48 protein-coding genes, 1 tRNA gene and 1 pseudogene (1 of these 50 running past the window's edge) are annotated in these 57,320 nt (G+C 62.8%); 20 read left to right on the forward strand and 30 right to left on the reverse strand.

Going from position 1 to position 57,320, the window contains the following annotated elements:
* The first annotated feature begins 62 nt into the window (after positions 1 to 62).
* The 3 genes and pseudogenes from PG899_RS04490 to PG899_RS04500 all read left to right on the forward strand — a co-directional run bounded on the left by PG899_RS04490 (position 63) and on the right by PG899_RS04500 (position 2,611).
* Positions 63 to 1,490 carry a protein adenylyltransferase SelO gene (locus PG899_RS04490; RefSeq protein WP_077095744.1) on the forward strand — a complete coding sequence of 476 codons (1,428 nt, stop codon included), beginning with the start codon at positions 63 to 65 and terminating at the stop codon, positions 1,488 to 1,490.
* A gap of 10 nt (positions 1,491 to 1,500) precedes the next feature.
* Positions 1,501 to 1,804, forward strand: a pseudogene (locus PG899_RS04495) (DUF3630 family protein).
* Positions 1,805 to 1,936: 132 nt separating this feature from the next.
* Complete coding sequence (locus tag PG899_RS04500; protein ID WP_011707785.1) at positions 1,937 to 2,611, forward strand: 7-cyano-7-deazaguanine/7-aminomethyl-7-deazaguanine transporter; 675 nt, start codon at positions 1,937 to 1,939, stop codon at positions 2,609 to 2,611.
* 270 nt (positions 2,612 to 2,881) lie between these two features.
* On the opposite strand, the gene rraA is transcribed toward PG899_RS04500, so the two are convergent.
* Positions 2,882 to 3,367 (reverse strand): ribonuclease E activity regulator RraA, encoded by a 486-nt coding sequence (rraA, locus tag PG899_RS04505; RefSeq protein ID WP_005306574.1) that lies wholly within the window; start codon positions 3,365 to 3,367, stop codon positions 2,882 to 2,884.
* Between the two features lie 146 nt (positions 3,368 to 3,513).
* Between rraA and PG899_RS04510 the strand changes: the two genes are divergently transcribed.
* The gene (locus PG899_RS04510) at positions 3,514 to 5,367 is read left to right on the forward strand and encodes a methyl-accepting chemotaxis protein (protein ID WP_077095721.1); all 1,854 of its coding nucleotides are present in this window, start codon (positions 3,514 to 3,516) and stop codon (positions 5,365 to 5,367) included.
* A 57-nt stretch (positions 5,368 to 5,424) separates the two neighbouring features.
* On the opposite strand, the gene mgtE is transcribed toward PG899_RS04510, so the two are convergent.
* The 11 genes from mgtE to PG899_RS04570 form a co-directional block, all read right to left on the reverse strand.
* A complete protein-coding gene (gene mgtE / locus PG899_RS04515; RefSeq protein ID WP_024945584.1) occupies positions 5,425 to 6,849 on the reverse strand; it encodes a magnesium transporter in 1,425 nt (474 codons plus the stop codon).
* Positions 6,850 to 6,981: 132 nt separating this feature from the next.
* Complete coding sequence (cysG, locus tag PG899_RS04520; RefSeq protein ID WP_077095719.1) at positions 6,982 to 8,388, reverse strand: siroheme synthase CysG; 1,407 nt, start codon at positions 8,386 to 8,388, stop codon at positions 6,982 to 6,984.
* A 12-nt stretch (positions 8,389 to 8,400) separates the two neighbouring features.
* Positions 8,401 to 9,213, reverse strand: a complete 813-nt coding sequence (nirC, locus tag PG899_RS04525) for a nitrite transporter NirC (RefSeq protein WP_077095718.1) — start codon at positions 9,211 to 9,213, stop codon at positions 8,401 to 8,403.
* 134 nt (positions 9,214 to 9,347) lie between these two features.
* Positions 9,348 to 9,665: a nitrite reductase small subunit NirD gene (gene nirD, locus PG899_RS04530; protein ID WP_041204400.1), complete on the reverse strand. Its 318-nt coding sequence runs from the start codon at positions 9,663 to 9,665 to the stop codon at positions 9,348 to 9,350.
* A 106-nt stretch (positions 9,666 to 9,771) separates the two neighbouring features.
* On the reverse strand, positions 9,772 to 12,318 hold the full coding sequence (gene nirB / locus PG899_RS04540) for a nitrite reductase large subunit NirB (RefSeq protein WP_270697090.1): 2,547 nt from the start codon (positions 12,316 to 12,318) through the stop codon (positions 9,772 to 9,774).
* A gap of 296 nt (positions 12,319 to 12,614) precedes the next feature.
* Complete coding sequence (locus PG899_RS04545; RefSeq protein ID WP_113994457.1) at positions 12,615 to 13,703, reverse strand: ABC transporter permease; 1,089 nt, start codon at positions 13,701 to 13,703, stop codon at positions 12,615 to 12,617.
* A 3-nt stretch (positions 13,704 to 13,706) separates the two neighbouring features.
* Positions 13,707 to 14,816 (reverse strand): ABC transporter permease, encoded by a 1,110-nt coding sequence (locus PG899_RS04550; RefSeq protein WP_052815798.1) that lies wholly within the window; start codon positions 14,814 to 14,816, stop codon positions 13,707 to 13,709.
* A complete protein-coding gene (locus PG899_RS04555) occupies positions 14,813 to 16,582 on the reverse strand; it encodes an ATP-binding cassette domain-containing protein (protein WP_113994458.1) in 1,770 nt (589 codons plus the stop codon). The genes PG899_RS04550 and PG899_RS04555 overlap by 4 nt, the downstream gene beginning before the upstream one ends.
* Positions 16,579 to 17,547 (reverse strand): secretion protein HlyD, encoded by a 969-nt coding sequence (hlyD, locus tag PG899_RS04560; protein ID WP_052815800.1) that lies wholly within the window; start codon positions 17,545 to 17,547, stop codon positions 16,579 to 16,581. Before hlyD ends, PG899_RS04555 begins: the two co-directional genes overlap by 4 nt.
* Before the next feature lie 85 nt (positions 17,548 to 17,632).
* A complete protein-coding gene (locus PG899_RS04565) occupies positions 17,633 to 18,274 on the reverse strand; it encodes a TetR/AcrR family transcriptional regulator (RefSeq protein ID WP_270697097.1) in 642 nt (213 codons plus the stop codon).
* A gap of 260 nt (positions 18,275 to 18,534) precedes the next feature.
* A complete protein-coding gene (locus tag PG899_RS04570; protein ID WP_042016461.1) occupies positions 18,535 to 19,455 on the reverse strand; it encodes a LysR family transcriptional regulator in 921 nt (306 codons plus the stop codon).
* 168 nt (positions 19,456 to 19,623) lie between these two features.
* On the opposite strand from PG899_RS04570, the gene PG899_RS04575 reads away from it, so the two are divergent.
* Entirely contained in the window at positions 19,624 to 21,048 is a 1,425-nt protein-coding gene (locus PG899_RS04575) for an MFS transporter (RefSeq protein WP_113994460.1), read from the forward strand.
* An 88-nt stretch (positions 21,049 to 21,136) separates the two neighbouring features.
* On the opposite strand, the gene hslU is transcribed toward PG899_RS04575, so the two are convergent.
* The 4 genes from hslU to argS all read right to left on the reverse strand — a co-directional run bounded on the left by hslU (position 21,137) and on the right by argS (position 25,879).
* Entirely contained in the window at positions 21,137 to 22,465 is a 1,329-nt protein-coding gene (gene hslU, locus PG899_RS04580) for an HslU--HslV peptidase ATPase subunit (protein ID WP_010676031.1), read from the reverse strand.
* A gap of 95 nt (positions 22,466 to 22,560) precedes the next feature.
* On the reverse strand, positions 22,561 to 23,094 hold the full coding sequence (hslV, locus tag PG899_RS04585) for an ATP-dependent protease subunit HslV (RefSeq protein ID WP_005340772.1): 534 nt from the start codon (positions 23,092 to 23,094) through the stop codon (positions 22,561 to 22,563).
* A 187-nt stretch (positions 23,095 to 23,281) separates the two neighbouring features.
* Complete coding sequence (locus PG899_RS04590) at positions 23,282 to 24,130, reverse strand: SPOR domain-containing protein (protein WP_113994461.1); 849 nt, start codon at positions 24,128 to 24,130, stop codon at positions 23,282 to 23,284.
* A 3-nt stretch (positions 24,131 to 24,133) separates the two neighbouring features.
* Positions 24,134 to 25,879, reverse strand: coding sequence for an arginine--tRNA ligase (gene argS / locus PG899_RS04595; RefSeq protein WP_113994462.1), 1,746 nt, complete (start codon positions 25,877 to 25,879; stop codon positions 24,134 to 24,136).
* Positions 25,880 to 26,192: 313 nt separating this feature from the next.
* On the opposite strand from argS, the gene PG899_RS04600 reads away from it, so the two are divergent.
* The 3 genes from PG899_RS04600 to PG899_RS04610 all read left to right on the forward strand — a co-directional run bounded on the left by PG899_RS04600 (position 26,193) and on the right by PG899_RS04610 (position 28,119).
* Positions 26,193 to 26,759 carry an LON peptidase substrate-binding domain-containing protein gene (locus tag PG899_RS04600; protein WP_060390805.1) on the forward strand — a complete coding sequence of 189 codons (567 nt, stop codon included), beginning with the start codon at positions 26,193 to 26,195 and terminating at the stop codon, positions 26,757 to 26,759.
* A gap of 132 nt (positions 26,760 to 26,891) precedes the next feature.
* On the forward strand, positions 26,892 to 27,461 hold the full coding sequence (locus tag PG899_RS04605) for a sigma-70 family RNA polymerase sigma factor (RefSeq protein ID WP_016352315.1): 570 nt from the start codon (positions 26,892 to 26,894) through the stop codon (positions 27,459 to 27,461).
* Positions 27,454 to 28,119, forward strand: a complete 666-nt coding sequence (locus PG899_RS04610; RefSeq protein ID WP_113994464.1) for a ChrR family anti-sigma-E factor — start codon at positions 27,454 to 27,456, stop codon at positions 28,117 to 28,119. The genes PG899_RS04605 and PG899_RS04610 overlap by 8 nt, the downstream gene beginning before the upstream one ends.
* Before the next feature lie 61 nt (positions 28,120 to 28,180).
* Here PG899_RS04610 and bacA read toward each other — a convergent pair whose 3' ends face one another.
* The 6 genes from bacA to galE form a co-directional block, all read right to left on the reverse strand.
* A complete protein-coding gene (gene bacA / locus PG899_RS04615) occupies positions 28,181 to 28,996 on the reverse strand; it encodes an undecaprenyl-diphosphate phosphatase (protein WP_016352313.1) in 816 nt (271 codons plus the stop codon).
* Positions 28,997 to 29,188: 192 nt separating this feature from the next.
* Entirely contained in the window at positions 29,189 to 30,199 is a 1,011-nt protein-coding gene (locus tag PG899_RS04620; protein WP_113994465.1) for an aldo/keto reductase, read from the reverse strand.
* A 174-nt stretch (positions 30,200 to 30,373) separates the two neighbouring features.
* A complete protein-coding gene (gene galM, locus PG899_RS04625; RefSeq protein WP_162498610.1) occupies positions 30,374 to 31,366 on the reverse strand; it encodes a galactose-1-epimerase in 993 nt (330 codons plus the stop codon).
* Positions 31,367 to 31,430: 64 nt separating this feature from the next.
* Complete coding sequence (galK, locus tag PG899_RS04630) at positions 31,431 to 32,579, reverse strand: galactokinase (RefSeq protein WP_113994467.1); 1,149 nt, start codon at positions 32,577 to 32,579, stop codon at positions 31,431 to 31,433.
* A gap of 103 nt (positions 32,580 to 32,682) precedes the next feature.
* On the reverse strand, positions 32,683 to 33,732 hold the full coding sequence (locus PG899_RS04635) for a UDP-glucose--hexose-1-phosphate uridylyltransferase (RefSeq protein ID WP_113994468.1): 1,050 nt from the start codon (positions 33,730 to 33,732) through the stop codon (positions 32,683 to 32,685).
* A 107-nt stretch (positions 33,733 to 33,839) separates the two neighbouring features.
* Positions 33,840 to 34,853, reverse strand: coding sequence for a UDP-glucose 4-epimerase GalE (gene galE, locus PG899_RS04640; protein ID WP_113994469.1), 1,014 nt, complete (start codon positions 34,851 to 34,853; stop codon positions 33,840 to 33,842).
* A gap of 204 nt (positions 34,854 to 35,057) precedes the next feature.
* Here galE and PG899_RS04645 point away from each other — a divergent pair, with 204 nt between their 5' ends.
* The 6 genes from PG899_RS04645 (at position 35,058) to PG899_RS04670 (ending at position 44,963) form a co-directional block, all read left to right on the forward strand.
* Positions 35,058 to 36,062 (forward strand): substrate-binding domain-containing protein, encoded by a 1,005-nt coding sequence (locus tag PG899_RS04645; RefSeq protein WP_011707764.1) that lies wholly within the window; start codon positions 35,058 to 35,060, stop codon positions 36,060 to 36,062.
* A 218-nt stretch (positions 36,063 to 36,280) separates the two neighbouring features.
* A complete protein-coding gene (locus PG899_RS04650) occupies positions 36,281 to 39,355 on the forward strand; it encodes a beta-galactosidase (RefSeq protein ID WP_113994470.1) in 3,075 nt (1,024 codons plus the stop codon).
* A 234-nt stretch (positions 39,356 to 39,589) separates the two neighbouring features.
* Positions 39,590 to 40,576, forward strand: a complete 987-nt coding sequence (gene mglB / locus PG899_RS04655; protein WP_011707762.1) for a galactose/glucose ABC transporter substrate-binding protein MglB — start codon at positions 39,590 to 39,592, stop codon at positions 40,574 to 40,576.
* A gap of 54 nt (positions 40,577 to 40,630) precedes the next feature.
* Positions 40,631 to 42,151: a galactose/methyl galactoside ABC transporter ATP-binding protein MglA gene (mglA, locus tag PG899_RS04660; protein WP_113994471.1), complete on the forward strand. Its 1,521-nt coding sequence runs from the start codon at positions 40,631 to 40,633 to the stop codon at positions 42,149 to 42,151.
* Positions 42,152 to 42,167: 16 nt separating this feature from the next.
* A complete protein-coding gene (gene mglC, locus PG899_RS04665) occupies positions 42,168 to 43,178 on the forward strand; it encodes a galactose/methyl galactoside ABC transporter permease MglC (protein ID WP_011707760.1) in 1,011 nt (336 codons plus the stop codon).
* Between the two features lie 51 nt (positions 43,179 to 43,229).
* On the forward strand, positions 43,230 to 44,963 hold the full coding sequence (locus PG899_RS04670; RefSeq protein ID WP_113994472.1) for a methyl-accepting chemotaxis protein: 1,734 nt from the start codon (positions 43,230 to 43,232) through the stop codon (positions 44,961 to 44,963).
* 601 nt (positions 44,964 to 45,564) lie between these two features.
* Here the strand turns inward: PG899_RS04670 and PG899_RS04675 are convergent.
* From PG899_RS04675 to PG899_RS04685, 3 genes are all read right to left on the reverse strand, one after another.
* Positions 45,565 to 45,933: a hypothetical protein gene (locus PG899_RS04675; RefSeq protein WP_017409768.1), complete on the reverse strand. Its 369-nt coding sequence runs from the start codon at positions 45,931 to 45,933 to the stop codon at positions 45,565 to 45,567.
* A gap of 1 nt (position 45,934) precedes the next feature.
* Positions 45,935 to 46,582, reverse strand: a complete 648-nt coding sequence (locus PG899_RS04680) for an AAA family ATPase (RefSeq protein ID WP_011707757.1) — start codon at positions 46,580 to 46,582, stop codon at positions 45,935 to 45,937.
* A gap of 100 nt (positions 46,583 to 46,682) precedes the next feature.
* Positions 46,683 to 46,859: a hypothetical protein gene (locus PG899_RS04685; RefSeq protein WP_017409769.1), complete on the reverse strand. Its 177-nt coding sequence runs from the start codon at positions 46,857 to 46,859 to the stop codon at positions 46,683 to 46,685.
* Between the two features lie 745 nt (positions 46,860 to 47,604).
* Here PG899_RS04685 and arcA point away from each other — a divergent pair.
* The 4 genes from arcA to PG899_RS04705 all read left to right on the forward strand — a co-directional run bounded on the left by arcA (position 47,605) and on the right by PG899_RS04705 (position 52,424).
* Positions 47,605 to 48,825 (forward strand): arginine deiminase, encoded by a 1,221-nt coding sequence (gene arcA / locus PG899_RS04690; RefSeq protein WP_011707755.1) that lies wholly within the window; start codon positions 47,605 to 47,607, stop codon positions 48,823 to 48,825.
* A 63-nt stretch (positions 48,826 to 48,888) separates the two neighbouring features.
* Positions 48,889 to 49,815, forward strand: coding sequence for a carbamate kinase (arcC, locus tag PG899_RS04695; protein WP_011707754.1), 927 nt, complete (start codon positions 48,889 to 48,891; stop codon positions 49,813 to 49,815).
* 77 nt (positions 49,816 to 49,892) lie between these two features.
* On the forward strand, positions 49,893 to 50,897 hold the full coding sequence (argF, locus tag PG899_RS04700; RefSeq protein WP_017409770.1) for an ornithine carbamoyltransferase: 1,005 nt from the start codon (positions 49,893 to 49,895) through the stop codon (positions 50,895 to 50,897).
* 123 nt (positions 50,898 to 51,020) lie between these two features.
* Positions 51,021 to 52,424 carry a YfcC family protein gene (locus PG899_RS04705; protein ID WP_011707752.1) on the forward strand — a complete coding sequence of 468 codons (1,404 nt, stop codon included), beginning with the start codon at positions 51,021 to 51,023 and terminating at the stop codon, positions 52,422 to 52,424.
* A 174-nt stretch (positions 52,425 to 52,598) separates the two neighbouring features.
* Here the strand turns inward: PG899_RS04705 and PG899_RS04710 are convergent, their stop codons facing one another.
* The 5 genes from PG899_RS04710 to PG899_RS04730 form a co-directional block, all read right to left on the reverse strand.
* Positions 52,599 to 53,090: an arginine repressor gene (locus PG899_RS04710; protein WP_016352302.1), complete on the reverse strand. Its 492-nt coding sequence runs from the start codon at positions 53,088 to 53,090 to the stop codon at positions 52,599 to 52,601.
* 217 nt (positions 53,091 to 53,307) lie between these two features.
* The gene (gene pyrI, locus PG899_RS04715) at positions 53,308 to 53,772 is read right to left on the reverse strand and encodes an aspartate carbamoyltransferase regulatory subunit (protein ID WP_011707750.1); all 465 of its coding nucleotides are present in this window, start codon (positions 53,770 to 53,772) and stop codon (positions 53,308 to 53,310) included.
* A gap of 16 nt (positions 53,773 to 53,788) precedes the next feature.
* On the reverse strand, positions 53,789 to 54,709 hold the full coding sequence (gene pyrB / locus PG899_RS04720) for an aspartate carbamoyltransferase (RefSeq protein ID WP_016352301.1): 921 nt from the start codon (positions 54,707 to 54,709) through the stop codon (positions 53,789 to 53,791).
* Positions 54,690 to 54,884: a hypothetical protein gene (locus PG899_RS04725; RefSeq protein ID WP_123785055.1), complete on the reverse strand. Its 195-nt coding sequence runs from the start codon at positions 54,882 to 54,884 to the stop codon at positions 54,690 to 54,692. Before PG899_RS04725 ends, pyrB begins: the two co-directional genes overlap by 20 nt.
* A 99-nt stretch (positions 54,885 to 54,983) precedes the next feature.
* Complete coding sequence (locus PG899_RS04730) at positions 54,984 to 55,526, reverse strand: hypothetical protein (RefSeq protein ID WP_011707748.1); 543 nt, start codon at positions 55,524 to 55,526, stop codon at positions 54,984 to 54,986.
* A gap of 208 nt (positions 55,527 to 55,734) precedes the next feature.
* Here PG899_RS04730 and PG899_RS04735 point away from each other — a divergent pair.
* Together PG899_RS04735 and PG899_RS04740 are read left to right on the forward strand one after the other, a co-directional pair.
* Positions 55,735 to 55,811 (forward strand) — tRNA-Trp (locus tag PG899_RS04735).
* Between the two features lie 292 nt (positions 55,812 to 56,103).
* Positions 56,104 to 57,320, forward strand: partial view of a phosphatidylserine decarboxylase family protein gene (locus PG899_RS04740; RefSeq protein ID WP_113994473.1) — the 5' portion only. Its footprint extends 154 nt past the window's final position; only the first 1,217 of its 1,371 coding nucleotides appear in the window; its start codon is at positions 56,104 to 56,106; its stop codon lies off the right edge, out of view.

The following is a 57,320-nucleotide window of genomic DNA, read 5'->3' on the forward strand; positions in this document are numbered from 1 at the left end:
AGTGCTGGCCGACGGCGGTATAAAGAGTGACACGAGCATACGCAGGGATGAACCGCACCACCATGAAGCTGATCAACACTTTTGCCACCGAACTGCCCTGGGCCTGCGAGCCCGTCGCACCCCAGTCACTGCATGCCCCCGCCCTGCTGCACCTCAACCGTGCGCTGCTCGGCGAGCTGGGGCTGGGGGCGGTGAGCGAGGCCGACTGGCTGGCCTGCTGTGGCCATGGGCAGCCCTTGCCCGGCATGCAGCCGGTGGCCCAGGTCTATGCGGGCCACCAGTTCGGCGGCTACAGCCCGCGTCTCGGCGATGGCCGCGCCCTGCTGCTGGGGGAGCAGCAGGCACCGGATGACAGCCGCTGGGACCTGCACCTGAAAGGGGCGGGCAAGACCCCTTTCTCCCGTTTCGGTGATGGCCGCGCCGTGCTCCGCTCCAGCATTCGCGAGTACCTGGCCTCCGAGGCGCTGCATGCCCTCGGCATCCCCACCACCCGGGCACTGGTGCTGGTGGGTAGCCAGGAGCCGGTCTACCGCGAGCAGGTGGAGACGGGCGCGACCGTGCTGCGTACCGCCCCGAGCCATCTGCGCTTCGGTCACGTTGAGTATTTCGCCTGGAGCGGGCAGGGGGAGCGGATCCCGGCCCTTATCGACTATCTGCTGCGCCACCATTTCCCCGAGCTGGCCGATGGTGCCGAGCTATTTGCCGAAGTGGTGCGCCGCACCGCGCGGCTCATCGCCAAGTGGCAGGCGGCAGGTTTCTGCCACGGGGTGATGAACACCGACAACATGTCACTGCTCGGGCTGACGCTGGATTACGGTCCCTACGGCTTCATCGATGCCTATGTGCCGGACTTTGTCTGCAACCACTCGGATCCGGGCGGTCGCTATGCGCTGGATCAGCAGCCAGCGGTGGGTTACTGGAATTTGCAAAAGCTGGCGCAGGCGCTGGCCGGCCACGTCGATGGGGACGTGCTGGCTGCGGCCCTGGCCCAGTACGAACACCAGTTGATGCTGCACTACTCCGAACTGATGCGCGCCAAACTGGGGTTGGCGGTGTGGGAAGAGGACGATCCGGCGCTGTTCCGCGAGCTGTTCCGGCTGCTGGCGGCGCACGGGGTGGATTACCACCTGTTCCTGCGTCGTCTCGGTGAGGTGACGCGCGAGGGAGCGTGGCCCGCCAGTCTGCTGGCCCTGCTGCCGGAGCCTGCCGCCTGGCAAGGGTGGCTTGAGGCCTATCGGGCGCGCCTGGCCCGGGAAGGGAGCGAGGATGGCGTACGCAAGGGGCTGATGGATGCGATCAATCCCAAGTATGTGCTGCGTAACGCGCTGGCTCAGCGGGTGATCGAGGCTGCCGAGCAGGGCGACATGGCACCGTTCGAGCGGCTGTTTGCGGCCCTGCAGCACCCCTATGATGAGCAACCCGAATACGAGGAACTCGCTACTCCGCAACCGGCATGGTATTGCGGTGGCGAGCTCTCTTGCAGCAGTTGAGGAACAGCAGATGAACTGGCGTATCGCGCAGACAGACAGGGAAGCCGGGGTGGTGACGCTGGTCAACTCCGCGCTCGACTGGGACAGCTTTCCGACTCTGGCCGAGGCTCTGTTACAGGAGTGGGAGCTGGTGGCGCTCGAGCGGGAGTGCGGCGCCGATCGTCACAGCTGGCTGCTGGAGTTCGAAGGGAGCCGCTTTCGGCTCGAATACGAGCACTACAGCGGCTGCTGGCTGGCGGCGGAGCTGCCTGCCGGCGGAGCTGCCTGCCGATGCCGAGGTGCTGCTCTGGCTGGCCCGCCAGCATCAGGGCTGAGCAGGGACAGCAGCCTCAAGCAACCGCATAAAGATTGAACTATCAGTGTGGGGGCGTATAATCTCGCCCCTCAATTATCGCCAATGGTGGCGGTATGGGTTCCCTAACCCCATTAACCAAAAAGGTCACAATATGAATCTGACCCCTGCTCAGCACCAGACGGCGCTGGTGCGCCTCTCGTTGTTCCACATCCTGATCATTGCCAGCAGCAACTACCTGGTGCAGCTGCCGATCACCATCTTCGGCTTCCACACCACCTGGGGTGCCTTCAGTTTCCCGTTCATCTTTCTGGCCACCGACCTGACGGTGCGGATCTTTGGTGCCGGTCTGGCGCGCAAGATCATCCAGACCGTGATGCTGCCGGCGCTGGCCATCTCCTATGCCCTGTCGGTGCTGTTCTTCGAGGGCAGCTTCCAGGGCGTCGGCAACCTGGCCGAGTTCAACCTGTTCGTGGCGCGCATCGCTCTGGCCAGCTTTATGGCCTATCTGGTGGGCCAGTTCATGGACGTGGTGGTGTTCAACCGGCTGCGGCTGCTCAAGGCATGGTGGGTGGCACCGGCGGCCTCCACCCTGTTCGGCAATCTGGTGGACACCATCGCTTTCTTCACCATCGCCTTCTGGCGCAGCACGGATCCCTTCATGGCCGAGCACTGGGTCGAGATTGCTACCGTGGACTACGTATTCAAGCTGCTGATAAGCCTGGGATTGTTTGTGCCGCTCTACGGCGTGCTGCTGCGTTATCTCAGCCGCAAGCTGGTGGGCGAGGCCGGATTGGCCGGCCTGCAAACGGCCACACGGCAAGCCTGACGAGATTGACCACCCCCATGGGTGGTCAATTTTTTTGCATTTTTGGCAAATAAGAGTTGCCAAGTTAAATGAGAATGATTATTGTTACCTTGTTTTCCGGGAAAGACTTCATTCGTTCCAACGTGATGGACTTCTTGTGAAGGCACGACATTGCTCACATTGCTTCCAGTTAAGGGGCCAGTTTTTACTGGCCCTCTTTTTTTGCGTGTTTTCGGCCGGCGACGGGCATAAAAAATGGGAGCCTTGGCTCCCATTTTCACTCTGCTCTGCTTACTCGATGTCGAGTGCATCGGGGGAGAGGATCACCCCTGTGGTATCGGCGTAGAGGTGGTCGTCCGGCAGGAAGGTGACACCGCCGAAGTTGACCGGCAGATCGGTCTCGCCCACGTCCTTGCTGTCGGCACCTACCGGAATGGCTGCCAGCGCCTGAATGCCGATATCCAAGTCTTCCAGAATGTCGACCTCGCGTACGCAGCCGTAGCAGACGATCCCTTCCCACTCGTTCTCGGCCGCCGTGGTGGCGATCTCGCTGTCGATCAGGGCGCGGCGCATGGAGCCACCGCCATCGATCAGCAACACCCGACCGACGCCGTTCTCTTTGACGAGTTCACGGATCAGGCCGTTTGATTCGAAGCATTTGACTGTGGTGATGACGCCGCCGAATGAGGCGCGGCCGCCGAAGGAGCAGAGCATGGGTTCGAGCACATCCACCATGTCCTGATAGATGTCGCACAGTTCTGAAGTGTTGTATTCCATTGTGTCAAATCCACCGCTGGAAACAGGTGGGATCCAGTATAAGGAGTGGGACCGGCATTTCAATGAATATTCCTTGAACAACAACGGGGATAACGTTTTCCGCATAAGCTCAATGCAGTCCATCCCGTGCTTGTGAGAGGTTCATCGTGCTGATCCGTCATAAATTGATCCTGAATACCGCGCTGGTCGCCGTTGCCATGCTGGTATTGAGCGGCCTGTTTCTCTACTCCAACCAGGTGAGTCGCCATCTGACCGAGGCCCAGCGCAACGTTGACGGGCTCGAGATCGCCATGCTCAACCTGCGACGGGCCGAGAAGGATTTCCTGATCCGCAAGGATCCGGCCTTCGTGACCCGCTTCAACGAGGTGCTGGCCAATTTTCACCAGCTCAACCAGACCCTGGGTCAGGATGACAACCTCAGTGCCGTGCAGGGCGAGCTGACCCGGCTGGATCAGCAGATGGGGGCCTATGGCAAGGCCTTCAACGATCTGGTGGCCCAGCAGCAGATCATCGGGCTGGGGCCGGAAGACGGCCTCTACGGGCGTTTGAGAACGGCGGTGCATCAGGTGGAAGAGGGGCTCAAGCAGCTGGATGAACAGGGTCTGCTCATCACCATGTTGCAACTGCGGCGGGCGGAGAAAGACTTCATGCTGCGCTCCGACATCCAGTATCTGGAACGCTTTCAGACCCTGCACAAGGATTTCCAGCAGCGGCTGGCAACCCTGCCGGAGGCTGATCGCGGCAAGCTGGAGCAGGCCAGCGAACAGTACCGGCAGGACTTCGTCGCGCTGGTGCAGGGCATGCAAGTGCTGGGGCTGAGTGAAGATGAGGGGCTGCGCAATGAGATGCGGGGCCTGGTGCATCAGACCGAGCAGGGCTTTACCGCCGTCGGCAAGCACATCGCCGACGAGCTGGTACGGCAGACCTCGCGCCTCAATACCCTGATGCTGGTCTGTGGCGGCATCATCATAGTGCTGATCGGCATCATGAGCATGCTGCTGGGCCGCAGCATCGACCGCCCCATCTCGCGGGTGAACGACACCGTCAACCGCATCCGGCAGGACAACGACCTGCGCCTCAAGATAGAGCTGCAGGGGGCGGACGAGATGGCCCAGCTGGCAGGCAATCTGGACGTGATGCTGGGGGGCTTTCGCCACCTCATCGGCGACGTGAAACAGAGCGTACACACCCTGACCGAGGCGGCGGATCACCTCTCCGGCAACGTGCGCCGCACCAGTGAGGGGGCCGCTCGCCAGCTGCAGGAGACCGACATGGTGGCGACCGCCTCCACCGAGATGGGCTCCACCATAGAGGAGATTGCCCGCAACACCGAGCAGGCCGCCAACAATGCCCAGACCACCAACAACAAGGCGATGGAGGGGCGCAGTGCGGTGGAGAACACCGTCAGCCAGATCCGCTCCCTGGCCGACAACCTGGAGAACTCTTCCCGCGAAGTGGCCCAGCTGCAGCAGGAGAGCGAAACCATCGGCTCTGTGCTGGACGTGATCCGCGGCATCGCCGAGCAGACCAACCTGCTGGCGCTCAACGCGGCCATCGAGGCGGCGCGGGCGGGGGATCAGGGGCGCGGTTTTGCGGTGGTGGCGGACGAGGTGCGCAGCCTCGCCATCCGCACCCAGAAGTCGACCCAGGAGATCGCCGGCATCATCAGCTCGCTGCAGAAGCAGACCGGCAACATAGTGGGCATGATGGCAACCTGCCGCGAGCAGGGCAACAGCAGCTCGGAGCAGGCCTGCATGGCGGGCGAACTGCTGGAGCAGATCACCCATGACGTCACCCACATCATGGACATGAGCACCCAGATTGCCGCCGCCATCGAGCAGCAGAGCCTGGTGGCCAACGAGGTGAACCGCAACGTCAACAACATCCGCGACATCGCCCAGGAGTCGAGCCTGATGGCGGAGGAGAACGCCAAGTCGAGTCACGGCCTGACCGAGCAGGCCAAGCTGCTCAACCAGGCGGTGGCCAAATATCGGGTGTAGCGGCCGCGCCGAATGAACAAGGGAGCCATAAAGGCTCCCTTTTTATTGCCGAGCGGATCAAAGCAGGAACAGGGTGGCCAGCCCCAGGAAGATGAAGAAACCGCCGGTGTCTGTGATGGCGGTGATCATCACGCTGGCCCCCACCGCCGGGTCGCGGCCCAGCCGGCTCATGGTCATGGGGATGATGACCCCCATCAGCGCCGCTACCAGCAGGTTGAGCATCATGGCGAGCGTCATCACGGCACCCAGCGCCGCATCCTGATAGAGGATGTAGGTGGCCACCCCCATGGTGCCGCCCCACACCAGACCGTTGATCAGGGCTACCCCCAGCTCGCGCCACAGCAGGAAGGAGACGTTGCCGGTCTGGATATGCTGCAGCGCCAGCGCCCGCACTATCATGGTGATGGTCTGGTTGCCGGTGTTGCCACCGATGCCGGCGACGATGGGCATCAGCGCCGCCAGCGCCACCAGCTGGGAGATGGTGTGCTCGAACAGACCGATCACCCGCGACGCCACGAAGGCGGTGCAGAGGTTGATGGCGAGCCAGGCCCAGCGGGTCTTGACCGCCTTGGAGACGGGCGCGAACACGTCCTCTTCTTCACTGATCCCCCCCATCCGGCGCAGGTCGGTGTCACTCTCCTCATAGACCAGATCCACCACCTCGGCGACGGTGAGCCGGCCCATCAGCTTGCCGCGGCCATCGATGACGGCGGCGGAGACCAGGTCGTCCCGCTCGAAGGTACGGGCGGCGGCCTCATCGTTGTCTTCCGGATCGAAGGTGACCGGATCCTTCTCCATCACGTCGCGCACCAGGGTCTCGGGTTTGTGCAGCAGCACAGTGGTGAGCGGCAGCTCCCCCTGCAGCCGGTTGCGCCGGTCGGTGACGAACAGCTTGTCGGTGTTGGCGGGGATCTTGCCGCGCAGGCGCAGGTAGCGCTGCACCGTGGCCAGGCTCACCTCGGCCCGTACCGTGATGAGCTCGAAGTCCATCATGGCGCCGACCGTGTGCTTGCCGTAGCGGATCACCTCCCGCACCCGGTCGCGCTGGGCCGGGGCCATGGAGGTGAGCAGCCGCCCCATCAGGTTGCGGGGCAGGTACTGGCCCAGATAGATCTGATCGTCGATGTCGAGGGTGCGCAGGGCGTGCAGCAGCTCCTTGTCGCTCATGCCGCTGATCAGGCTGTCCCACACCGTCTCCGACGCCTCCACCAGGATCTGGCCGTGCTTCTCCTCGTCCACCTGCTGCCACAGCACGTGACGCTCGTCCGGCGGCAGGGATTCCAGTGCATCGGCGATATCGGCGGCGGGCAGGCTGTTGACCAGCCGGGTGAGCTCACTGGTCTGATCCCGCAGGGTGGCATCCTGCACCCCTTGCGGGTCGAGCAGGCTGTCGGTGAGGGCATCATCGGCCAGCAGCAGGGTGAGAATGCGCGATCTGTCTTGTTCACGCTGTTTGGCGCTGTTCTTGGCGGGGAGGGACATGAAGCAGAATTCCTGAATTCGGTGGTCCGGCTGACACACCCCATAGGATACCAGACTCAAAACAAGAGGTTATGACAGTAAATGCAGAAAAAGAAACGCCACCCGAGGGTGGCGTTGACATAGATGTAGCGATCAGGCCGAAGCGAGGGCCGCGTCGGCGGTGCATCCTTGCCCGAACCAGGCAAGCTGGTCCGCCAGGGTCACCACAGATCCCACCATGATGAGGGCCGGGCTCTCGACCCCCACCGCCAGCTCGGGCAGTTGATCGAGGGTGCCGCGAATGACCCGCTGGCTTGGCTGGGTGCCGCGCTCGATCAGCGCCACCGGGGTGTCGCCCGCCTTGCCGTGGATCAGCAGCAGCTCGCGGATGGTGGCACAGGAGGAGAGCCCCATGTAGAACACCAGGGTCTGCTTGTCTTTGGCCAGCAGCGGCCAGTCGAGATCCTGGGCGCCCCCTTTGCCGTGGGCGGTGACGAAGCGCACGCTCTGGGCGTGATCGCGGTGGGTCAGCGGAATGCCGGCGTAGGCGGCGCAGCCGCTGGCCGCGGTGATCCCCGGCACCACCTGAAAACCGATGCCGCTGCCCACCAGCGTCTCCAGCTCCTCGCCGCCACGGCCGAAGATGAAGGGGTCGCCCCCCTTCAGCCGCACCACCCGCTGGCCCTTCTTCGCCTCCTCCAGCAACAGCTGGTTGATCCCCTCCTGCGGCACGCAGTGGTTGCCCGCCTGTTTGCCGACGAAGATGCGCCTGGCATCGCGGCGCACCAGCGCCATCACCTCGTCGGAGACCAGCCGGTCATAGACCACCACGTCCGCCTGCTGCATCTGGCGCAGGGCGTGCAGGGTGAGCAGGCCCGGATCGCCGGGGCCTGCCCCCACCAGTACCACCTCGCCACCGGTCTGGCTCTCGTCGGCAAACAGGCTGTCGGCCAGCTGATTGGCAGAGGCGCTATCGCCCCGTGCCAGCGCCTGCCCGAGCCGGTCCGCCCCGAGCAGCCGTTCCCAGAAGCGGCGTCGCTCGCCCATGCTGGCGAAGCGGGCCTTGACCCGCTCCCGCAGGCTGCCGGCGAAGGCCGCAATGGCGCCCAGATGCTGGGGCAGCAGGGCTTCGAGTTTTTCCCGCAGCAAGCGGGCCAGCACCGGCGCCTTGCCACCGGAGGAGATGGCCACCATCAGCGGCGAGCGGTCGATGATCGACGGCATGATGAAGCTGGAGCGTTTCGGGTCATCCACCACGTTGGCAAAGATCCGCGCCAGATTGGCGCTCTGGTAGACCAGGGCGTTCACCTCGCGCCGATCGGTGGCGGCCACCACCAGCCACTTGCCCGTCAGTTGCTGTGGCGCGAATTCACCGGCCAGCCACTCGATGCTGCCGTTGGCAGCCAGTTCCGCCAGCTCGGGGTCGAGCTCGGGCGCGACCACGGTGAGCTGGGCACCGACATCCAGCAGCAGGCGCGCCTTGCGCTCCGCTACCTCGCCGCCGCCGACCAGCAGCACGGGTTTGTTGTCGAGTCGGCAAAAGATGGGCAAGTAGTCCATGGGGCCTCCTGATCAGGCGTTTTGGGTCTGGCTGGCAGTGGTGGTGGTCTCGCTCACCGCGACCGGGCGCTCAGCCTTGGGGGTGGCATACCAGTAGCCGAGGCCCATGAAGAGGGCGCCGGAGACGGTGTTGCCGAGGGTCACCCACAGCAGGTTGTGGCCGATGCCGCCCAGGGTGTAGGCCTCGGAATGGGCACCGAACCAGGAGAGGGCGAACAGGGTCATGTTGGCGACCGAGTGCTCGTAGCCGGAGGCGATGAAGGCCAGCAGGCACCACCAGATGGCGATGAACTTGGCGGCACCCTCGGTGCGCAGCGCCATCCAGATGGCGAGGCAGACCAGCCAGTTGCACAGCACGCCCTTCATGAACAGGGTTAGCGCCGGTGCCTGGGTCTTGGCCAGCGCCACCTTGTGGGCCAAACTGCCTGCGTCCGGCAGCAGGCTGCCGCCGTAGGAGTAGATCAGCGCCACCGCGATGGAGCCGAGCAGGTTGCCGGCCCAGGTCTGCGGCAGGATGCGCAGCAGATCGGCCATGGCGATCTTGCCGGTTTTCACCCCGAAGGTGAGGAACATGGTGTGGCCGGTGAACAGCTCGGAGCCGGCGATGATGACGAGCGTCAGGGCGATGCCAAAGGTGGCCCCCATCACCAGCGGACGGATGCTCGGATCCACCAGGTTGCCCAGGGTGAAGATGAGGATGATGCCAAGGCCCACATAGGCCCCCGCCATGGCGGAGCTGAGCCAGAAGCCGAGCTTGTCGCTGCGCTCGAAGCGGTTGATGCGGGCCGCGTTGGCGGCGCACTTGTTGATGGTTTCGGTATACATCTTTGATTCCTTCAAGAGGGCCGCCCGCGGGCAGCCCTGATATGCATGGTGTTAGCCGATGACCCAGATCTGCGGATCACGTACTTTGACGGGGACGTAGCCCTGTACCGACATGGATCTGGGGTTTGTCGACATCAGACGGCGACCCAGACCTGCTGGTCGCGTACTTCAACGGGATAGCTTTGCACCGACATGGCGGCGTTCTCGAGGCAGTGGCCGTCGCGCAGACGGAAGTGCTGCTTCTTGAGCGGGCTGGCGACCCAGAGCTCACCCTCGTGTTCACCTACGATGCCGCGCGACAGCACGTTGGCGGCGAAGAAGGGATCCCGGTTGTCGATGGCGAACACCTCGGCCGCCGCGCTCGGGCGGAACAGGGCGATCTGGCGCCCTTCGAGCAGAGCACAGACGCCGGTGCCAGGCAGGATGTCGTTGAGTTGGCAGGCGAATTTCATGATTGAACCTCCACATCGAGCGAAACAGGCATATTCTGGTGCCCCTCGAGCAGAGCGCACACACCGGTTCCCGGCATGATGTCGTTGAGTTGGCAGGCTAATTTCATCATTTGGTTTCCACCTCGATCTGGTAGACGGGGATGCGCTCGGCCGGGGTGGCCGGTCGGTGCTGGTCGCGTTCGCTGACGAACTGAACGTCCGGGTCGCGCTTGTCGCTGTTGATGAAGTGGCTGAAGCGCTGCAACGCTTGCTCTTCGTTGAGGGTGCGCGACCATTCGCACTCGTAGCTGTCGATAAGGCGTTGGATATCGCGCTCCAGGGTGTCGGCCAGCCCCAGCTTGTCGTCGACGATCACTTCGCGCAGGTAGTCGACGCCCCCTTCCAGGTTGCCAAGCCAGACCGAGGTACGCTGCAGTTTGTCGGCGCTGGTGACGTAGAACATCATGAAACGGTCGATCAGCTTGATCAGGGTCTCGCGGTCGAGATCGGAGGCCAGCAGGTCGGCGTGGCGCGGTTTCATGCCGCCGTTGCCGCCCACATAGAGGTTCCAGCCCGCGTCGGTGGCGATGATTCCGACGTCCTTGCCCTGGGCTTCCGCACATTCGCGGGTACAGCCGGAGACACCGAACTTCATCTTGTGGGGGGTGCGAATGCCCTTGTAGCGGTTCTCGAGGAAGACCCCGAGGCCGACGCTGTCCTGCACGCCGAAGCGGCACCAGGTGCTGCCGACGCAGGTCTTGGCCATGCGCAGCGCCTTGGCGTAGGCCTGACCGGTCTCGAAGCCCGCCGCCAGCAGTTTGCGCCAGATGGCGGGCAGATCATCCTTCTGGGCTCCGAACAGGCCGATGCGCTGGGCGCCGGTGATCTTGGTGTAGAGCTTGTAGTCGCGGGCCACTTCGGCCACCGCCAGCAGCCCTTCCGGGGTCACTTCACCGCCGGCCATGCGCGGGATGACGGAGTAGCTGCCGTCCTTTTGCATGTTGCCGAGGAAGATGTCGTTGGTGTCCTGCAGCTGGGTATTGAGCGGGCTCAGCACATAGTCGTTCCAGCAGGAGGCGAGGATGGAGCCGACGGTCGGTTTGCACACCTCGCAGCCATGGCCGTGACCGTGCTTGGCCAGCAGCTCGTCGAAGCTCTTGATCCCCTCCACCTTGACCAGGTGGAACAGCTCCTGACGGGAGTAGGGGAAGTGGCCGCAGAGGTGGTTGTTGACCTCGATGCCCTGCTTCACCAGCTCGGCGTTGAGCACCTGGCTGATGAGCGGCACGCAGCCGCCACAGCCGGTACCGGCCTTGGTGTGCTGCTTGATGGCGGCCAAGGTGGTGTGACCCTCGGCCACCGCCTTGGCTATGTCGCCCTTGGAGACGTCGAAGCAGGAGCAGATCTGGGCGCTTTCCGGCAGGGCATCCACCCCCAGGGTCGGCTTGGCACCGGCGTAGGCGGGCAGGATCAGGGTGTCCGGGTGGCTCGGCAGGGGCAGGGCGTTGAGCATCATCTGCAGCAGGTTGCCGTAGTCATCCACGTCACCCACCAGCACGGCGCCGAGCAATCGGCTGTTGTCTTCGCTCACCACGATCTTCTTGTAGACGCCGGCCTGGTCGTCCTGGAACACATAGCTGTGGCTGCCCGGGGTGCGGCCGTGGGCATCGCCGATGGAGCCGACGGAGACGCCGAGCAGCTTGAGCTTGGCGCTCATGTCCGCCCCTTCGAAGCGGCTGTCGCCGCCCTGCAGGTGGTCGACGGTGATCTGGGCCATCTTGTAGCCCGGCGCCACCAGCCCGAAGAAGCGGCCCTGCCAGGCGGCGCACTCGCCGATGGCATAGATGTCGGGATCGGAGGTGAGGCAGTGATCGTCGATGACGATGCCGCCGCGCTCGGCGATAGCGAGATCACCGTAACGGCCCAGGGTATCTTGCGGTCGAATGCCGGTGGAGAAGACCACCACGTCCACTTCCAGCTGGCTGCCGTCAGCGAAGGCGAGGCGGTGTTTCGCCTGCTCGCCGCCATGCATCAGGATCTCGCTGGTGCTCTTGCTGGTGTGTACCTGCACGCCCATGGATTCAATCTTGCGGCGCAGCAGCTGGCCGCCCTGACCGTCGAGCTGCTCGGCCATCAGCACAGGAGCAAACTCCACCACGTGGGTTTCGAGACCCAGCGCCTTGAGGGCACCGGCGGCTTCGAGGCCAAGCAGACCGCCCCCGATCACCACCCCGCTCTTGCCGCTCCTGGCGGCGCTGCGAATGGCTTTCAGATCCTCGATGGTGCGATAGACGAAGCACTCGTGGTGCTGGCTGCCCTGGATGGGCGGCACCCAGGGGTAGGAGCCGGTGGCCAGCACCAGCTTGTCGTACCCGACCACAGTGCCCTTGTTGGAGTGCACTTCGCGGTTGGCCCTGTCGATTTTTTTCACCGCTTCGCCGAGCAGCAACCGGATGCCGTGCTTGTCGTAGAAGCCGGGTTTGACGAGGGAGAGATCTTCGCTGGTGTGATGGGAGAAATAGGAGGAGAGATGGACGCGATCGTAGGCGGGACGGGGTTCTGCACCGAAGACGGTGATCTCGTAGCGGCCCGGATCGGCCCGCTCGATCAGCTCTTCAATGAAGCGGTGCCCCACCATGCCGTTGCCCACAACGACCAGTCTGACTTTGCTCATAGTTGCCTCAAGTTTGGAGTAATAAAACATCATTCTGGGGCTAGGCTACCCAGTCGGCAGGGGTGGGCGATTGATGCAAATCAAGTGTCTATTTATATATCTCCTCAGGGGTAATTCGAGAAAATTCAACACTATACAAAAATAGGTATACCAGTTAATGATTTCTGGGCTGGCTCGGGGTGAGGGATGGTGGAGGGAAAGCCCGGTTTACCAACTGCCGGGGAGTGAAAACTTATGTCGGAAAAAGGCCGGTCTCGCACTGGGCGAGACCGGCATCAGCTGAACAAGGTGGCGCGTCAGGCGATATGGCGGCGGAACATGGCGAGCGCCAGCGACAGGGTGACGCCGGCGATGGCGAGCAGGGGCCAGAGCAGGGGCCAGGCGGCCGACCAGTCGAACCCCTTGAGGAAGACCCCCTTGAGCAGCACGATGAAGTGGGTGAGGGGGTCGATGGCCGCCAGCCACTGGAACACCTGCGGCATGTTCTCCACCGGTGAGATGTAGCCCGAGAGGATTACCGCCGGGACGGTGAAGGAGAAGACTCCGAGAAAGGCCTGCTGCTGGGTCGAGCAGAACGACGAGATGAAGAGCCCGATCCCGGCCAGTGCCAGCCCGTAGCAGACCATGCCCGCCATCAGCAGGCTGAGGCTGCCGGCAAAGGGAAGGTGAAAGACAAAACGGGCGGCCAGCGCGACTATGCACCCTTGTCCCACCGCCACCAGGATGCCGGGCACCGCCTTGCCCGCCATGATCCAGCCCGCGGTGAGGGGGGAGACCAGCAGCTGATCGAAGGTGCCCTCCTCCCGCTCCCGCGCCACCGAGAGGGCGGTGACGATCAGACAGCCGGTGGTGGTGATGATGGCTACCAGTGCCGGCAGGATATGCCAGTGGAACTCGACGTTGGGATTGTAGAGGTTGCGTACCGCCAGCTCGGGTTGCCCCTTGCCCTCACCTTGCCAGCGGGCGATCACCTGACTGATGTAGCCCGCCGCCACCTGACCGCCATTGGAGCGGCGTCCGTCGATGATCAGCTGCACCCTGGCCGGTTCGCCCCGCGCCAGCCGGCGCGAAAAATCCCCCGGAATAATCAGCCCGAGCAGCGCCTGTTGCCCGGTGATGGCCTCGGTCATGCCTGCCTCACCTTGCACCGGGATGATGGTGGTAAAGGCGGGCATATGGGTGAGGCGCTCCAGCAGCTCGCGGCTCTGGGCACCGCCATCCTGGTTGTAGATGGCCAGCGTGTTGCCGGTCACCTCCAGAGTGGTGGCGAACGGGAAGAGGGCGGTTTGCAGCAGCACCGGCATGATGAGCAGAAAGCGCCCCTGAGTGTTGCCCATCAGGGCCTGCAGCTCTTTTCGGATCAGCCACCAGAGTCGGATCAGCATGGGTTACTCCAGAGTGCGCCGCGTCTTGCGGGCGGTCAGGGCTAGCCAGAAACCCGCCAGCAGCAGCAGACAGAAACCATTGACCAGCAGGATCGAGAAGACGCTGCCCGCCTGATAGAGGGTCTGCAAGGAGCTCGCGAAGTAGCGGGCCGGAATGAGGTGGGTGATGGCCCGAAGCCAAGGCGGCATGCTGGCGATCTCGAACACGAAGCCCGACAGCATCACGGCGGGCAGAAAGGCTGCGATCAGCGCTGCCTGTGCGGCGTTGAACTGGCTGCGCATCACGGTGGAGAGGAACAGCCCGAGCCCGAGGGCGCTGCCGAGAAAGACGCTGGTGACCAGAAAGAGCAGCAGCAGGGAGCCGCGCCATGGCACGCCCATCACCGCCACCGAGAAGAGCAGGCAGAGCAGCATGGCAATGATGCCAAGGCCATAGTAGGGCAGCAGTTTGGAGAGCAGCAGCTCCCCCTTGGTGACCGGGGTGGCGAGCAGCGCCTCCATGGTGCCGCGCTCCCACTCCCGCGCCACCACCAGCGAGGTGAGCAGGGCCCCGATGATGGTCATCACCACCGCAATGGAGCCCGGCACCAGAAAGTTGCGGCTCACCAGCGCCGGGTTGAACCAGGCGCGGCTCTCTATCGACACCGGCATGGCAACCCCTTCGCCCGCGAGCCACCCCTGCCAGATCCCCTGCACATAGTTGGTGACGAAGTTGGCGGTGTTGGGCTCGGAGCCATCGGTCAGCAGCAGCGCCTGCGGCGTACCATTGCCCTGACCGGCCATGGCGCGGGAGAAGCCGTCATCGATCACCAACAGGCCGCGGATCTCGCCACGGGCCAGACTGGCGAGCAGGGACTCCTTGCTCGGCCCGCTGTGGATCTCCAGTGCGGTAGAGCCGCGCAGGGCCTGTTCCAGCCGCACCGCCGGGGCACCGCTGTCGGCCCGCCAGATGCCGAGGCGCAGGTGGTCCACATCCAGATTGATGGCGTAACCCATCACCACCAGCAGTACCACCGGCATGATGAAGGCGATGAGGATGCTGCTCGGGTCACGGACGATTTGCAGCGACTCCTTGCGGCAGAGGGCCAGCAGTCGCCGACGGTTGATGCTCATGCGTCCTCCTCGCTGGCCCGCTCGACCAGGGTGATAAAGGCCTCTTCCATTGTTGGCAAAGAACAGGTCGGCAAGGAGCCGGTTGGCAAAGAGGTCGCCGCCTCTTTGGCGGCCAGCCCCTTGAGATCGTCCGGGGTGCCGAGCGCCAGCAGCTTGCCGCGATAGATGAGGGCAATGCGGTCGCAATACTCCGCCTCATCCATAAAGTGGGTGGTGACCAGCACGGTGACGCCGTGGTCGGCCAGCGCGTTGATGTGCGACCAGAACTCGCGCCGGGTCACCGGATCGACCCCGGAGGTGGGCTCGTCGAGGAACAGCAGCGGCGGCTCGTGCAGCAGGGCGCAGGCCAGCGACAAGCGCTGGCGCAGGCCGAGGGGCAGGGATTCCGCCTTCTGATCGAGCCAGGGGGCGAGGGCAAAAGCGGTCACCATGGCGTCGATCCGCGTCTGCTGGTGGCGGCCGAACAGGCCGTAGATACCGGCGAAGAAGGAGAGGTTCTGGGCCACGGTGAGCTGCTTGTAGAGGGAGAACTTCTGCGCCATGTAGCCGAGGCGCTGGCGCGCCGCCGAGGGGCTGTGGGCCAGATCGATGCCGGTTACCAGCGCCTGTCCCTCGCTCGGGCGCAGCAGGCCGCACTCCATCTTGAAGGTGGTGGACTTGCCCGCCCCGTTGGGGCCGAGCAGGCCGAAGATCTCGCCGCGGCGCACCGTAAAGCTGACATCATCGGTGGCGGCGAAATCGCCGAACCGCTTGGTGAGGTGGCGCGCCTCGATCACCGCCTCGGGGGAGACCCCCTGCGGCAGTTCCGCTTCGCGCATCCCGGCTGCCAGACTCGACTCACCGCCGGGGCCGCCGCCGAGCAGGTCGATAAAGGCATCCTCCAGCCGGGGCTGGGCCGGTTGAAAGGTGCCGTTGGCGAGATGCAGCTCTGCCAGCGGTGGGGGCGTCCTGCCCGGGTGCAGCAGCAGGCGCACCCGCTCCCTCGCCACCGCGCCATCCATCACCGCCGGGTGAGCCAGTGCCCGGCGCAGCAGGGCGCGCCGCTCGCGGCCATCCAGTTGCCCCGCCTCCAGTAGCCAGCAGCGGCTGGCTATGGCCCCCATCAGATCGGCCGGCGTGCCGCTGGTGCGCACCTCGCCATCCGCCATCAGCAGCACGTGGTCGCACAGCTCCGCCTCATCGAGATAGGCGGTACTCCAGAGCACCGTCATCCCTCCCTTGGCCAGTTCGCGCACCATCTGCCAGAGGGCGCGGCGGGAGATGGGATCGACCCCGACCCCGGGTTCGTCCAGCAGCAGCACATCCGGGGTGCCGAGCAGGGCGCAGGCCAGCCCGAGTTTCTGCTTCATCCCGCCAGAGAGCTTGCCTGCCGGCCTTGCGGTGAAGCGGGCAAGATCGGTGAAGGCGAGCAGCCGCGCGAAGGTGGGTGTGCGTTCGGGCTCCAGTACGCCGCGCAGGTCAGCGTAGAGGGTGAGGTTCTCCAGCACGCTGAGATCCTCGTAGAGGCCGAACTGCTGGGGCATGTAGCCGAGGCGCTGACGCAGCAGATCCCCCTCGCTCACTGGATCCAGCCCCAGCACCCGGATGGTGCCCGCTTCGGGGATCAGCAGACCGGCCAGCAGGCGCAGCAGGGTGCTCTTGCCCGCGCCGTCGGGGCCGACCAGCCCGGTGATGCCACCGGTCGGAATGGTGGCGGAGATGGCGTTGAGGGCGACCCGCTCACCAAAGCGTTTGGTGAGCCCCTCAAGGGAGATGGCGCTGTTCATGGAGCCAGCCTGACGGTGACCGGCATCCCCTGACGCAGGGCCGGGTCGGGGTCCTGCACCACGATGCGCAGCCGGTAGACGAGGTGAGTGCGCAGGTCCGGCGTCTCCACCGATTTCGGGGTGAACTCGGCGGTCGGCGAGACAAATCCCACCACCCCGTGATAGGGCTTGTCCGGCCGCGAGTCGGTGGTGAGGGTCACCCTGGCGCCGCTCGGGAAGTGGCCGAGCCAGGGCTCCTCCACATAGGCACGCACCCAGACTGGCGCAGTCAGGGAGAGGTTGAAGGCGGTCGCTCCGCTCTGCACCATGCTGCCGTTCTCGACGGCGCGGCTGATGATGATGCCGTCGCTGGGGGCGGTCAGGCTGGCATCGGCCAGCGCCAGCTCGGCACTGGCGAGCGCCGCTTTGGCCCCTTCCAGCTGGGCATCGGACTGGGCGATTTCCTCCGGGCGGTAGCCGGTTTCGAGCTGGGCGAGCTGTTCGCGTGCCGAGCGTACCTGCGCCTGGGTCTGATCCCGCTGGGAGCGGGCGGTATCGAGCTGACCGCGGGAGATGGCGCCGGTGGCTGCCAATGCGCTCTGGCGGCGCCACTGCTGGTCGGCCTCCAGCGCGGCGGCTTCGGCGGCGGCCAGTGCGGCCCGGGCCCGGTCGGTCTCTTCGCTGCGATAGCCTTTGTGGATCAAGGCGTTGGCGGCAGTGAGCGCAGCCAGATTGGCCAAGGCGCTGTCGCGGCTGTGGGTGAGGGGAGCCGGATCGAGGCGGGCCAGCAGTTGACCGGCTTTTACCCTATCCCCCTCATCGACCAGTACCTGATCGACGCGGCCGCCGACCCGAAAGGCCAGATTGACGTCGCGAATGTCGACATTGCCGTAAAGGATGGAGCCGTCGGCCGGGCGCCCCTGCCACCAGAGGTAGCCACCGATAACGGTTAGCAGCAGGGCCAGGATTGCAATGCGTTGTTTCATGCTGCTTCTCCTTGAGGATGGCTCTGCAACCAGAGGTAACCACCGAGAACGGCCAGCAACAGAGCTACCATCGCGATGCGTTGTTTCATGCTGCTTCTCCTTCTTTCATGTCGGTGGGGCGCAGGCCGCGCAGGGCCCATACCAGCCGCTGTCTGGCGGCCTCGGGGTTGTCTATCTGGCTGAGAAAGGGGGCGGCCTGTTCGGGCAGCCAGCCGAGCTGACGACCGCTGCCTGCGATCACCAGCGGCAGGCCGACCGACCCCATGATGAAGATCATCAGCTGGAGCGGGTGACCCGCGACCAGCGACCCTTCCGCCTGTGCCATCCGTACCTGTTCGATCAGCAGCAGGGGGTGACGGCGCGGCAGGCTGAGCAGAAAGCGCTGGGCCGCCCCTTCCCCCGCCAGCGCATCGCCAAACAGGTGGTTGATGAAGCCGCGCTGGCGCGCCACCAGACCGATCAGCGCCTCCATGGTGGCCTCGAACATGGCGATGGCAGAGGGGTAGGAGCCTTTGGCTGCCACCGCCTTGAGCTCGTCATAGAGGGGGGCATACCAGAGCTCCACCAGCTCGTCGATAAAGGCGTCGCGGTTGCCGAAGTGATAGACGAAGGAGCCGAGGTTCACCTCGGCCGCCGCCGCCAGCTCGCGCACCGTCAGGCCGCGTAGCCCCTTCTCGGTGGCGATGGCGAGGCCGGTATCGAGCAGTTTCTGACGGGGGGGGGGCATCTGGCTGGCGCTCCTGGTGTATGCATTTTGTACGCAATTATACGACCGTATAAAAAATGCGGAAGCGGGCGACAGGATCTTTTTGCCCGCAATGTGATCCGCCCCGCTCTGAGGGGCCGTGATCCCCGTCCGGCAGGGGGAAGGATCCACCGATTGTGCCCAAGCCACGGGTATGTCGGTGTGACGGGGTGGTGAAAGGTGCTTCTGGGCGCTCGGGCCACAAGGGGCCAGTGATGGAGCCGGGCGCTGCCTGACCCGGATCAGGGGGTGTCGGTGGCCCCGGTGTGATAGGGGGGCCGGGCACAGGTGTCCCGTATCAGGGCGCGCAGCCAGCGGTGGCCCGGATCGGCATCCTGACTGGGGTGCCAGAGCAGGGCGACCCGGATCCCTGGCAGAGCGAAGGGCAGGGGCAGGGTGACCAGATCGCCGAGCAGGCTGGCGCAGTGCAGGTGCGGCACCGTCGCCACCAGATTGCTCTCCCTGACCAGGGCCAGTGCCGTTGCAAACCCGGGAACCAGGGTGGTGATGGTGCGCCGCCTCCCCTGGCCTGCGAGAATTTCGTCGATGGGGCTGTGAGGCTGGCCCCGGCGGGAGACCAGCACGTGGCGCGCGGCGGCATAGCGCGCCACGGTCAGGGTGCCGTCGCAGAGGGGGTGGTCCGGGTGCACCACGGCGACGAAGTGGTCCTGGAACAGGGCCTGGGTGCGCAGCTCAGGGGCCGTGGTGGTGCCGATGACCCCGGTCTCGAAGTCCAGCTCGCCACGGCGCAGGGGGCCGCTCTCCTTGTCGGGTTTGGCCAGAAAGTGCAGCCGCACCCCGGGGGCCTCGACGGCGAGGCGCGCCAGCAGGGCGGGGCCTACCGCCTCCACGAAGCCGTCGCTGGATCGCAGGCGGAAGGTGCGCTCCAGGCTCGCCGGGTCTACTTCCTGCTGGGGGCGCAGCACGGCCCGGGTCTCCTGAACCAGGCGGGCGACCTCATCCCGCAGGATCTGCGCCCGAGGTGTGGGGATCAGGCCGCGTCCCGCCCGCACGAGCAGCGGATCCCCCGTGGTCTCCCGCAGCCTTGCCAGGGCCCGGCTCATGGCGGAAGCACTCAGGCCTAGCCGTCTGGCGGCGCCCGCCACACTGCCCTCTTCCAGCAGGGCATCCAGGGTGATCAGCAGGTTGAAATCCGGGGTCATGGTCGTCTCCTCGCAGGCGGCGCCTGACGGGCCGACCCCTTCATGATACGCGAGTTGCCGTCTCTTCATATGGCGTCTGGTGCAACTATAAGCTGCAAATCGTGCGTCTTCCGCCTTGTCACTACCCCCGCTAGCCTGGGTGCATCATCACTTGCCGGAGAGACTGCCATGTCCACACCACTTCTTGTTTCCCCTCCCGTGACGCGCCGTCTTGGTCTCGCGGGGCTCGGGCTCGCCACCCTGCTACCTATGCTGGCGGGCAGCATGGCCAACCTGGTGCTGCCTGCCCTGGGGCAGGACTTCGGCGTGCCCTTCGCCAGCCTGCAATGGGTGCTGGTGACCTACCTGCTTGGGATCACCAGTCTGACGGTGGTGGCGGGTCGGCTCGGGGATCGTCTGGGGCGGCGTCGCCTGCTGCTCTGGGGGACCGGGGTCTTTGCGCTGGCTTCCCTGCTGTGCGCCCTGGCCCCTTCCATCGGCTGGCTCATTGCCGCTCGCACCCTGCAAGGGGCGGGTGCGGCCTGCATGCTGGTGCTCTCGCTGGCCATGGCAGGAGAGCTGGTGCCGCCAGCCCGACGGGGCTGGAGCATGGGATTGCTCGGCACCCTGTCGGCCTGCGGCACGGCGCTCGGCCCCTCCTTTGGCGGCCTGTTGATCGGCGGATTTGGCTGGCAGGCTCCCTTCCTGCTGCTGCTCCCCCTGGCGTTGCTGGCGCTGGGGTGTGCCTGGCGCGACCTGCCCCGGGATGAGGCGGGCTCTGCCAAGGGAGGCCTCCCGCTCACCAGTCTGTTGCTGCTGGTAACGGCGCTGCTCTGCTACGGGCTGGCACTGACCCGGGGCAGCCCGCTCGGGGCCTGGCCGGGGATAGGTGCGCTCGTCGCCATGGCGCTCTTCGTGCGTGCCGACTCGGGCGCCCGTCGCCCCCTGCTGCCCCTGGTGTTGCTGGGGGCGCCCAGGCGAAGAGGCGGGATCATCGCCAGTGCGCTGGTGGCCAGCGTCATGGTGGCGACGCTGCTGATCGGTCCTTTCTACCTGCACGGCGCCTTTGCCCTCGACATGGGGACGGTGGGGCTGATGATCTCCATGGGCCCGCTGCTGGCGGCGCTGTCCGGCATGCCCGCCGGCTGGCTGGTGGACAGGGTGGGGGCGACTCCTGTGGTGCGCCTCGGCCTGGGACTCATGGTGGTGGCCGCCGTCTTGCTGGCCCTGCTGGACAGGGCGCTCGGGCCCCTCGGCTACCTGCTGCCCATCCTGCTGCTCACCGCCGGTTATGCCCTGTTCCAGACCGCCAACAACAGCGCCGTGGTGGGGGAGGCAGAGGGGGCGAGCCGGGGCGCCGTGGCCGGGCTGCTGACCCTGTCGCGCAACCTGGGCCAGCTGACGGGGGCGGCGGGGCTGGGGGGCCTGTTCGCCGCCCTGGCGGGGCGGCCCGATCTCGCCCTCGCGACGGCGGACGAGCTGGCGTTCGCCACCCGGGTCACCTTCGCCCTGACGGCCTTACTGCTGATGAGTGCGCTCTGGCTGGCGGGAAGGGAGGAGCGTGCCGCGCAGGATGACGCGACCCGGGATGGCTGCGAGTCGGGAGAACGCTGAAAACGAAGACGCCTCCAGAGGGGAGGCGTCTTGCTATGGGGTTGAGCAGGATAGTAAACCGCTCAGCTCCTCGTTATCGATCAACCGGTTACAGAATGAAGCGGCTCAGATCCTCGTCTTCAATCAGCTTGCCGAGGTGGGCGTTGACGTAGTCGGTGTTGATGACGAAGGTCTCGCCGGATTTCTCGGAGGCGTCATAGGAGATGTCTTCCATCAGCCGCTCCATCACGGTGTGCAGACGACGGGCGCCGATGTTCTCGGTGCGCTCGTTGACCTGCCAGGCCGCTTCGGCCAGACGGCGGATGCCATCCTGGGTGAACTCGATGTTGACCCCTTCGGTGGCCATCAGCGCCTTGTACTGATCGGTCAGGGAGGCGTTCGGCTCGGTCAGGATGCGCTCGAAGTCTTCGGTGGTCAGGGCGGTCAGCTCGACCCGGATCGGCAGACGGCCCTGCAGCTCGGGGATGAGGTCGGACGGCTTGGCGATCTGGAAGGCACCGGAGGCGACAAACAGGATGTGATCGGTCTTGACCATGCCGTGCTTGGTGTTGACGGTGCAGCCCTCGACCAGCGGCAGCAGGTCGCGCTGCACCCCTTCACGGGAAACGTCCGGGCCCGAGCTCTCGCCGCGCTTGCAGATCTTGTCGATCTCGTCGAGGAAGACGATGCCATTGTTTTCGACGGAGGCGATGGCCTTCTGCTTCAGCTCTTCCGGGTTGACCAGGCGGGCCGCTTCCTCTTCGATCAGCGCCTTCATGGCCTCCTTGACCTTGATCTTGCGCTTCTTCTTCTGGTTCTGGCCCAGGTTCTGGAACAGCCCCTGCAACTGGTTGGCCATCTCTTCCATGCCCGGCGGGGTCATGATTTCGACACCCATGGGGGAGGCGGCCAGATCCAGCTCGATCTCCTTGTCATCCAGCTGACCTTCCCGCAGTTTCTTGCGGAAGATCTGGCGGGTGTTGGAGTTGTCGGCTTTCTCTTCCTCGCCCCAGCTGTTGCGCGGGTTGGGCAGCAGGGCGTCGAGGATGCGCTCTTCTGCGGCTTCCTCGGCGCGGTATTTCATCTTCTCCATCTCGGTCTCGCGCACCAGCTTGATGGCGACATCGGTCAGATCGCGGATGATGCTGTCCACTTCCTTGCCCACATAGCCCACTTCGGTGAACTTGGTCGCTTCCACCTTGATGAAGGGGGCGTTGGCCAGCTTGGCCAGGCGACGGGCGATTTCGGTCTTGCCGACGCCGGTCGGGCCGATCATCAGGATGTTCTTCGGGGTCACCTCGTGGCGCATCTCCTCGGAGAGCTGCATCCGGCGCCAGCGGTTGCGCAGGGCGACGGCGACCGCGCGCTTGGCGTCGGCCTGACCAATGATGTGTCTGTCCAGCTCGTGGACGATTTCTCTCGGGGTCATCTCGGACATGGTGGCGTTCCTGTATCCGGGGCGGGCAGGGCCCACCCCTTGGAAAATGGGGTGTCTGGCAAGGCGGCCTTTTTTGGCGGCCCTATTTCGCCGACTTATTTAGCTGAATAATCCAGCACTTCGATGGTGTGGTTGCCGTTGGTGAAGACGCAGATGTCGCCCGCAATCTTGAGGGACTTCTCGACGATGGTCCTGGCATCCAGCTCGGTGTTCTCCAGCAGGGCGATGGCGGCGGACTGGGCAAAGTTGCCGCCGCTGCCGATGGCGATGAGATCGTGCTCCGGCTGCACCACGTCACCGTTGCCGGTGATGATGAAGGATTTGTGCTCGTCGGCGACGGCCAGCAGGGCTTCGAGGCGGCGCAGGGCGCGATCGGTGCGCCAGTCCTTGGCCAGCGCCACGGCGGCGCGCTCCAGGTTGCCCTGATGGGCCTGCAGTTTGGCTTCGAAGCGCTCGAGCAGGGTGAAGGCGTCGGCGGTGCCGCCGGCGAAACCAGCCAGTACCTTGCCGTTGTAGAGGCGATGAACCTTGCGGGCGTTGCCCTTCATGACGGTGTTGCCAAGAGAAACCTGGCCATCGCCACCGATGACGACCTGACCGTTGCGGCGAACTGAAACTATGGTAGTCACTTTACTTACCTCGCTTGAGCCGAATGACGGCCTGACTGTGCATGGAGGAAAAGATGGGGATGGCAAAACGGCTTTTCAAGCCTGTGCCGAGCACGGATCGCGGGGGAGGGATCGGGTGGGCGCGGGATGGCGCCAAAAGAAACAGGGCCGGGTGTTGCCACCCGGCCCTGTGCATGGACGCGGCGATTCACCCCTTCTTGGGGATGCAGCCGCTGATGCCCGAGCCCTGCAGCTTGCGGTTGGCCGCGTCGGCCGCCGCCTTGCCGTTGAAGGGGCCCACCATCACCTTGTAGACGGCGCCACCGGCCCCGTTCACCACCTGCAGGCTGGAGGAGAGCCCGGCGGTGAAGGCGATGCGCGCCTTGAGGGATTCCGCGGAATCCTGGGAGCGCAGGGCGGCACACTGCATCATGTAGCGACCGCCGTCGGCGGCTGCGGTCTGTGCAGTCTGGGTCGCCGCCTTGGCCCTGGCGGCCTCGGCCCGCTCCCGCTCCAGTTCGGCGCGGATCTCCCGCTCCATCCGCTCACGCTCGGCCTTCTGGTCGATCACCTGCTCCCGGGCGCTGGCGACCGGGGCGCCGGTGGCCGGCTTGGCCGGTTGCACCGGTTGCGGCTGATAGGGCTTCACCTGACCGATGGGGGTTCCCGGCTGGGGGATGTCGGTCGCGACCGGCTTGGGCAGTGCCTCCGGTTGCAGGGTCATGGTCTCGGCGGGCGGGGGCGGCAGCACGCCCGGCTGGGGCGGCGGCTCTATGATGTCCACCTGCTTGTTCTCCAGCCGCTCGATGTAGCTCCACTTCTCCTGGGGCAGGGTATTGCCCTGTGCCTTGGGTTTGTTGGCCTTCACCTGCTCTTCGATGGTGGGGGCATCGGCGCCCTTGCCGTTGATGAGGTAGAGGAAGCCGCCGAAACCGACGACCAGGGCCCCGGCCAGCAGTGCCGGGATAACAGGAAAGCGGCGAGGGGCCGCTTTCTTGATGTTACGGCCACCCGCCCGTCGTCTCGGGCTGTTGCCGACGTAATCCCGGGTCGCCATCTATTACATGCGCTCCAGGGTGTGGATGCCCAGCACGCCCAGGCCCAGCTTGAGCACCTTGGCGGTGGCGGCGCACAGCAGCAGACGGCTCTGGCGGGTCGCCTCGTCCACGCCGTCCTTATTGATCGGGCAGGCTTCGTAGAAGGTCATGAAGTTGCCGGAGAGCTCGTACAGATAGGTACAGATCAGGTGCGGCATCCCCTTGTCCGCCACGCCGTTGACCGCGTCGGAGAACTGGATCAGCTTCTGGGCCAGTGTCTCTTCGGCGTCTTCGCTCAGGACCACCTTGCCGCTCAGGGTGTCGGCATCGACGCCGGCCTTGCGGAAGATGGACTGGATGCGGGTGTAGGCGTATTGCAGGTAGGGGGCGGTGTTGCCTTCAAACGACAGCATCAGATCCCAGTCGAAGATGTAGTCGGTGGTGCGGTTCTTGGAGAGATCCGCATACTTGACCGCGCCCATGGCGATGGCGTGCACCACCTGGGCCTTCTCTTCGGCAGAGAGGTCGCTGTTGCGGCTCTCCAGCAGGGCGCTGGCGCGCTCTTCCGCTTCGTTCAGCAGGTCGACCAGCTTGACGGTACCGCCGGAACGGGTCTTGTAAGGACGGCCGTCCTTGCCCAGCATCATGCCGAAGGCGTGGTGCTCGAGCGGTACGGATTCCGGCACATAGCCCGCCTTGCGGGTGATGGTCCAGGCCTGCATCAGGTGCTGGTGCTGACGGGAGTCGATGAAGTACATCACCCGGTCGGCGCCCAGGGTTTCGTAACGGTATTTGGCACAGGCGATGTCGGTGGTGGTGTAGAGGAAGCCGCCATCGCTCTTCTGGATGATGACGCCCATGGGCTCGCCATCCTTGTTCTTGTACTCGTCCAGGAAGACGACGGTGGCGCCTTCGCTCTCGACCGCCAGACCGCGTGCTTTCAGATCGGCGACGATCTCCGGCAGCATGTCGTTGTACATGGACTCGCCCATGATGTCCTTGTTGGTCAGGGAGACATTCAGGCGGTCGTAGTTGCGCTGGTTCTGCTCCATGGTCATGTCGACCAGCTTCTTCCACATGGTGCGGCAGTACTCATCGCCGCCCTGCAGCTTGACCACGTAGTTGCGCGCGCGCTCGGCGAAGGCTTCGTCTTCGTCGTAGTGGCGCTTGGCCTGGGTGTAGAAGGCTTCCAGATCGCGCAGTTCCATGTCGGAGGCGTGCTCGTTGGCCATCTTCTCCAGATAGGCGATCAGCATGCCGAACTGGGTACCCCAGTCGCCGATGTGGTTGGCACGCACCACCTTGTGGCCGAGGAACTCCAGCGCACGGGCGGCCACGTCACCGAGTACGGTGGAACGGATGTGGTGTACCGCCATCTCCTTGGCCACGTTGGGGGCGGAGTAGTCCACCACCACGGTCTGCGGCGCCGGCAGCTTCACGTTGGCGTTGGCAGAGGCGACCATGGCCTCCACCTGACCGGCCAGCCAGCTCGGGTCGAAGAAGAAGTTGATGAAGCCGGGGCCGGCGATCTCGACCTTGGCGATCAGATCGGAGGCGGGCAGGTGCTCGATGATGGCAGCGGCCAGCTCACGGGGGTTCTTGCGGGCCGGTTTGGCCAGCAGCATGGCCAGGTTGGTGGCCAGGTCGCCGTGAGCCTTCTCCTTGCATCGGTCTACTTGCACGCGGGCTTCCAGGTCCGCCGGCAGGACGCCCGCTGACTTCAGATTGGCTACCGTTTGTTCAAGTAGATGATGAATATGCTCTTTCATAACTGACCACCAAGGTTGCGCGTCGAAAAATGACTGATATATAAGGGCGTGAATTTTACCCGCATCGGCCCGAGAAAACTATAGGGACGGCCCGCCGGAGTTGGATGGGCGGATATTTCACTGCATTTGGCACCGTAATCCAGAATATTGGACGGAAATTGTGGTGCTTATCCATTTCTACTGCATATCGAAGCGGCTTGTCCAGGCTATTTTCCCCTGATTGTTAAGGGGTTTTTTATTCCAACTCGTTCTGAATGATCTGCCCCGTCGGCACGGTCGTATCAACAGGGACCTTTTACCGAGGAATCTGTCGATGAAACTGGCGCTGTTTCCCCTCTCGGCCCATCTGCTGCCCGGCGGCATCATGCCGCTGCGCATCTTCGAGCCCAGATACCAGCGCATGATCGCCCAGGCGGGAGATCAGGGCTTCGCCCTCTGCATGCTGGATCCCCGCCAGCCCGATGCGCTGCGCAACATGTACCCCATCGCCACCCGGGTGCGGATCGTCGACTTCGATCAACTGCCGGACGGCCTGCTCGGCATCACGGTGCTCGGCATGGAGCGGGTCAGGATCACCGATCTGTGGCAGGAGGCAGACGGCTTGCGGATCGGGGAGGTGGAGCAATTGCCCCCCTGGCGCACCGGCCGGCTCAATGCCGACCAGCACTCGCTGGCCAAGGCGCTGCAGGAGGTGTTCGAAGACTACCCGGAATACGCGGCCCTCTATCGCAACCCCGACTGGGGCGATGCCAGCTGGGTGGCCCAGCGCTGGCTGGAGGTGCTGCCGATCCCGGTGGAGCAGAAGCAGTGGCTGGTGGCGGCGGAAGACAATCAGCCGGCGCTCTCCCTGCTGAGCGGGTTGCTGGTCGCCAGCCATTGAGCCCTCTTTGATACGGTGCCGGTGATCCTTTTGCCGCGGCGCACGTATTGGCACTCATCACCCTCTTCAAGGTACGGCGCCATGGCATATACTGGCCAATCACAATCGACTCCGCACAGGATATCGCCCCCCATGGATGACCCCGCCGGCGATCTGAAATCCCTGCTGGTGCGGGTGGCCGAGCATGGCGACAAGGCCGCCTTCGCCACCCTGTTCCAGCACTTTGCCCCGCGTATCCGCAGCTACGGGCTGCGCCACCTTGGCAGCGAGGCCAACGCCATGGAGCTGGTACAGGAAACCATGCTGCTGGTGTGGCAGAAGGCCCGGCTCTATCATCCCGACAAGGGGGCTGCCACTACCTGGATCTACACCGTGATGCGCAATCAGGGCTTCGACATGCTGCGCCGACGCCGCGCCAGCAAAGAAGAACTCTGTGCCGAAGAGCTGTGGCCCATGCTGGAGTTCAGGGCGGAAGAGGAGCACCTGAGCGGCGGCGAAGACGCCGTGCTGACCCGCCAGATGGCCCATTACGTCGGCACCCTGCCGGAACCGCAGCAGCAGGTGGTGCGCGGCATCTACCTGCAGGAGCTCTCCCAGCAGGAGCTGGCGGACCGGCTCGGCGTGCCGCTCGGCACCATCAAATCCCGCCTCAGACTGGCATTACAAAAATTGAAGGAACAAGTGGAGCAAGGCCATGATTAAAGCCCATCCCGTTCAGGCCATGTTGCGCGCCTTTGCCGCCGACGAATTGCCCCTGCCGCTGGCCGTCGGCGTTTCCGCTCACTGCGAGCTCTGTCCCGATTGCGCGGCCCGGCTGAGGGCCTGCGAAGAGGAGCTGGCCCGGCAATATCTGGCGCCGGCCGAAGAGTGCGGGCCCTTGCCGGCGGCGTTCGATGCCATGCTGGCCGGCATCCTGCAGCAGCCGGTGGCCAGTGCCGCCGCGTTGAGTCAATCGGCGGCGGTCCAGCCCGAACTGCAGGTGGCGGGCCAGTCGTACCGGTTGCCACGGGTGCTGGCCCGACATCACGCTCCCAGCTGGCGCCACATCGGCGCCATCCGGCAGGTGAGCCTGCCGCTCGACGAACAGGGGGCCCGCGCCAGCCTGCTGCACATAGAGGCGGGCGGCCGTATCCCGGAGCACACCCACAAGGGTTACGAGCTGACCCTGCTGCTGGCAGGCACCATCGAAGATGGCGACACCCGCTATCAGGCCGGGGACTTCATCTGGCGCGATGCCAGCCACGCCCACAGTCCGCACACCCCGGACGGCTGCCTCTGCTACACGGTGCAGGATGCGCCGGTGCAGTTCACCAAGGGGCTGTCGCGGCTGCTCAACGGCATCAGCCATCGCCTCTACTGAGCCATGGCGGCAATAAAAAAGGGACCCTCGAGGTCCCCTTTTGCATGGTGTTGCGGCCGGATCAGGCGACGAACACCAGATAGACGGCGAAGGCCACCACGAAGCGGTAGATGGCGAACGGGATGAAGTCGAGGCGACGGATCAACGCCAGGAAGGTCTTGATGGCGATCATGGCCACCACGAAGGCGGTGATGAAGCCCACCGCGAACATGGGGAAGTCGGCCATGGAGAGCAGATCCCGGCTCTTGTAGAGATCCAGCCCGCTGGCCGCCACCATCATGGGCACCGCCAGGATGAAGGAGAACTCGGCCGCCGCCTGACGGCTGATCCCCATCAGCATGCCGCCGCTGATGGTGGCACCGGAGCGGGAGAAACCGGGCCAGAGCGCCAGGCACTGGAACAGACCGATGCCGAGCGCCTGCTTGTAGCTGATGTCGTCCAGGGTTTCGGAACGCACCGCCGGGCGGAACTTCTCGGCGATGATCAGCAGGATGCCGCCGGCCACCAGGGCGTACATCACGGTCTGTGGGCCGAACAGATTAGCCTTGATCCAGCTGTGGATGGCGAGGCCGATGATCACGGCGGGCAGCATGCCGAGGATGATGTGCACCAGCGAGAGGGTGGCGTGTCCCTGCGCCGGTTTCTGGCCGAAGTGGATGCCGATCAGGCCAAACAGGCGGCGCCAGAACACGGCGACCACCGCCAGGATGGAGCCCATCTGGATCACCACTTCGAAGGTGGCAGCCTTGGGGCCGTCGAAGCCAAGCAGGTGGCCGACGATGATCATGTGGCCGGTGGAGGAGACGGGGAGGAACTCGGTCAGGCCCTCCACTATGCCCAGCACGAAGGCGACAAACAGGGCGTAAGACTCTGTCATGTTTCAGATCTCTTGATTATTGGTCCGGATGAAGTCGGCCCCGAGCCGAGCCAGGGGCGACCAATGATGGAGGAAAATCGGGCGGGCAACCAGTGAATATTGTGTCGGTGCCAGGCCCCGCCGGCGGGATCGACGGCGGGGCCATGGGTTTTCGTTCGGGTCAGATTTGTTCGCTGTCGGCATCGGCCCCGATCAGGCGGTGCCCTGGCTGGCCAGGATCCCCTCGATTTGCTGCAGCAGCGCCGCATCCAGCGGGGGCTGGGCCTGGGCTTCTACAGCACTGACAATCTGCTGCGGGCTGCTGGCACCGATCAGGGCGCAGCTCACCACAGAGTCGCGCAGCACCCACTGCAGCGCCAGTTGCGACAGCGGTTGGCCCCGCTGCTGCGCCAGCGTATGCAGGGCCCGGATGGTGGCCAGCTTCCCGGCGGTGATCTGCTCGGGCTTGAGGAAGGGGCTGGCACTGGCGGCGCGCGAATCCGCTGGAATGCCGGCCAGGTAGCGATCGCTCAGCAGCCCGCCGGCCAGCGGGGAGAAGGCGACCACCCCCATGCCGTGTTCGCGGCAGGCCGGCAGGGTTTCGGCTTCAATATCGCGCTGGAACAGGGAGTATTTGAGCTGATTGACCAGACAGGGGGTGCCCAGCTCCGCCAGCCGGGCGGCGGCTTGCGCGGCGAGTGGGGCCGGGTAGTTGGAGAGGCCGACGTAGAGCGCCTTGCCCTGACGTACCATCAGGGCCAGCGCCTGACAGGTCTCCTCCAGCGGGGTGCGCGGATCCGGCCTGTGGTGATAGAAGATGTCCACGTAGTCGAGGCCGAGCCGGCGCAGGCTCTGGTGCAGGCTGGCAAACAGGTATTTGGCGCTGCCGCCGTCGCCGTAGGGGCCATCCCACATGATGTATCCCGCTTTGCTGGCGATGATGAGCTCGTCCCGATAGGGAGCCAGGCTACCCTTGAGCAGCTTGCCGAAGGTGATCTCGGCCGACCCCGGCGGCGGCCCGTAGTTGTTGGCTAGATCGAAGTGGGTGATGCCCAGATCGAACGCCTGGTGCACCATGGCTTTCGCGGTGGCGGGATCGCACTCGGCGCCGAAGTTGTGCCAGAGGCCGAGACCGATGCCGGGCAGACGCAGGCCGTGGCGACCGGCGGGTCGATAGGGCTGGCGCTGATAGCGGTCGGGGGCGGCGAGGTAGTGATCATCCATAACGACTCCTTGCGTGGACTTGTGTGCGAGCGGATGTGACGGGTGACCCCGCGCCCTCTTCATCCGCCATGTCGGCGTGGAGCAGAGCGCACGGGGCCAGCGTGTAGCCAGAGTGCCGCAAAGTGGTGATGCCGCCCCGACCGCGCCTGGGGTGGTCAGCGCAGGCCGCTGGGGTCAGCCGGCGGCGATAAAGCGATAACGGGTCTGGTGGCGATAGGTCTGCCCCGGCAACAGCCAGGGATCCCCCAGCTCGGGCCGGTTGGGACTGTCCGGCAACTGCTGGGCCTCCAGACAGAAGCCGGCGTGATCCTGATGGAGTCGGCCGCCTCGCGCCGGCGTATTGGCCAGCCAGTTGCCGGTGTAGAACTGCAGCGAGGGCTGGTTGGTGTAGACCTCCATCGCCAGCTGGCGATCCCCCGAGACCACCCGCGCCGCCCACTCGGCGCTCGGCCCGTTGAGCACGAAGGCGTGATCATACCCCTTGGCCTGTTGCAGCTGAGGGTGGCTCAGCCAATCTTGTCCGATAAGGCGCTCACGGCGCAGATCGAACGACCCCTCCACCGGTGCGAGCGCGAGCGGCAGCCCGCTCGGGTCGGTCGGCAGGAAACGGTCGGCATTAAGGCGGATGAGGTGGTCGCGCACATCGCTGCCGTCCGGGTTGTCATCGAGATTGAAGTAGGTGTGGCTGGTGAGGCTGACCGGGGTGGCGGCATCCGTGCTGGCGACGAAGTCCACCACCAGATCGCACTGCTCCAGCCGGTACTCCAGCGTGACCCGCAGGTTGCCGGGAAAGCCCTGATCCCCCGCCCGGGAGAGCAGGGTCAGCCTGACCCGGTCCGCCTCCCGCTCCTTGAGCTGCCAGTGCTGGCGATGAAACCCCGCCCGTCCGCCGTGCAGGCAGTGGGGTGACTGGTTGGCATCCAGCGGCCAGCGCTGGCCGTCGCGCAGCAGCTCGGCGCCGCCGATGCGGTTGGCAAAGCGCCCCGCCACTGCCCCCAGCCACACCTGCTGAGCGGGGTAGGCCTCATCGGCGCAGCCCAGCAGCACTTCGCGGCGCCCGCCCGCCACCGGCAGGGTGAGGGAGGTGAGGGTGGCGCCGAAATCGAGGCCGCGCAGGCGCAGCCCCTCCTCGTTTTCCAGCTCGAACGGGATCATGGCATCGCTCATAGTCTGCCTGCACCTGTGTTGCCGATCCGGCAGACGTTGCTGCCGGCCTGCATCATCAATGGGCTCATAGTTTTCCGGCCCCTGCGCTGGCGCGGCAGACGTAGCTGTCGGCCTTGAGGCCGAAGCGGGCCGGGTACTCGGCATCGACCGCGGCGATCACCTCGGCCACCTTGTCGGGGTGCAGCAGGGAGACCACGCAGCCACCGAAGCCGCCGCCGGTCATCCGCACGCCGCCCTCGGTGCCGATCCTGGCCTTGATGATCTCCACCAGACCGTCGATGGCGGGCACGGTAATTTCGAAGTCATCGCGCATGGCGGCGTGGGAGTCGGCCATCAGCTCGCCGAGGCGCACCAGATCCCCTTGCGCCAGCGCGTCGGCGGCGGCCAGGGTGCGGCTGTTGTCGCCCACCACGTGACGGGCACGGCGGTAACAGACCTCATCCAGCCCGGCCTTGCCCGCTTCCAGCGCCGCCAGATCCAGATCGCGCAGCGCCTTGACCCCGTAGTGACGGGCGGCGGCTTCGCACTGCTGGCGGCGGGTGTTGTATTCGCTGTCCACCAGGCCGCGGCGCACGTTGGAGTTGACGATCAGCACCGCCAGATCGGTGGGCATGGGGATGAGCCGGGTTTCCAGCGAGCGGCAGTCGAGCAGCAGGGCGTGATCCTGTTTGCCGCTGGCGGAGATCATCTGGTCCATGATGCCGCAGTTGCAGCCGACGAACTGGTTCTCCGCCTGCTGGCCGTTGAGGGCAATTTCGGCTTGCGTGATGGCGAGCCCCAGCGCCTCCTTGAAGGCCTGGCCGATGGCCACCTCCAGCGAGGCGGAAGAGGAGAGGCCGGCCCCCTGCGGCACGTTGCCGGAGACCACCAGATTGAGGCCGCGCAGCGGATAGCCTCGCTCCTGCAGGTACTTCACCACGCCGCGGATGTAATCGCTCCAGCGCTGGTCGGCATGGTGGCCGATGGGCTGGTCGAGATCGAACAGGTCGCGCTGGTTGCCGTAGTCGGCGGCGATCACGTGTACCAGGCTGTCATCGCGCAGGCCGATGGCGACGCAGGTCTCGTAGTCGATGGCGCAGGGCAGCACGAAGCCGTCGTTGTAGTCGGTGTGCTCGCCGATGAGGTTGACGCGGCCGGGGGCTCGCACCAGCAGGTCGGGTTGTTGCTCAAACTGCTCGGCAAACACGGCGCTGACGCGCTGGCTCGGGGTCATAGGGCCTCCTCGTTGGCCTGATTGGTCTGGTTGTAATGAATGGGGGAAAGCGCCCGCAGCCGTTCTGCGGCTTGTTCCGAAGTCGGAACACATTGACTGGGTCTCATCGCTTCTCCCCGTCAGCCTGGTTGTAATGAATCGGGGACAGGGCACGTAGCCGTTCGGCGGCTTGCTCGGGAGTGAGATCACGCTGGGTCTCGGCCAGCATCTCGAAGCCCACCATGAATTTGCGCACCGTGGCGGAGCGCAGCAGCGGCGGATAGAAGTGGGCGTGCAGTTGCCACGCCTCTGGGCAGTCGGAGCGGGGCGGGGCAAAGTGCCAGCCCATGGAGTAGGGGAAGCTGCACTCGAACAGGTTGTCGTAGCGACTGGTGAGCTCCTTGAGCGCGATGGCCAGATCCTGCTGCAGCTCGGGGGTGAGGTCGAGCAGAGAGGGAACGTGGCGCTTGGGCAGCAGCAGGGTCTCGAACGGCCAGGCCGCCCAGAAGGGAACTACCGCCAGCCAGTGGGCGGTCTCCACCACGATGCGGGAGCGATCCTGCAGCTCCCGTTCCACGTAGTCGACCAGCAGCGGGCGGCCGTGCTCCGCCAGCCAGTCGCGCTGGTGCTGCTCTTCGCGGGCAATCTCATTGGGCAGGAAGTCGCTGCCCCACAGCTGACCGTGGGGATGAGGGTTGGAGCAGCCCATGACGGCGCCCTTGTTTTCAAACACCTGCACCCATTCCCAGTGGGTCGACAGCTCGGCCACCTGCTCCATCCAGGTGGTGATCACCTGCTCGATGGCAGGCAGGGGCAGCTCGGGCAGGGTCTTGCCGTGATCCGGCGAGAAGCAGATGACCCGGCTGGTGCCACGGGCGGCTTCCAGCTTGAGCAGGGGATCCTGCTGGCCACTGGCGGCCGGGGTGTCCTGCATCAGGGCGGCGAAGTCGTTGGTAAAAACGAAGGTGTCCCGGTAGTCGGGGTTCTGGTCGCCGGTGACGCGCTTGTTGCCGGCACAGAGGAAGCAGTCTGGGTCATGGGCCTGGCTCGGCGCCAGGCTCACCTTCTCGACCTGGCCCTGCCAGGGGCGCTTGGCCCTGTGAGGGGAGACCAGCACGTATTGGCCGGTCAGCGGGTTGAAACGACGGTGGGGGTGATCAACCGGGTTGAACATCATCACTCCTCAAGCTCAATAAAAGGAATTACGGGCAGTGATGAGGGCGGGTGCGCCTCTCATCTGTGGCCCCTCTCCCGCGACGGGAGAAGGGAGCAAAACGGACATCATGCCTCGTACCCCTGGGGGTTGGCGGATTGCCAGCGCCAGCTGTCGGCACACATGGCGGCCAGATCCCGCCGGGCACGCCAGCCCAGCTCGCGCTCGGCCTTGGCGGGATCGGCCCAGCATTCGGCGATGTCGCCGGGGCGTCTTGGCTCGATGCGATAGGGCAAGGGGCGGCCGCTGGCCGCCTCGAACGCCGCGACCATCTGCAGCACGCTCTGGCCCTGGCCCGTGCCCAGGTTGTAGACGTGCACGCCACCCTTGCTGGCGCAGTGCTGCAGCGCCTTGACGTGCCCTTCGGCGAGATCCATCACGTGGATGTAGTCGCGCACGCCGGTGCCATCGACGGTGGGGTAATCGTTACCAAAGATGGAAAGGCAGTCGCGCCGGCCAATGGCGACCTGGGTCAAAAACGGCATGAGGTTGTTGGGGATCCCCTGGGGATCTTCCCCCATGGTGCCCGACTCGTGGGCGCCGACCGGGTTGAAGTAGCGCAGCAGGGTCATGCTCCAGTGCGGCTCCGCCCGCTGCAGATCCTCTAGGATCTCTTCGATGATCAGCTTGGATCGGCCGTAGGGGTTGGTGGCGCTGCGCGGGAAATCCTCCCGGATGGGGGTGCTGGCCGGGTCGCCGTAGACGGTGGCCGACGAGCTGAACACCAGGTTATGGACGCCGGCCCGCTGCATCGCCTGCAGCAATACCAGGGTGCCGCTCAGGTTGTTCTCGTAGTATGCGAGGGGGAGGCGGGTGGACTCGCCGACCGCCTTGAGGGCGGCGAAGTGGATCACGGCGTCGATCCGTTGCTCGCTGAAGATGCGATCCAGCAGGGCCGGGTCACGGATGTCCCCCTGATAGAAGCGGGGCTCGCACCCGCTGATGGCGGCGATGCGAGCCAGTACACCCGCCTTGCTGTTGCAGAGGTTGTCCACCACCACGGGCTCCATGCCAGCCGCTTGCAGTGCCAGGCAGGTGTGGCTGCCGATGTAGCCGCAGCCGCCGGTGACCAGTACTTTCATCCTCATCTCCACGCTGAAAAAAGCCTGTGAAGGAGTCTAGCCGAGGGGCCGGCGGGCAAACTGTGAACTGGCTAACAAATATGTGTAAACGATTACACTTGTTTTGATGGTCATCATTTCAGCAATATGGTTTTCCCCCCTGTTATCAGTGACATTGCTCGGTATAATGGCGCCATCCCGAGCCGTGAAATAAGTGAAAACAGCATGAGTACCATCAAGGATGTCGCCCGTTTGGCCAACGTATCGGTGGCAACGGTTTCACGGGTGATGAACAACTCACCCAAGGCCAGCGCCGCTTCCCGCGAGGTGGTTCAGAAGGCCATGGCCGAACTGGGCTACACCCCTAATGCCAACGCGCGGGCACTGGTCAGCCAGACCTGTGACACCATGGGGGTGCTGGTGGGCGACGTGGCGGATCCCTTCTTCGGCGCCCTGGTCAAGGGGGTGGCCGCGGTGGCGGTGGAACAGGGTCTGCACCTGTTGATGGGTAATGGTTTTCACAAGGCACGGCAGGAGCGCGAATCCATCGAACTGCTGATCGGCAAGCGCTGCGAGGCGCTGGTGGTGCACAGCAAGGCGCTGAGCGACGAGGAGTTGATCGACTACGCGCTGCGGGTGCCCGGCATGGTGCTGATCAATCGCGACATCCCGGCGCTCAAGGGGCGCTGCATCGCCCTCAACAACCGCCAGGGGGCCGCCACGGCGACCCGCCATCTGCTGGAGCTGGGCCACCGCCACATCGCCTTCCTCAGTTCGGATCACGCCATCGAAGATGCCATCTTGCGACTGCAGGGCTATCAGGATGCGCTGGCCGAGGCGGGGCTGCGGGCCGATCCCGAGCTGGTGGAGAGCGGCATGCCCAACGAGGAGGGCGGCGAGCGCGCCATGCTCAACCTGCTGGCCAAGGGGCTGCCCATCACGGCCGTGGTGGCTTACAACGATGCCATGGCGGCGGGGGCCATCTCGGTGCTGGCGGACAACGGCCTCAAGGTGCCGGAGGAGGTGTCGGTGGTGGGCTTCGATGACATCATCTATGCCAGATACCTGCGCCCCAAGCTCTCCACCATGCGCTATCCGGTTGAACTGATGGCAGCCCAGGCGGCCAAGCTGGCTCTGCAGCTGGCGGCGGGCGAAAGCGAGGCGGTGCAGAGCCGCATTTACACCCCGACCCTGATCAACCGTCACTCGGTGGCGCCCGTTCGAAGCTGATCCCTTTCATTTACTTCCGTTTATCGCTCCGGATCGCCGTTTTTGCGGCGCCTGATCCGGAGCCTTCGCCTTTTACCTGCATTTAGCGCATTTTTACCCTGTTTTACTTAACAAATTCAGTGTAATCGTTTACATCTGTGTGAGCGAGATCGCCGATCACCGGGCAAAACTCCCCTACACTGCATACGTTTTCGGCGTTCATGCAGGGAGAGAGAAGAATGCTCAGGGAGATAGTGGCCCGTCAGGACTGGCAGACCCAGGCGATTACCGCAGTGAATCGGTTGCCTGCCCATACCCCCTTGTTCAGCTGGCGCAGCGAAGCCGCGGCGCGGGATGATCTCGCCTCGCCATCGCGCACCCTGCTGGATGGGGAGTGGCGTTTCTCCTTCTTCGCGGCGCCCGAGCTGGTGCCGGAGCACTGGCTGGTCGAGGATCTGCTGGATGCCTGTGTCATCAAGGTGCCGGGCAACTGGCAGCTGGATGCGGCCTACCCAGGGTTGCGGCCTGCGACGGATGTGCCCATCTACACCAACATCAAATATCCCTTCCCGTGCGATCCACCGCGGGTGCCGGCCGAGAATCCCACCGGCTGCTACTCCCGCGAGTTCAGCGTGCCGGCTGACTGGCTCGCCAGCGGTCAGACCCGGATCATCTTCGATGGGGTGGACAGCGCTTTTCACCTCTTCTGCAACGGCCGCTGGGTCGGTTACTCCCAGGACAGCCGGCTGCCTGCCGAATTTGACCTGACCTCTTTCCTCTGCAGCGGTGACAACCGGCTGGCAGTGCTGGTGCTGCGCTGGTCCGACGGCTCCTATCTGGAAGATCAGGACATGTGGCGCATGAGCGGTATCTTCCGCTCCGTCAGCCTGCTGCACAAACCGGCTCGTCATCTGATGGACATTCGGGTCACCCCAGAGCTGGACGCCTGCTATCGCGATGGCCGCCTCAAGATCGCGCTGCAGGCGGCCAATGGGGCCGGTCTGTCGGTGGCGGCCTGCCTCTATGACGGCGGTGAGCAGGTGGCGACCCTGCGCCAGCCAATCGGCACGCAAGCCATTGACGAGAAAGGGGCGTATGACGATCGCGCCGAGTACTGGCTCGAAGTGGCGGCCCCGCGCAAATGGAGCGCCGAGACCCCCAACCTCTATCGCCTGACCCTGACCCTGCTGGACGAGCAGGGGGAGCCCATCGAGAGCGAAGCCTATGACGTGGGCTTTCGGGCGGTGGAGATCCGTGGCGGCCTGCTGCGGGTCAACGGCCAGCCGCTGCTCATTCGCGGCGCCAACCGTCACGAACACGATGCGGCCAGTGGCCATGTGGTGACCCCCGCCGCCATCGAGCAGGATCTGCTGTTGATGAAGCGGCACAACTTCAACGCGGTGCGCTGCTCTCACTACCCCAATCACCCCGAGCTGTATCGGCTGTGCGATCGGCTCGGTCTCTACGTGGTGGACGAGGCGAACCTGGAGACCCATGGCATGACCCCGATGGGGCGGCTGGCGCGGGATCCCGCCTGGAGCAACGCCTTCCTGGAGCGGGTGACCCGCATGGTGGCTCGCGACTTCAACCACCCCAGCATCATCATCTGGTCCCTTGGCAACGAGTCGGGTTATGGCCCGGTCCACGATGCCATGTATGGCTGGGTCAAGCGGGCGGATCCGAGCCGTCCGGTGCAATACGAAGGGGGTGGGGCCGATACGCCGGCCACCGACATCATCTGCCCGATGTATGCCCGCACCCATCAGGATCAACCCTTCCCGGCGGTGCCCAAGTGGGCGCTGGCAAAGTGGATCGGCCTGCCGGGGGAGACCCGCCCGCTGATCCTGTGTGAATACGCCCACGCCATGGGCAACAGCCTGGGGGGCTATGCCCACTACTGGCAGGCATTTCGCGATCATCCGCGGTTGCAGGGTGGTTTCGTATGGGATTGGGTCGATCAGGGACTGGACAAGCTGACCGATGATGGCCGTCATTTTTGGGCCTATGGCGGTGATTTCGGCGATACCCCGAATGATCGCCAGTTCTGCTGCAACGGTTTGGTGTTCCCTGACCGCACCCCCCATCCCGCCCTGTTTGAGGCAAAACGTGCCCAGCAGCCGTTCGGGTTGAGGCTGCTCGAGCGCCAGCCGCTGACGGTCGAGATCCGCAGTGAATACCTGTTTCGCGAGACGGACAACGAGCGGCTGCAGTGGCGGCTGTGCGAAGACGGCGTGGTGGTGAGCCAAGGTGAATGCCCACTCACCCTGGCACCGCAGGGCAGCATGACGCTGACTCTGCTGGAGCGGTTGCCGGCCTTTGCGCCGGGGGCGCTCGCCTGGCTGGATCTGGCCATCGTACAGCCCGCCGCCACGCCCTGGTCTGCGGCCGGTCACGAGGTGGCGCGCCAGCAATGCATGTTGCCTGCGCCGCTGGCGCTGCCTGCCGCCCGCACGCCGGCCACCTTTATTGAGCTGGCGGATGGCTGGCAGATCCGGGCGGCCGCCAGCGAGTGGCGGCTGGACAAGGCCAGCGGCCGCATCCAAAGCTGGTGCAAGCTGGGCCGTGAGCAACTGAAAGAGGCCATCGCCGATCACTTCTATCGGGCACCGCTCGACAACGACATCGGCACCAGCGAGGCGGACCACGCCGATCCCAACGCCTGGATCGCTCGTTGGCAGGAGGCCGGGCTCAATGAGTTGCAGCACCGCTGCCTCGATATGGTAGTGAGTCCTGACCAAGGGGTTGTGACTGTGTGTCACGGCTACTTCGTCGGCGAGGCGCTCAAGCTGCTGACCCGCTGGCGCCACCAGTTCGATCAGGATGGGGCCATGCGCCTCGCCATCGAGGTGCAGGTGGCGGCCGAGATGCCCTCTCTGCCGCGCATCGGCGCCCGGCTCTGGCTGGCCGACGAAGTGCTGGCGGCAGGAGAGGTGAGCTGGCTGGGACGCGGTCCGCACGAGAATTATCCAGATCGCCTGCTGGCTGCCGACCTCGGTCGCTGGCAGTCGTCGCTCGATGCGCTGCACACCGCGTATGTGTTCCCGACCGACAACGGGCTGCGCTGCGACACCCGTCAGCTGCAACTGGGTAGTGTCGAGGTCGAGGGGCTGTTCCATTTCAGCTTGAGCCGCTTCAGCCAGCAGCAGCTGGCACAGGCCCGCCACCAGACCGATCTGGTGGCCGAGGGAGGGCTGCACCTCTGTCTCGATGGCTTTCATATGGGGATTGGAGGCGATGACTCCTGGAGCCAGAGCGTGCGGCCGGAATATTGGTTGCAGCCGGGCGGCTACTATTGGAACTGTGTTCTACGCTGAATCTGAGCGATTGCTTAACAAGAAAGAGCCTCGTTCAGGGCTTTATCCTCAGCAGTCAAATATAACTGCATGATTTTTAATTGATTTGTTGCTATGTAACAGAGTGTAAACGTTTTCATTTTGTTGTCATGATCACAGATTGTCATACAACAAACTGATTACATTAGGCTGGCGCCAGTTCACTTGGTGTACAGCATTCCCTACAAAAACAGATAGAGAGATCGGAGCATAACAATGAAAAAGATCACGACCATTGCCGCCGTACTGATGAGCCTGATGGCTGGAGCCACCGCTCATGCCGAAACCCGCATCGGGGTGACCGTCTACAAATACGACGACAACTTCATGGCGGTAGTGCGCAAGGCAATCGAGAAGGAAGCGGCGGCCAACCCGGGGGTGGAGCTGCTGATGAATGACTCCCAGAATGACCAGTCCAAGCAGAACGATCAGGTCGACGTACTGCTGGCCAAAGGCGTGAAGGCGCTGGCCATCAACCTGGTTGACCCGGCGGCGGCCCCGGTCGTGATCGAGAAGGCCCGTGGCGAGGACGTGCCCGTGGTGTTCTACAACAAGGAGCCGAGCGCTGCCGATCTGGCCAGCTATGACAAGGCTTACTACGTGGGTACCGACTCCAAGGAGTCAGGCATCATCCAGGGTCAATTGATCGCCAAGCACTGGAAAGCCAACCCGGCCTGGGATCTGAACAAGGACGGCGTCATCCAGTTCGTGCTGCTGAAAGGGGAGCCGGGTCACCCCGATGCCGAAGCCCGTACCACCTACGTCATCAAGACGCTGAACGACGGCGGCATCAAGACCGAGCAGCTTCACATGGATACCGGTATGTGGGATACCGCCATGGCCAAGGACAAGATGGACGCCTGGATCTCCGGCCCCAACGCCAACAAGATCGAAGTGGTCATCGCCAACAACGATGGCATGGCGATGGGTGCCGTCGAGTCGCTGAAGGCCCAAGGCAAGACCGCCATCCCGGTATTCGGGGTTGATGCTCTGCCGGAAGCGCTGGCACTGGTCAAGAGCGGTGCCATGGCCGGTACCGTGCTGAACGATGCCGCCAACCAGGCCAAGGCGACTTACGAGCTGACCAAGAACCTGGCAGAAGGCAAAGCGGCCGGTGAAGGCACCAAGTGGAACATCGTCAACAAGGTTGTGCGCGTTCCCTACGTTGGTGTCGATGCTGACAACCTGTCCAAATTCGAATAATTCCCTCCTCCCGGGCAAGGGGTCTCCCCTTGCCCTCAGTTTCAACCAGATGTGATGGCTGATATGACAACACAGCAACAATCAGAATGGCTGTTGGAGATGATTGACGTCAGTAAAAGCTTTCCCGGCGTCAAGGCACTCGATAATGTCAATTTACGGGTCCGTCCTCATTCTGTGCATGCGTTGATGGGCGAGAACGGGGCAGGAAAATCCACGTTGCTCAAGTGCCTGTTCGGCATTTACGAGAAGGATCAGGGCAAGATCTTCTTCAAGGGGCAGGAGATCAACTTCACCTCCTCCAAAGAGGCGCTGGAGAATGGCGTCTCCATGGTGCATCAGGAGTTGAACCTGGTGCTGCAACGCTCGGTGATGGACAACATGTGGCTCGGCCGCTATCCCACCAAGGGGATGTTCGTCGACCACGGCAAGATGTATCAGGACACCAAGCATATCTTCGACGAGCTGGACATCGACATCGACCCAAGGGTCAAGGTCGGTACCCTCTCCGTCTCCCAGATGCAGATGATCGAGATCGCCAAGGCGTTCTCCTATGACGCCAAGATCGTCATCATGGACGAGCCCACCTCCTCGCTGACCGAGAAAGAGGTGAGCCACCTCTTCAAGATCATCAACAAGCTCAAGGAGAAGGGCTGCGGCATCGTCTACATCTCCCACAAGATGGAAGAGATCTTCCAGCTGTGTGACGAGATCACCATATTGCGGGATGGCCAGTGGGTGGCGACCCAGCCGCTCAAGGGCATGACCATGGATCAGATCATCGGCATGATGGTCGGCCGTGAGTTGACCCAGCGCTTCCCGGAGAAGACCAACCAGCCGAAAGAGGTGATCCTCGAAGTCGAGCACCTGACGGCTAAGAACCAGCCCTCTATTCAGGACATCACCTTCAACCTGCACAAGGGGGAGATCCTCGGTATCGCCGGACTGGTGGGGGCCAAGCGCACCGACATCGTCGAGACCCTGTTCGGCATCCGCGATCGCAGTGAAGGTATCATCAAGCTGCACGGTCAGCTGGTGGCGAACCACAATGCCCACGAGGCGATCCGCAACGGCTTTGCACTGGTGACCGAGGAGCGGCGCTCCACCGGCATCTATTCGCGCCTCGACATCGCCTTCAACTCCCTGATCGCCAACATGGACAACTACAAGGGTTCCATGGGGCTGCTCAGCGACAACAAGATGAAGAGCGATACCCAGTGGGTCATCGACTCCATGCGGGTCAAGACACCGACCCAGCAGACCCAGATCGGCTCCCTCTCGGGGGGCAACCAGCAGAAGGTGATCATCGGCCGCTGGCTGCTGACCCAGCCGGAGATCCTGATGCTGGACGAACCGACTCGCGGCATCGACGTGGGGGCCAAGTTCGAGATCTATCAGCTCATCCTGGAGCTGGCGAAGAAGGACAAGGGCATCATCATCATCTCGTCGGAAATGCCCGAACTGCTCGGCATCACGGATCGCATCATGGTCATGAGCAATGGCCGGGTCGCCGGGATCGTCAATACCAAAGAAACTGACCAGAGCGAGATACTGCGCCTGGCATCTCTGTACCTCTAGAGACAGGAAGACATTTATGGAGTCGGCTAAAAATTTCAATCTGATGCGGGCGCTCAAGGAGAACGGCATCTACGTGGTGCTGCTGGTGCTGCTCATGATCATCGTGATCAAGGAACCCTCCTTCCTGAGTCTCACCAACTTCAGCAACATCCTGACCCAGTCTTCGGTACGGGTCATCATTGCGCTGGGGGTGGCTGGTATCATCATCACCCAGGGTACGGATCTGTCGGCCGGTCGTCAGGTCGGCCTGGCGGCGCTCATCGCGGCGACCATGCTGCAGGCGCTGACCAACGTCAACAAGGTGTTTCCCAGCCTGGGCGAAGTGCCTATTCCGGCGGTGATCCTGCTGGTGTGCGTGGTGGGGGCCCTGATTGGTCTGGTCAACGGCCTTATCGTGGCTTATCTGAACGTAACCCCGTTCATTACCACCCTGGGGACCATGATCATCGTCTACGGCATCAACTCCCTCTACTTTGACTCGGTGGGCGCCTCGCCGGTAGCCGGTTTTGACCCCCGCTTCTCCAGCTTCGCGCAGGGGTTCATCAAGCTGGGCGGCTTCAAGCTATCCTATCTGACCTTCTATGCCGCCATCGCCAGCGTGTTCGTCTGGGTGCTGTGGAACAAGACTCGCTTTGGCAAGAACATCTTCGCCATCGGCGGCAACCCGGAAGCCGCCAAGGTCTCCGGTGTGAACGTGGCGGTCAACCTGGTGATGATCTATGCGCTGGCTGGGGTGTTCTACGCCTTCGGCGGCATGCTGGAAGCGGGCCGGATCGGCAGTGCCACCAACAACCTCGGCTTCATGTATGAACTCGATGCCATCGCCGCCTGCGTGGTGGGGGGGGTGTCGTTTGCCGGCGGGGTGGGCACGGTCGCCGGGGTGATCACCGGGGTACTCATCTTTACATTGATCAACTATGGTTTGACCTATATCGGGGTCAGCCCTTACTGGCAGTTCATCATCAAGGGCGGCATCATCATTCTGGCGGTGGCACTGGACTCCATGAAGTACGCCAAGAAGAAATAACGATTGGCAGAGAGGGTTGGCAGTGCCAGCCCTCTCTTCTGGAGGGATCCCATGCCATTCAAGGTCAAGATTTACGTTCTGTTGCTGCTGGCCATTCTGGTCACCATCGGCACTGCCTGGTTCAGCGTCAATCACTTCATCAGCGCCTATATCCGCACCCAGGCTACCCAGAACATCAACGAGCAGATCTCTCTGGTCAAAGATAAGCTGGCCAGCGACATCAATCAGAAAATCCTGCTGGCGGCCAACCTCAACTTCGGGGTGACCAACGTCAAGAAGACGCTGGAAGAGACCGGCTTTCACAATATCGTCAAGGTGATCGGTGACATGGCGTTCGACGTGAGCGGGGTCATCAACGATACGGCCAAGGTCGATGCGCTGCGCAAGCTGATCCCCGCTGCCAACAACCAGATCACCGTCAGCCCGCTGCAGCAGGTGGATGGCAAGCCCGTCATCTCGATTCTGGTGCCGCGAGGGGCCGACTCTGCCTACCTTTATTACCTCGACATGAGCGAGTTCAAGAACCTGCTTGAGAAGGTGAGCGGCGAGGGGCGTTACTTCTCGCTGGCCGATGGCCAGGGCAATGTGCTCTACAGCAGCAAGCCGCAGGGAGAGAACGAGGCTCGTCCCAATCCGCTGGATATCCGTGGCAGCAGCTGGACGCTGACCGGCTACATCGATCTAGACTACATCCGCACCATGACCCAGGCGCTCAACGGCCAGATCATTATGGCGTTGCTCGGGGTGGCGGTGGTGGTGATGGTACTCGCCGTACTGGCGCTCAATCTCGCCTATCGTCCCATCCTTTCGCTGCGGGATCTGGTGCTGGAGCTCTCCCGTGGCAGCGGCGATCTGACTCGCCGGCTGGCGGTAACCAGTACCGATGATCTGGGCCAGATTTCGGCCGGCATCAACCGCTTTATCGAGCGGCTGCAGGAGATGATGAACGAGGTACGGCAGGCCAGCGGCCAGCTCAACAGCGGTATCGAAGGGCTGGCCAGCCAGACCGGCGCCGCCCAGTCCCTGCTGGCGGATCACGTGCGGGAGACCGAGCAGGTGGTGACTGCCATCAACGAGATGAGCCGTACCGCCGTCTCGGTGTCGGAGAGTGCAGCCAGCACGGCCCAGCTGACCGGCCAGAGCCAGCAGCTGGCGAGCCAGTCCCGCCAGGTGGTGGATCAGGCCATGGCCAGCGTGATGGCGCTGGTGGACGAGGTGGAGGCCACTGCCCGCTCCATCGAAGCCATGCAGCAAGATGTGCAACAGATTGGTTCGGTACTGGGCGTGATTGGCAGCATAGCCGAGCAGACCAACCTGCTGGCCCTCAACGCCGCCATCGAGGCGGCCCGCGCTGGCGAGCAGGGGCGCGGTTTTGCGGTGGTGGCCGACGAGGTGCGTTCCCTCGCCGCTCGCACCCAGCAGAGCACGGCGGAGATTCAGACCATGCTGGCCAGTCTGCAGCGGGGTACCCAGACGGTGGTGGATGCCATGAGCAACACCAAACAGAGTTGCCAGGGGGCGGCCGAGAACACTACCAGGGTCAATGAGTCGCTGGACCTGATGGCGGGAGAAGTGGTTGAGATCAACGATCTTATCAGCCACATCGCCACGGCGGCGGAACAGCAGAGCGCGGTAGCCGAAGAGATCAATCGCAACATGAGTGCGATTGCTGAGGTGATCCGCCAGCTGACTCACAACGGGGAGGAGACGGTAGCCAGCTCCGCCGCGATGCAGCAGACCTACGACAGGCTGCGGGAGATTGTGGGCCACTTCCGGCTCGAGTAGATGTTGGAGTCTGGCCGCTGAAGAAAAATGGCCAAAAAAGATGGGGGCGACTTGCGTCGCCCCCGATAGTCTTATCGCTCATGTCCTTGAACGAAGTTGCTCCCTGCAATCCCTGACTATACCTCTTCCTTTAGGTTTCCCCTTCCCAATCCTTTGGGGTGTCCTTTAGCCATCATGGCCTGACGAGTCATCCGTTCCCGTCGCACTTTCTCCGTCCTGGGAGGTGTCCTTTACCACATCCTGTGGTGAGTCCATTTGCCCAACCCTGGCAGCCAGTCTTCCTGACCGACTTCATTGCGTCCGTGCAGGAGTAACTATAAGGATTTCACGGGGCACGACAACGGTAGATTGAAAAACGTTTTTACGTATCTCGTTACGAAGGAAACTTGTTTCGATATATTTCATTTTAAATCAGTGGGTTGATTTATTTATGTTCAGGTTTTTTGATCCTATCTTCCGACTATCGCGAGAGCTTTTTCGGCGCTTTGCTCACGAGGTGAATGGCGAATGTCTCACAAGCCGTTTAACCGGGGTTCAGAAAAGGATAAGGGGAGCAGAGCGCGGGGAACTGGGGGCGATAATCAGTGTCACGACTGTCGTGTCAGTTGTGTTCCTGCAGCCGTTCATAGATGGTTTGGCGCTCTTCCGGGCTCAAGGAGGAGAAGTAATGGGTAAACAGACGCAGCAACAGGGATTTGTTCATGCCATCCTGCTGGGTCAGGCTGCCAAGCTCATCGATGGCCGTGGTACTCAGGGAAAAGGTCGCTTTTTTGTAGCTGGGTTTCAGGTGTTCACCGTTTTCGATGAAGGCGAGTGCAGTGAGGGCTTCCTCCCGATGCAGAGTCAGCTCCAGACTGACAACTTTGGGTTTGCCCTTGGCGTAGAAGTCAGCATCTTCGATGAACTCGTCAATGGTGAACTTCTTCTGATGATGCAGATTGTGTTTTTTCTTCAGGTCGGCAAGGCCCATCTCACACCCCCAGTTCCAGAAACTCCTTGGCGATGGCCCGGATCTCTTCGGCTGATTTGCCATCCGGTTCTATTTCCATCACCGACAACCCCTTCTCCTCGCTGTCATCGTAGACATTGCGGCCATAGGTAATGGAGTTGAGTACGTCGACACCGAAGGAAGAGCACACCTCCTTGGCCTCCAGGATCCGTTTCACCTGGTTGGGCAGGGCAGGGCACTGGGTCAGCACCACGGCCGCCCGCAGGCTGGGGTTGACCATCTTGCAGGTGGTGATGAGGTCTTCCATGTGGGGCAAGGTCTTGAGGTCACGGCGTTTGGGGCGCAGCGGGATCAGGGCGTGGGTGGCAACTGCCATGGTGGAGCGCAGAGCCCGGTTGTCCTGGCCGCCGCAATCGACGATGAGATAGTCATAGCGGTTCTTCAGGCTGAGCAGGTCGTTGCGGATGTTGCCGTAGAGCTGAACACAATTTATCTGGGGCAGGTCCGGATTGTCATTGCGCTCCTGGATCCAGTCCGAGGTGGTGCGCTGTGGATCGCAATCGACCAGCAACACCTCGCCATGAAACTGGGTCCTGAGGTAAACCGCCAGATTCTGGGCCAGGCAACTCTTGCCGCTCCCCCCTTTTTCGCCACCGACCAGCAGGATCATGACCGTCTCCTATCCCTATGAAAAACAGCTGCACTGAGTATAGGAGGGGGTTGGGCCATGACAAGCCAAGAGGAGGTAGCCTCCTCTTGGGCTCTCACTCTCAGTAGTGCTGGCTACCGCCATACCACTGACAGACATAGGCCGGCACCAGCATCTGGGGAGCCTTATCGACCTGGCATACCACCAGCGGCATGGCCGGCGCCCCTTCTGCACTGACCAGTGCAGGGGTCATGGGCAGCAGCAGGCTTGCAAACAACAGCAGTGATTTGATCTTCATGGTTAGCTCCTTGGTGATAAAACGGGTGTGATCCTGATCACTTTCTGAGTTAAGCCGAGGTGGTTGGTGACGCAAGGTGCTGAAATAAATTCAACTAATGAAAAAAGTTTGAAAAGAGCCGATGGCAGGCGTCCTGAAAAATGAGCGGCCAAGATGCGGACTGGGTGCATATCCATATAAATGATGAGCCGGCAGGTGCGTCGCAGCGGGCCTGCGCGAGCGGGTTGGACGAGATGCCATGATCTGGGACAACAAACAGATTATTCAGTGAGCAGGCAGGCAATGACTATTTATTTCCCCGTATCACCGCTTTGAAATCTCATAAAATTCAATTTTTTGCATATTAAATTCAATGAATATCGATTTTGTTTTTATCTATATGAAATTTAAGGTTTTTTGTTTTTATGTATATCCCTTAGTAGATATGGTGGATGAATGAAATAAGAAGAAATATGAAAAATTCACGATGAAAAGTGCGTATTTAAACGAAGGTGATGAATGGGAGATTGTCAGTTCTGTTATCCCTATCAAAGAATAAACCGTGATTTTATTCAGTTATAAGTGAATGTGATCAATGTCTAAGTTTGGTGTGATTCGCAGGTCTAACCTCGGTCTCGAAAGGCAAGGGCAGGATAGAACACAAGCCGATTACCCTACATAAAGAATATCCCGCCTTAGCCACGAGCATGAATAGAAGGAATCTATTCAATCACTCGCAGGGACCACTGCTAGACGGAATATAATCATGAGCAAATTTTATGTAGGTTCTGAAGTTGGCCAATTGCGCCGTGTCATGTTGCACCGCCCCAACCTCAGTCTGAAGCGTCTGACTCCTTCCAACTGCCAGGATCTGCTGTTTGATGACGTCCTGTCGGTTGAACGTGCCGGTCAGGAGCACGACAAATTCGCTCAGGTACTGCGCGATCAGAATGTCGAAGTTTTCCTGCTGACCAATCTGCTGGCCGAAACCCTGGACGTGCCGGAAGCCAAAACCTGGCTGCTGCAACATCAGGTCTCCGACTATCGCCTCGGCACCTCCTTTGCCAACGACGTGCGCTGCTTCCTGGCAGACATGCCGCACCGTGAACTGGCCCGCATTCTCTCCGGTGGCCTGACCTACTCCGAGATGCCCTACAGCGGCGTCAACATGGTCGTCGGCATGCACGCCCCGACCGACTTCATCATCGAGCCGCTGCCCAACCACCTCTTTACCCGTGACACCTCCTGCTGGGTCTATGGTGGCGTTTCCATCAACCCCATGGCCAAGGCCGCCCGTCGTCGCGAGACCAACCACGTGAAGGCCATCTACCGCTGGCACCCGCAGTTCGCCGGTCAGGACTTCATCAAATACTTCGGTGATGAAGATCGCGACTACGACAACTCCACCATCGAGGGCGGTGACGTGCTGGTCATCGGCCGCGGTTCCGTGCTCATCGGCATGTCCGAGCGCACCACACCGCAAGGGGTCGAACACCTGGCTCGCGGCCTGTTCAAGCACGGCCAGGCCAAACAGGTCATCGCCATGCAACTGCCGAAACACCGCAGCTGCATGCACCTCGATACCGTCATGACCCACATGGACATAGACACCTTCTCCGTTTATCCGGAAGTCATCCGCAAGGATGTGAACTGCTGGAGCCTGACTCCGGGCGGCGCCACCGGCATGAACATCAAGGAAGAGGGTTACTTCGTCACCGCCATCGAGAAGGCACTGGGTGTCGATCAGCTCAAGCTCATCACCACAGGTGGTGACACCTTCGAGGCCGAGCGCGAGCAGTGGAACGATGCCAACAACGTGCTGACCGTGCGCCCCGGCGTGGTGGTGGGTTACGAGCGCAATACCTACACCAACGAGAAGTACGACAAGGCAGGCATCACAGTGCTGCCCATCCCGGGTGAAGAGCTGGGACGTGGTCGCGGCGGCGCCCGCTGCATGAGCTGCCCGATGGAACGCGACGGCATCTAACAAGACGGCGTGGCGCCGGCAAGAGGTCGGCGCCACAGATACCAAGACTCGAGAGTAACACTCATGAAAAAACCAACTGTCGTCGTCGCCCTGGGTGGCAATGCTCTGCTCCGTCGTGGCGAGCCGCTCGAAGCTGACATCCAGCGCAAGAACATCGCTACTGCGGCCAAAACCATCGCCCTGATCGCTCAGGAGTACAACGTGGTGCTGGTGCATGGCAACGGCCCGCAAGTCGGTCTGCTGGCCCTGCAAAACAGTGCCTACACCAAGGTATCCCCCTATCCGCTGGATGTGCTGGGTGCCGAGTCTCAGGGCATGATCGGCTACATGCTGATCCAGGAGCTGAAAAACCTGATGCCGAGCCGCAACGTCACCGCGCTGCTGACCCAGGTGCAGGTCGATCCCAAGGATCCGGCGTTTGCCAATCCGACCAAATTTATCGGCCCCGTCTACGAAGAAGCGGAAGCCCGCACCCTGGCAGAAGAGAAGCACTGGGTGGTCAAGGCTGACGGCAAGTTCTTCCGCCGCGTAGTACCGTCCCCGCTGCCCCAGCGCATCGTCGAAGGCGACGCCATCGAAACCCTGATCGCCCAGGGTCACCTCATCATCTGTACCGGTGGTGGTGGCATCCCGGTGACCTGGGATGGCCAGAGCCTGACCGGCATCGAAGCCGTCATCGACAAGGACATGTCAGCCGCCTACCTGGCCAAGCAGATCAAGGCCGACGCCCTGCTGATCCTGACCGATGCCGATGCCGTCTATCTGGACTGGGGCAAACCGACCCAGCGTCCGCTGCGGATCACCAGCCCGGACGAGCTGGCCGGGGTCAAGTTCGATGCCGGCTCCATGGGGCCGAAAGTCGAAGCCTCCTGTGAATTTGTCAAAGCGACCGGCGGCATGGTCGGCATCGGTTCGCTGGAAGATGGCCTGGCCATCCTCAAGGGCGAAGCCGGTACCAATATCGTCGCCACCCGTACCGTGAATGCGTAGTTACAAATCTGTACTGAAGAATGCGTAGTCAACACTACTGCCTAAATTGGTCTGAACAAATATAGAGAGAACTCATCATGGCTTTTAATCTGCGTAACCGTAACTTCCTGAAACTGCTGGACTTCACCCCGCGCGAAATCCAATACATGATCGATCTGGCCATCGACCTGAAGAAAGCCAAATACGGTGGCTATGAGCGTAAACACCTGACCGGCAAGAACATTGCCCTGATCTTCGAGAAGACCTCCACCCGCACCCGTTGTGCGTTTGAAGTGGCGGCCTTCGACCAGGGCGCGCAAGTCTCCTACCTCGGCCCAAGCGGTTCCCAGATCGGTCACAAGGAGTCCATGAAGGACACCGCTCGGGTACTGGGTCGCATGTACGACGGTATCGAATACCGTGGCTACGGTCAGGAGATCGTGGAAGAGCTGGGTGCCTACGCCGGTGTTCCGGTCTGGAACGGCCTGACCAACGAATTCCACCCGACCCAGATCCTGGCCGACTTCATGACCATGCTGGAGCACGGCAAGGGCAAACGTCTGGATCAAATCAAGTTCGCCTACCTGGGTGATGCCCGCAACAACATGGGCAACTCCCTGATGGTCGGTGCCGCCAAAATGGGCATGGACATCCGCTTGGTTGCGCCGAAAGCCTTCTGGCCGGAAGAAGAGCTGGTTGCCAAGTGCCGCCTGATCGCCGAAGAGACCGGCGCACGCATCACCCTGACCGAAGATGTCAAAGAGGGTGTGCTGGGTACCGACTTCCTCTACACCGACGTCTGGGTTTCCATGGGCGAAGCGAAAGAAGCCTGGGATCAGCGCGTCAAACTGATGACCCCGTATCAGGTCAACATGGATGTCATCAACGCCACCAAGAACCCGGATGTGAAGTTCATGCACTGCCTGCCGGCGTTCCACAACGATGAGACCACCATGGGCAAGGAAGTGGCTGACAAATATGGCATGAAAGGCCTGGAAGTGACCGAGGACGTGTTCGAATCCGAGCACAGCATCGTGTTCGACGAGGCCGAAAACCGGATGCACACCATCAAGGCAGTGATGGTTGCTACGCTGGGCGACTAAGGTCGCAGTAGTGGTGCCGGGGGGTGACCCCCGGCTTTTCGACCATGTGACAGCGGCATAATACCTCTAACCCTACGACCCGCAGCCTGCATGGATACCACACCCACAGAAGGAAGCTGGACCATGACCAAATTCAAGTTCCCGTCAGCCTACACGATACTGTTCGTGCTGATCGCCCTGGTGGCCGCCCTGAGCTGGATAGTGCCGGCCGGCAAATATGAAATGACCATGAACGAAGCCCTCGGCAAGGAAGTGCCGGTGGCTGGTACCTACAAACTGGTGGAGGGCAATCCCCAGGGGATCGTCGACGTGCTGCTGGCACCTATCGACGGTCTTTATAACCATGACACCTATCAGGCAGGCGCCATCGACGTCTCCCTGTTCATCCTGATCATCGGTGGTTTTCTTGGCATTGTGACCAAGACAGGTGCCATCGATGCCGGCATCGAGCGTGTAACCGACCGTCTGCGCGGCCGTGAAGAGTGGATGATCCCGATCCTGATGGCGCTGTTCGCCGCGGGCGGTACCATCTACGGCATGGCCGAAGAGTCGCTGCCGTTTTACACCCTGCTGGTACCGGTGATGATGGCCGCCCGCTTCGACCCGGTCGTGGCTGCCGCAACCGTGTTGCTGGGGGCCGGTATCGGTACCCTGGGTTCCACCATCAACCCGTTCGCCACCGTGATTGCCGCCAACGCGGCCGGTATCTCCTTCACCGACGGCATCTGGTTGCGCGTCGCCATGCTGGTTGCCGGCTGGCTGCTGTGCGTGGCCTATGTGATGCGTTACGCCAAGATGGTACGCAACGACCCGAGCAAATCCCTGGTGGCTGACAAGTGGGAAGAGAACCGTGCCCACTTCCTCGGCAACAAGAGCGACCAGATGCTGGAGTTCACCCTGACCCGTAAAATCGTGCTGGGTATCTTCGTCGCCGCCTTCGCCGTGATGATCTACGGGGTGGCCGTGCTGGGCTGGTGGATGGCGCAGATCTCCGGCGTGTTCCTGGCCGCCGCCATCATCGTCGGTGTCATCTCCCGCATGAGCGAGGAGGAGCTGACCTCCAACTTCATCGATGGTGCCCGCGACCTGCTGGGTGTGGCCCTGATCATCGGTATCGCCCGCGGTATCGTGGTGGTAATGGACAACGGCATGATCACCCACACCATCCTGCACAGCGCAGAAGGGATCGTGACCGGCCTCTCCACCGTGGTGTTCATCAACGTGATGTTCGTGCTGGAAGTGGTGCTCTCCTTCCTGGTGCCGTCCTCCTCCGGTCTGGCCGTGCTGACCATGCCGATCATGGCGCCGCTGGCCGACTTCGCCAACGTGGGTCGCGAGCTGGTGGTCACCGCCTATCAGTCCGCCTCCGGCCTGGTGAACCTGGTGACCCCGACCTCCGCCGTGGTCATGGGTGGCCTGGCGATTGCCAAGGTGCCTTATGTACGCTGGCTGAAATGGGTGGCCCCGCTGCTTGGCCTGCTGACCGTGCTGATCGTGGTCTGCCTGAGCCTGGGTGCAGTGCTCTGATCCACCACGAAGAGAACGCTGAAAACGGGAGCCACTGGCTCCCGTTTTTTTATGGCTGATTCATGACGACTCAAGTCGTGGGGAGGGGGGGATGCGGATGAACCGTTTTGGCGAAGATCAGCGGCAACAAAAAGGCGACCTTCTGGTCGCCTCGATCTCTTCGGGGGAGAGGGCTTAGCGGGCTTGCGCCAGGGTACGTACCACGGCGGCGTGGGCCTGACGGGTGCGGCTGATGTGGCGCGGGGCGACCAGCACCACGTCGTTGCCGGCGACGGCGCCCATGATCTCGGGATTGGCGTTGCGATCCAGCAGGCGGGCCACCACGGTGGCGGCACCAGGGGTGGTGTGGATCAGCACCATCTGCTGGTTGTGCACCACTTCGCGCACCATGTCGTGGATGGAGCGGGTGCTGCCGGCGGGCTCCAGCTGCTCGTCCACCAGGGTGTAGACCTTCTTGCCGTTGGCGTTCTGGGCCTTGGCCACGCCGAGCCGGCGCAGCAGGCGGGAGATGGTGGACTGGCTGATGTCGGCGAAACCGCGCTCCGACAGCTCGCGGCGGATCTCCTCCTGGGTGCTGTAGCAGTGCTGGCCGATGATCTGGCGACAGGCATCCAGCTGGGCCAGATCGGGCTCTTGTTCCACGGGACGACTGAGGGTTTTGACCACGGCGAATTCCTTTGATGATGACCGACGGTAAACGCTCGATATCTGCCGCATTCGCTGAATATCAGCAAAAAATACTGGCAATCAATGCACTGGCAGGAAATGAGCGGGAATAGCTCTGTTTGGATGGCAAATTATAACCAACTGGTTATTTGGTGATGTGACAGGGGTCAAAAATGGGCCCCTTGGGGCCCACCTGGATATCTTTTGAGTCTGGCTATCAGTAGCGTTCGCTGACGATGTCCTGGGTGAAGGACTTCTCGCAGTATTTGCACTTCATCCGCACCACGCCTTTCACCTCGCGCACCCGGAAGTAGCTGTCCACCGGCTCGTTGTGGGAGATGCAGTTGGAGTTGGGGCAGTGGAACACCCCGGCGATGAACTCCGGCAGCTCCAGCTGGTGTTTCTTCACCACGGCGAAGTCTTCGATGATGTTGACGGTCGCCTTGGGGGCGAACAGCGCCAGCTGGTTGGCCTGCTGTTCGGTCAGGCGGGTGTTCTCGATCTTGATGAGATCCTTCTTGCCCAGCGCGCCGGATTTCAGGTTGAAACCGACGGTGATGCGCTCCTGGGTTTCGATCAGCTGGAACAGCTTGAGGATCTTGATGCCCTGGCCGGCGGGGACGTGGTCGATGACGGAGCCGTGACGGATGGCTTCGACTTGCAGTTGGTTCTTCTCGGACATGATATACCCCTTTCCCTTAGACGGTTTCGTTCAGTACCAGAGCCAGCAGCGCCTGGCGTGCATAAACCCCGTTCTCCGCCTGCTGGAAGTAGTAGGCGTGGGGAGTCTTGTCGACCGCGACGTCGATCTCGTCGACGCGGGGCAGGGGGTGCAGGATCTTCATGGTGGGCTTGGCGCCTTCCAGGGTAGCCACTTCCAGCACGAACTTGGCGGCCATGTGTTTGTATTCGGTCTCGTCGAAGCGCTCTTTCTGGACCCGGGTCATGTAGAGGATGTCGAGCTCCGGCATCACCTCTTCCATGGTCTCGTGCACGCTGAACTGGATGCCTTTCTCTTCCAGCTCCTCGCAGATGTAGTCCGGCATCGCCAGCGCTTCCGGCGAGATGAAGAAGAAGCGGCAGTTGAACAGGCTGAGGGCCTGGGCCAGCGAGTGCACGGTGCGGCCGTACTTGAGGTCGCCGACGAAGGCGACGTTGAGGCCGTCCAGCTTGCCTTGCGTCTCGTGGATGGAGAAGAGGTCGAGCAGGGTCTGGGTCGGATGCTGGTTGGAACCGTCACCGCCGTTGATGACCGGTACCCGGGAGAACTCGGAGGCGAGGCGTGCGGCGCCCTCTTTCGGGTGACGCATTACCACCGCATCGGTGTAGGAGCCGATGATCTTGATGGAGTCGGCCAGGGTCTCGCCCTTCTTGGCGCTGGTGTTGCCACCGTCGGCGAAGCCGATGATGTTGCCGCCCAGGCGCTGGACCGCGGTCTCGAACGACAGGCGGGTACGGGTGGAGGCTTCGAAGAAGCAGCTGGCAACCAGCTTGTCTTTCAGCAAGCGGGTGTCGGGCTCGGCCTTCAACCGCTGTGCGGTTGCGACCACCAGTTCCATGTCGGGCCGGGTCAGGTCCGAAATGGAGATGACATGTTTCTTATAGAGTGGATTGGTCATCGTCTGCATTCCCTTTGACATCAATGAAGGTTTTTCGGGCACAAAAAAAAGCCCCTGAAACAGGGGCTTTTTTTAAAAACAATTGGGGATCTGTGGGTCGGGAACCGGAAACAACGGGGCCGCTCTGGTGCGCTCCACCCGTCTGCAAGGCTGTTTTTTTCAGCAAAAACTGCATCGTCCTGTCCTGACCTTTTTTCAAACCGGACAGATTATAGAGTCGCATTTTGAATTGTCAAAAATTTATTTCAAAGGCAAGATTTACGCGGAAAAACGTTTAACTGTCGTGAACTGGCCGGCAAACCCACACCTGGTGTTCGGCCTGTAATGGCTGCGCATCTTCGGCCATGCTGCGCAGATAGGCGAGTCTGTGGTGCCCCTCCAGCAGACAATAGGGTTGTGGCAGCGGGTGACCGTCCGGGTAGCTGCTGCCTGCCGCCGATGCCAGCACTATGATGGGTTCGGACCAGGTACCCTGGCTAAGCATGTACTCCCCGAGCCAAGATCGACGGACGTAACGGTTGTGCCTCAGCATCTCGCCCCAGCGTTCGACCACCTCCATATGGCGGGAGCCGGTCTGCTCGATGATCTTGGCGGTGGGCCAGCTTTCACACTCGAACTGGTGGCGGGCGAGATCGATAAAGCTCCAGTTGGATTCAAAACCGCGCCAATGGCGGTAAATCCACTGGGAGAGCACATTGTCGGGAATGAAGGGCACCAGCGGGGCGACCCGTGCCAGATAGTCCGGCAGGGCCTCGGTTTTGCTCTCATCCCGGAAGTTGAGCGGTGCAAGTTGTTGAAGTAACCGATAATTGAGCATGAGCAGCCTCCTCATTGCCTGGCCACCTCTTCACCCTACCCCCATTGCCGCTGCTTTCCTACCCAAACAAGGCTGTAAATACAGCGAGTTACCCCCTTTGGCTGCAAAAAGTGACCAGATCTGCTCGTCCTTTGTGCAATCGCACCGAAAGTGAGAAAAAAGCCTTTACCTTTGATCCCGGCTTTGTATAATTCGCCTCGTTTGTTGCAGGGGCGTAGTTCCAATTGGTAGAACAGCGGTCTCCAAAACCGATGGTTGCGGGTTCGAGTCCTGCCGCCCCTGCCATTTTTCAGAGAAGCCAGCTCATTGAGCTGGCTTTTCGCTTTTCCGGGCCTCCCATTTTTTCCCATCGTCCCTTGCCCCGACTGCTGTAGCAGGGCGCTTCCTCCTCTTGTACTCGTTCCTCCCGACCGCTAGTCGTTGTTGCGCCGGTTTGCCCTGTCGTTTCTGGCAATCGTCCCGCCGCGCTCCCTGTGCTACATAACAGGGTCGGTGCCTTGGCATGCCGTTGGCAGGCCGGCACTCAATGCTCAAGCCGTGGATTGTGGGCGTGAACATCAGCTGAGGAGAGCGAACCATGAACAAGGCAGTTGAAACCCGATTGAACAAGTCCCGTCCCGGTGGCTGGATCCCCCGCGATGGCGCCCATATCGAGCGCTGGATCCGGCGGATCAAGCACTACGTGACCCAGCAGCCGCGGGCGCTGGTGCCACCCATCGCCGAGCTGCGGGATCTGGTCCATGCCGACCCTGCGCTGCATGCCCAGGCCGAAGCCATGTTCAAGGAAGCCTGGCGCCACAAGCACCTGACCCCGCTCGGTCAGCCAGAGGTACGCTCGTTCGAGGAGTTCCTGGGGCTGCTCAATGGCATCATGACCACGGCGCCCGAGGCGTATCAGGACATCCCCAGCCACGAGCCATCCGGTCTCATCGGCTTTCCCATCAATGCCCTGCTCGACTGGCCCATGGCCACCCAGGCCGGCTATCACTTTTTTGCCAACGCCCTGATCAACCAGCAGTTCAAGAAGATCCTCGATTACTGGGCCCAGTTCCTGCAAAGCCCGGCTTCCCGCTACGTGTTGAATGAGCCGGTCAGCCGGCTGGATCAGGAGACCCTGGTGGTGCCCTGGCTCGGCAAGGTGGCCAAGGCCGAGATGGTCAAGGTGGCGAGCGAGGCGGTCGGGGAGGGGCCCAACCCCACGCCGGGCAGCTTCGAGCAGATCTTCGAGTGCGAGCCGGCGGCCGAATACCACGGGTTCAGCTGCTGGGACGACTTCTTCACCCGGCGTTTTCGGGCCGGGGTGCGACCGGTATCTGCGCCGGCGGATGACAGTGTCATCGTCAATGCCTGCGAATCGGCGCCGCTGCAGGTACGCAAGGAGGTGAGCCGCAGCGATCAGTTCTGGCTCAAGGGGCAGCCCTATTCGCTGGACAACATGCTCGATTTTGACGATCTGGCGCCCCGTTTCGAAGGTGGCACCGTCTACCAGGCCTTCCTCAGTGCGCTCAGCTACCACCGCTGGCACAGCCCGGTGAGCGGCACCATCCGCAAGGTGCGCATCGTCAACGGCACCTACTATCTGGAAAACCAGTTCGAAGGTTTTGCCGACCCGCAGGGGGCGGATCCCAGCGCCCCCAACAATTCCCAGCCGTTCCTCACCTCGGTGGCGACCCGGGCACTCATCTTCATCGAGGCCGACAACCCCAAAATCGGCCTGATGTGCGTGGTGCCGGTGGGGATGGCCGAGGTGTCGAGCTGCGAGATCACGGTGCAGGCGGGGGATCGGGTGCAGAA

Origin of the sequence: Aeromonas sp. QDB39, from assembly GCF_027707585.1 — a bacterium.
GTDB lineage: Bacteria > Pseudomonadota > Gammaproteobacteria > Enterobacterales > Aeromonadaceae > Aeromonas > Aeromonas hydrophila.

Excerpts from the sequence above, each read along its gene's own strand:
- nirD (WP_041204400.1), bottom strand. The coding sequence starts at position 9,665 with ATGAAATTCGCCTGCCAACTCAACGACATCCTGCCTGGCACCGGCGTC.
- nirB (WP_270697090.1), bottom strand. The coding sequence starts at position 12,318 with ATGAGCAAAGTCAGACTGGTCGTTGTGGGCAACGGCATGGTGGGGCAC.
- PG899_RS04545 (WP_113994457.1), bottom strand. The coding sequence starts at position 13,703 with ATGCTGATCCGACTCTGGTGGCTGATCCGAAAAGAGCTGCAGGCCCTG.
- PG899_RS04645 (WP_011707764.1), top strand. The coding sequence starts at position 35,058 with ATGAGTACCATCAAGGATGTCGCCCGTTTGGCCAACGTATCGGTGGCA.
- mglA (WP_113994471.1), top strand. The coding sequence starts at position 40,631 with ATGGCTGATATGACAACACAGCAACAATCAGAATGGCTGTTGGAGATG.
- argS (WP_113994462.1), bottom strand. The coding sequence starts at position 25,879 with ATGAAAGAGCATATTCATCATCTACTTGAACAAACGGTAGCCAATCTG.
- PG899_RS04605 (WP_016352315.1), top strand. The coding sequence starts at position 26,892 with ATGGATGACCCCGCCGGCGATCTGAAATCCCTGCTGGTGCGGGTGGCC.
- PG899_RS04635 (WP_113994468.1), bottom strand. The coding sequence starts at position 33,732 with ATGTTCAACCCGGTTGATCACCCCCACCGTCGTTTCAACCCGCTGACC.
- arcC (WP_011707754.1), top strand. The coding sequence starts at position 48,889 with ATGAAAAAACCAACTGTCGTCGTCGCCCTGGGTGGCAATGCTCTGCTC.
- argF (WP_017409770.1), top strand. The coding sequence starts at position 49,893 with ATGGCTTTTAATCTGCGTAACCGTAACTTCCTGAAACTGCTGGACTTC.
- PG899_RS04570 (WP_042016461.1), bottom strand. The coding sequence starts at position 19,455 with ATGACCCCGGATTTCAACCTGCTGATCACCCTGGATGCCCTGCTGGAA.
- cysG (WP_077095719.1), bottom strand. The coding sequence starts at position 8,388 with ATGGACTACTTGCCCATCTTTTGCCGACTCGACAACAAACCCGTGCTG.
- PG899_RS04565 (WP_270697097.1), bottom strand. The coding sequence starts at position 18,274 with ATGCCCCCCCCCCGTCAGAAACTGCTCGATACCGGCCTCGCCATCGCC.
- PG899_RS04490 (WP_077095744.1), top strand. The coding sequence starts at position 63 with ATGAAGCTGATCAACACTTTTGCCACCGAACTGCCCTGGGCCTGCGAG.
- pyrB (WP_016352301.1), bottom strand. The coding sequence starts at position 54,709 with ATGACCAATCCACTCTATAAGAAACATGTCATCTCCATTTCGGACCTG.
- PG899_RS04650 (WP_113994470.1), top strand. The coding sequence starts at position 36,281 with ATGCTCAGGGAGATAGTGGCCCGTCAGGACTGGCAGACCCAGGCGATT.
- PG899_RS04575 (WP_113994460.1), top strand. The coding sequence starts at position 19,624 with ATGTCCACACCACTTCTTGTTTCCCCTCCCGTGACGCGCCGTCTTGGT.
- PG899_RS04600 (WP_060390805.1), top strand. The coding sequence starts at position 26,193 with ATGAAACTGGCGCTGTTTCCCCTCTCGGCCCATCTGCTGCCCGGCGGC.
- PG899_RS04705 (WP_011707752.1), top strand. The coding sequence starts at position 51,021 with ATGACCAAATTCAAGTTCCCGTCAGCCTACACGATACTGTTCGTGCTG.
- mglC (WP_011707760.1), top strand. The coding sequence starts at position 42,168 with ATGGAGTCGGCTAAAAATTTCAATCTGATGCGGGCGCTCAAGGAGAAC.
- mgtE (WP_024945584.1), bottom strand. The coding sequence starts at position 6,849 with ATGTCCCTCCCCGCCAAGAACAGCGCCAAACAGCGTGAACAAGACAGA.
- bacA (WP_016352313.1), bottom strand. The coding sequence starts at position 28,996 with ATGACAGAGTCTTACGCCCTGTTTGTCGCCTTCGTGCTGGGCATAGTG.
- galE (WP_113994469.1), bottom strand. The coding sequence starts at position 34,853 with ATGAAAGTACTGGTCACCGGCGGCTGCGGCTACATCGGCAGCCACACC.
- rraA (WP_005306574.1), bottom strand. The coding sequence starts at position 3,367 with ATGGAATACAACACTTCAGAACTGTGCGACATCTATCAGGACATGGTG.
- PG899_RS04500 (WP_011707785.1), top strand. The coding sequence starts at position 1,937 with ATGAATCTGACCCCTGCTCAGCACCAGACGGCGCTGGTGCGCCTCTCG.
- arcA (WP_011707755.1), top strand. The coding sequence starts at position 47,605 with ATGAGCAAATTTTATGTAGGTTCTGAAGTTGGCCAATTGCGCCGTGTC.
- mglB (WP_011707762.1), top strand. The coding sequence starts at position 39,590 with ATGAAAAAGATCACGACCATTGCCGCCGTACTGATGAGCCTGATGGCT.
- PG899_RS04555 (WP_113994458.1), bottom strand. The coding sequence starts at position 16,582 with ATGAACAGCGCCATCTCCCTTGAGGGGCTCACCAAACGCTTTGGTGAG.
- PG899_RS04680 (WP_011707757.1), bottom strand. The coding sequence starts at position 46,582 with ATGATCCTGCTGGTCGGTGGCGAAAAAGGGGGGAGCGGCAAGAGTTGC.
- hslU (WP_010676031.1), bottom strand. The coding sequence starts at position 22,465 with ATGTCCGAGATGACCCCGAGAGAAATCGTCCACGAGCTGGACAGACAC.
- pyrI (WP_011707750.1), bottom strand. The coding sequence starts at position 53,772 with ATGTCCGAGAAGAACCAACTGCAAGTCGAAGCCATCCGTCACGGCTCC.
- PG899_RS04725 (WP_123785055.1), bottom strand. The coding sequence starts at position 54,884 with ATGCAGTTTTTGCTGAAAAAAACAGCCTTGCAGACGGGTGGAGCGCAC.
- PG899_RS04685 (WP_017409769.1), bottom strand. The coding sequence starts at position 46,859 with ATGAAGATCAAATCACTGCTGTTGTTTGCAAGCCTGCTGCTGCCCATG.
- PG899_RS04730 (WP_011707748.1), bottom strand. The coding sequence starts at position 55,526 with ATGCTCAATTATCGGTTACTTCAACAACTTGCACCGCTCAACTTCCGG.
- hlyD (WP_052815800.1), bottom strand. The coding sequence starts at position 17,547 with ATGAAACAACGCATTGCAATCCTGGCCCTGCTGCTAACCGTTATCGGT.
- PG899_RS04620 (WP_113994465.1), bottom strand. The coding sequence starts at position 30,199 with ATGGATGATCACTACCTCGCCGCCCCCGACCGCTATCAGCGCCAGCCC.
- PG899_RS04675 (WP_017409768.1), bottom strand. The coding sequence starts at position 45,933 with ATGGGCCTTGCCGACCTGAAGAAAAAACACAATCTGCATCATCAGAAG.
- galK (WP_113994467.1), bottom strand. The coding sequence starts at position 32,579 with ATGACCCCGAGCCAGCGCGTCAGCGCCGTGTTTGCCGAGCAGTTTGAG.
- PG899_RS04590 (WP_113994461.1), bottom strand. The coding sequence starts at position 24,130 with ATGGCGACCCGGGATTACGTCGGCAACAGCCCGAGACGACGGGCGGGT.
- nirC (WP_077095718.1), bottom strand. The coding sequence starts at position 9,213 with ATGTATACCGAAACCATCAACAAGTGCGCCGCCAACGCGGCCCGCATC.
- PG899_RS04670 (WP_113994472.1), top strand. The coding sequence starts at position 43,230 with ATGCCATTCAAGGTCAAGATTTACGTTCTGTTGCTGCTGGCCATTCTG.
- galM (WP_162498610.1), bottom strand. The coding sequence starts at position 31,366 with ATGAGCGATGCCATGATCCCGTTCGAGCTGGAAAACGAGGAGGGGCTG.
- PG899_RS04610 (WP_113994464.1), top strand. The coding sequence starts at position 27,454 with ATGATTAAAGCCCATCCCGTTCAGGCCATGTTGCGCGCCTTTGCCGCC.
- PG899_RS04550 (WP_052815798.1), bottom strand. The coding sequence starts at position 14,816 with ATGAGCATCAACCGTCGGCGACTGCTGGCCCTCTGCCGCAAGGAGTCG.